The organism is Methanosalsum natronophilum (assembly GCF_024808815.1).
Taxonomy (GTDB): domain Archaea; phylum Halobacteriota; class Methanosarcinia; order Methanosarcinales; family Methanosarcinaceae; genus Methanosalsum; species Methanosalsum natronophilum.
In genome coordinates, this window is the sequence record NZ_JANUCS010000012.1 from 1 (window position 1) to 57,671 (window position 57,671).

Here is a 57,671-nt window from a genome sequence, read left to right on the forward strand (position 1 = left end):
ACCCATGCCGAACACAGAAGATAAGACTGCCAGCGTTCCACTCTGTACTGCGGTGCGAGAGCCTCCGGGAACAGTGGATCGCTGCTAGGTCCGATAAAAATCACTGTAACATACTGTACTAATTATTATCATATGTAGTTATTTAATAGTTTTACTTTACAATAGTATCTTAAATTTCGACTGGTGTCTTCTTGCAACTGCAACTGAGGAAAAGACAAACTACTAAGCTAAGAGCTATATTTTTAGATACTTCTATATTTCTTATTGGAATTCCGCTTTTCTTAACTATTGTATTTTTCAGTGACCTGAATGATAAATTTGTACTATATCTAAATGATCCTTCACTGTTTACAATTTACTTTTCAAACTTTGCACACTCTAACCTTAATCACTTTTTTGACAATACAGTAGCATATATAGTAATTATTTTTTTGATATTACTTTTAAGGACTGATAGAAAGGAATTTTACTATGATATATTTTTAATTTTCTTTATTGTTCCATTTGTAGTATCAATTTCTACACTTTTGCTTATTAATGCTCATACCTCACTTGGGTTTTCTGGAATAGTTTCGGCAATTATGGCCTACTATTTATTTTCAGTTTATGAATTTACTCAGAAGCAACTTAATGTTTGCTTGAGTTATGCTGTGGTGATTCTTATTTTTGGCTTTAGTTTTCTACTAGTTCTTTTGCAATATAGCCTAGCAAACCTAATTGAATTTAGATTTCTAATTTTTGTAGGTATTGTTCTGTCATTGCTTTTGCCAAAAGCGACTAAAGATATAATAAAAGCTTATAAAAGCATGAAGCATTTAGGTTCTACTGAAAGAGGTAAGTTCACAGTTATTATTATTTCAATTTTTATGTTCTTTTCTTTTTCGTTGGCTATAATGATGTTTTTTGTTCTTTTTCCAATAGAAATTGCAACATCTACCGGGCAAGTTAATATTTTTGGACATCTAATAGGCTATTGTTGTGGACTTATTTTGCCCATATCACAAAGAATAGTAAAAAATAGCTGCAAATACGAGATTTAAAAAGAATGAATAAATAGGATTTAATAACCCAAAAAGAAAAAAAGTGTAGTATTCGGCCTAATATTCTAAAATGTTTATTATTCAGACAATTTCATTATGGCTTCTGCTAAATCGCCATTAGCCTCTTTTAAGGCTTCATGAGCTTCTTCATGACTTTTTCCAGTTTGCTCAGTTACAAGTCTTATATCGTCTTCAGGAATTTCAATTTCTCTTTGTATTTCTTTAGGCTTGCCTACTATTTGGTAAGTATCTGTACCTTGAGCTGTCATTATTGAAACTTTAGGGCTATCAAAAACTATATCTTTTTCAGTGGTCTTTATGATGACCTCTTGCACATCATCTATATCCTCGACATTGATGCCCATTTGCTTCATCATTTGCTTCATTTTAGCCGGGTTCATCCCTCGGCCACCCATACCTGGTATCATGTTACCTCATCACCTGTTGTTTATTTGTTTATTCACAACCTTGGCAGCCAGTTCCACATTCACTTGCAGCTTTAGGGTTATCAATTACAAATCCTTTACCCTGTGGAGTGTCAATAAAGTCTATTGTAGCTTCAGTTAAGCCCCCAACAATCTCACGATCCATTACTATTTTTATATCTTTACTTTCTATAGTTACATCTTCATCTTTAATATCATCGTCTAGAGCAAGTCCATACTGGATCCCACTGCATCCCATTCCTGCAACGAATATCCTTAATGAGTGACTGTCTTTTTCTTCTTTTTCAATTATTGATCTGAGTTCATCAGCTGCTGCATCTGTTATTTCAATCATATACTTTATCATCCTATTGAATTTGAATTTAATTAGTATTCTAGTGGATTTATATTTTATTTAGGTTTGTTGGTGACATTTAATTTTTATTTGTCTAGTTCATATAAATTCGACGTCATCACCGACTGGATTTTCTAAAACAGTCCCACTATGAGCATTAATCTCAACGGTATTTTTTTTACCTCTAACATCCCAAATGGGGGTGTATACTAATTCAATTTCTAGATCAATATCTTTATTACTGGGTTTAATTCTTTTATGCTCTGAAATTATCGCTTCACCAACGGTATTATCAAACCTAATATCCTTTGTGTGCTTGCTAACAATCATATCCATTATAGCTTTTTGGGCATCATCTTTATTGATTATTGGGGTTGAAATTTCATACTTGCAATTTGGGATAGTGACTTGATCACTTACCTCAGCTAAAATATGTGTGTCCATATTTGCATTTATTGCATTAAACAATCCTCCTCCTTCTCCTGAAAGGTCAATTATTTTGTTTTTATATTTTTTTTCACTTTGTACTGAATACTTGTACTTCCAAAAAGGTGAAAATTTCAAAATGATATTTTCTATTTCTCCCAAATGAGGCTTAGCAATAGCAGCTGCATGTTCTTTTGAGGTTTTTATAACTAAACTTCTTAACTTTAGTGTATTGTTGTAACTATCAATCTCTGAATGTTGCTGAGATTTTATATTAGATATCTCTTCACTTTGATGTAAATCTTTTTTAGTAAAAGAATTCTCAACTGGAGCTAAGCTTTCATATGGTAAATCTTGCATTGATCCGGGCTCAAATACCTCAGAAAAACCACCCCCTTTATTGTGTGAAATATTTTTATTCATCTTACTAAATAGCTCAAATAAATCTTTCTCAGCTTCAAGTTCGTTTAAAATATATTTTCCAATTTGAAAAGCAAGCTCATTTTTATCCCACAAAATGATACCTTTTTTCTTTGAATATTCATAAATATAATCTTCAACTTCGCATGGTATAACTAGCAATCCTCTATATCCATCTAATTCTTCATAATAATATTCAACTATAGATTTGTTTACTTTTTTTTCGTATCTAATATAAGTCTGCTTGCTCATTTTTTCTACAACTAAATCATAATTGGATGAGTCAACAAAAGTATATCCTGAAGCTAAAAACATTTCTTTAAGGAACTCTAAAATTTCTTTTTTCATGATATCAACTGCCTATATTTTTTAACAAATAAACTAAATTTCTCCATAGGGTAGCTACATAAATGTTATTTATCAAAGGATTATATTATTTAAGCTTAAAAGTCAAAGAACTCTTTTTGTTGTCTCTAATTCAATTCCTTTTCTTGTAATTCTATATGGAATAATGTTACTAGGGACTAACATCCCTCGAATCTTACGAATAAACATCGATCTTTCAATGTCAGATCCTTTTTCATGTAGCCTAAACTCAATAACTCCATCACAAGAATGCTTCATAGTGTTTTCAACCAGTGAATCATGCATTCCTCCCTTCATTGTCAAAATGTTTACGGACTGATTGATTTTACTAACCGAAGACATTATTTCTATCATATCTACAATTTCATTAAGACTATAAGAACGTAAGAAATATGACACTGAGTCGATTATGAATCGATAGTTCTCACTTCTTTCTTTGAGCACTGTTGCTTTTAAAAAATTTAAGACATCTACATTTTGCTTTAGATAATCTTTTGGTTTCATTTCCTTTTGTAAATTTGCTGGCAGTAGATTGTAAAATCTTGGTGTATAAGAGTCCACATACTCGATTTGTTTGGAAAAGGTAGATGCATCCATTGAAAATGATTGCATTTCAGACTTTATTTCTTTAACAGGTCTGTCAGTAGTATAGTATACGACACTATCTCCATTTAAGATGCCACCATATGCAAATTGATATGTGAACATGGGTAAGCCCGACCCAGAATCACCAACCAGTAAAATAGTACTTCCAGGCGGAAAACCTCCCCCTAGGTGCATATCCAGCCCTTTTATGCCTGTAGGAACAAGTATACTCTTTTTCCTGTCATCTTGTATATCCATATTATTCCTACCTATTTTAGTGAGTTCAACCTTATAGCTTTTCCTTTTAATTTTTATACTATATCTATTAAATAAGTAACCTATGTCTCTTATATTAGATGAATTGAAATATGTTAATGGTCTAGTTCAAGCAGTTGTCCAGGACGTCAAAAGCAGAGATGTACTAATGTGTGCTTATATGAATAAAGATTCGCTTAAAAAGACAATTGATACAGGATATGCCCATTATTGGAGTAGGAGTAGGAAGAAACTGTGGAAAAAAGGGGAATCATCCGGAAATATACAGATAGTTCATCAGATTTTAATTGATTGTGATATGGATTCAATACTCTTGTTGGTAGAACAAAAAGGCGGTGCATGTCACAAAGGCTATACATCATGTTTCTATAGGGATATAAGTGGCGAAATAGTAGGTACTAAACTATTTGAGCCTGATGATGTTTATGGAAATGTCTAATTTATGGTACTAGGGTGAAAAGTCAAAAGTTGCAATTGAGTTATATATTTTTGGAATATTATATGGTACCATGAAAGAAAAAATGAAAATTGTTCCTGATACAAGTGTTATTATCGATGGAAGGATTTCAGAAAGAATAATTAACGGCGAGTATAAAAATACTGAGATTTATATTCCAGAAGCAGTTATAGCGGAACTCGAATCTCAAGCAAACAAAGGTATAGAAATTGGATTTAGGGGACTTGATGAGCTCAAAGAAATCAGGAAACTTGCTGATATTGGTAAGGTGAGCCTATATTTTGTAGGTAAGCGCCCAAACCTTGATCAAATAAGACTTGCAAAATCTGGTGAGATTGATGCATTAATACGAGCTGTAGCAACTGAGAAAGAAGCAGTTTTTGTAACAGGCGATCGAGTCCAAGCGCAGGTGGCTTTAGCAAAAGGACTAACAGTAGATTGGATATTCCCTCAAATGACAGACTTTGGTCCATTATTAATTGATAAATATTTTACTGATGATACAATGTCTGTTCATTTAAAAAACGGAGTTCCACCGATGGCTAAAAAAGGTTCAGTTGGCGATGTCAAGTTGGTGAAAATCAGGGATGAACCCTGCACACATAAAGAATTGAAAGATATTTCTCGTGAACTAATTGAAAGGGCTCGAGCAGATTCGGAATCTTTTTTAGAATTATCTTACAGTGGAGCTTCAATTCTTCAGATAATGAATATGAGAATTGCGATTTCAAATCCACCTTTTTCTGATGATACTGAAATAACGGCTGTTAGACCTATAGCTTCTGTAGATCTTGATGAGTATAAACTCAACGAAACTTTAAAAGAAAGAATTCTATCTCAACGAGGAATTTTGATATCAGGGCCACCAGGCTCAGGGAAGTCAACATTTGCAGCAGGAATAGCAACATATCTTGCTGAAAATGATTTTGTAGTAAAAACAATGGAATCACCTCGAGATTTACAAGTACCTAAATCCATAACCCAATATGGCCCACTTGATGGACATATGGAATATACGGCTGATGTTTTACTCCTAGTTAGACCAGACTATACTATATACGATGAAGTCAGGAAAACTAAAGATTTTTTAACATTTGCTGATATGAGACTAGCAGGAGTTGGGATGATTGGGGTAGTACACTCGAATAAAGCAATTGATGCTATACAAAGGCTGATTGGTAGATTAGAACTTGGTGTAATTCCTCAAGTAGTTGATACTGTTATTTTTTTAGAAAAAGGAGAAATTGTAAGCGTCTACATTCTTGAATTTACTGTAAAAGTTCCTTATGGTATGACCGAAGATGACTTAGCTAGACCCGTAATAACAGTATCTGACTTAGAATCGGGAATAAATGAATTTGAAATATATACTTATGGGGAACAAGTTGTTGTGATGCCTGTGGGGGAAGAATCAAAAAAAGCATCTTGGAATCTTGCAGAAAAAAAGATAGAAGAATCGATTAAGAAGTATGTAAAAGGCCCAATAGAAGTTGAGATGAAATCTGACCACAAAGCTATAGTAAGAGTTCTTGAACGAGACATTGCAAAAATTATTGGGAAAGGTGGCTCTCTAATATCAAAAATAGAAGATGAACTTGGTATTCATATAGATGTCAGAGAGCTTCAAAAAAACAATAATAAGCTAGAAAAAAGTCAAAACGAATATTATCCAACAGTTGAAAAAAGTAGGAAACATGTAATAATAAATACTCCCCACCTCAAATCTACTGATGTGGAGGTATATGCTGGAAAAACTTATCTTTTTACAGCTACTGTTAGTAGACATGGTGATATTAAGGTACGAACAAGCTCAACACTTGCATATGATATGCTAGATTACATAGATGAAGGTGAAGATATAATTTTAAAACCGATTCAATAAATGCGTAAGGGAATTAATATGAAATTATCTGTAATTGGTACTGGATACGTTGGTACAGTCACTGCAGCTTGCTTTGCAGAACTAGGTCACGAAGTTATATGTGTTGACACTGATGAAAAAAAGGTTGATATGATAAATTCTCGACAAGCTCCTATTATTGAAGATGGACTTGATGAAATCCTAAAAAGGAATGTCGGAGTATCTCTTCATGCAACTAATAATTATGAAGAAGCTGTGAGAAACACTGATTTCTCATTTATATGCGTTGGAACACCTTCAGATATAGATGGAAATATTGATTTGCAACCACTTAAGAATGCATGCAGATGTTTAGGTACGAATCTCAGAAACAAAAAAAAGTATCATTGTGTTGTGGTTAAAAGTACTGTTGTCCCAAAAACCACTGAAGATGTTGTAATCCCCATTATAGAAAAGGAGTCAGGAAAATCAGCAGGGTCTGAATTTGGCGTTTCAATGAATCCAGAATTTTTACGTGAAGGGAAAGCAGTATACGACTTCATGAACCCTGATAAGATAGTTATTGGCGGTATTGATAAACGTTCACAGTTGTGTGTGAAAGAACTATATGATAAAATTGATACTAACGTAAGTATAACAGATCTCAAAACAGCTGAAATGATCAAATATGTTAATAACTCATTCTTGGCTACTAAAGTGTCATTTGCAAATGAAATAGGTAACATATGCAAGCTAATGGGCATAAATACATACGAAGTTATGGAACAAGTTGGCAAAGATTTTAGGATATCTCCTCATTTTCTTAGAAGTGGTGCAGGTTTTGGTGGCTCATGTTTTCCGAAAGATGTTCGGGCTCTTATAGGAAAGTCGATTGAGCTAGGTTATGACCCTAAGATTCTACAATCAGTTATTGAACTTAATGAAAAACAACCACTAAAAGTAATTGATATACTAAAAAAGAAAATGAACAAGCTGGAAGGAACACAAATCACTGTACTTGGACTTGCATTTAAAAGCGGTACAGATGATATTAGAGAATCCAGTTCAATACCTATTATTAATTATCTGCTTGAAAAAGGAGCTTATGTTGTAGCTTATGATCCACTTGCTATGAATAATATGAGAAACGTATTCTCTAATATTAGATATACATCTACTATTGAAGAAGCTTTAGAGAATTCAGATGCCTGCTTGTTGATGACTGACTGGGATGAATTTAGAGAAATAGATAATGAGTTAAATCTTATGAAAAGAAAACTAGTCATCGATGCTAGGTATGTATTAAATCCTAATGATATTAAGGCTGATATTAAATATGAAGGACTATGCTGGTGAATTCTGTTAAAACTATCAGCTAACAAAAAAAGTAATACGAATATCTATATTTAACAGTTAATATGAAGAAAATAACAATTATTGATTATGGCCTTGGTAACTTGAGAAGTGTAAAAAAAGGCCTTGAATTTGTCGGCTCACACCCAAAGATATCGAGCAAACCATGTGAAATAATTAATTCAGATGGTTTGATTCTTCCCGGTGTAGGAGCATTTTCAGATGCAATGAATAACATACAAAGTCTTAGGTCGACAATAAATGATTTTATAGATATGGGACGTCCAGTTCTTGGAATATGTCTTGGGCAACAACTAATAATGACATGTTCTGAAGAGGGTGGTGATATTGAGGGTCTAAACATAATTCCAGGAAGTGTTAGAAAGTTTCCATGTAATAATTTAAAGGTTCCTCATATGGGATGGAATTCGATAAAAATAATACATGATCATCCTCTGTTTAGAGGAATAGAAAATGGTGAGTATTTGTATTTTGTACATTCTTATTATGTAAAAACTGACATAAAACACTCTCTTGCTTCCTGTGACTATGGGTTAGATTTTTCAGCATCTGTTATAAGTGAAAAGGGGAACGTCATTGGGACACAATTTCATCCAGAAAAAAGTGGTGATGCTGGACTGAAAATATTAAAGAATTTTGTAGACATGTGCTAAAAATCTAATAAGGAGATTCTAATGGATATTGAAAACTATGCAAAAAAGGGGATAATAAAAGGTGAAAAAAACCTTGAAGAAAAAATAGCTCAGCGAATTATTGAAATTAAGGATATAAGCTTTGAGTCTGCAAAAAGGATTGCACAAGCAGCAATAACTGAAGTGAATTGTGCACTTGATGCAGAGGGCGATATATTAACATCTACCAAATCTGGGGTTACTATGGGACAGTTTGGAGTAGGTTCGAGGGGTTTAGGTGATTTTTATGCACATGAAAAAATAGCAGAAGTAATTGGGGATACTAATGCAATTGTTGATAGTTCACATTTAGATGACTCCGGAGTAATAAAAAATATTGGAGGAGATTATATTGTTCTTACAGTTGATGGCCTCCACTCAAGGCTGAGCGATTATCCATTTCTTTCAGGGTTTCATGTTGCTAGAGCTTCATTAAGAGATGTTTATGTTATGGGGGCAAGACCACTAGCACTTTTTTCAGACATTCACATAGCAGATGATGGTGATGTAGCTAAAATATTTGATCATATTGCAGGAATCACAACAGTTTCAGAGATCACAGGTATACCTCTAGTGACTGGAAGTACTCTTCGAATAGGTGGTGATATGGTAATTGGTGAAAGAATGACCGGAGGTCTAGGAGCTATAGGAATTACTGAAACTTTAACCTCAAGAGTATTGACTCAAGAAGGCGATTTAATATTAATGACAGAAGGAGCTGGAGGAGGAACCATATCAACAACAGCTCTTTATTATGGGATGCATGAAGTTGTAGAAGAGACAATAAACTTGAAGTTTATAAAGGCATGTGAAGCCCTTTTGAAATCAGATTTAATCAATCATATTCATTCAATGACAGATGTAACTAATGGGGGAATTAGGGGTGATGCAAATGAAATTTCAAGAACAGCTAATGTTGGAATGGTATTTTATGATGAAGCAATAAAGGACTTGATTAACCAAAAGGTTTTTCGGATGCTTAGAAAGCTTGAAATTGATCACCTAGGAGTATCTTTAGATTCTCTGCTAATTACTATACCAGAAAAATATGCTGAAGATGTAATTGATTTAGTACAAAATGCTGGTGTTAAGATTGATATAATTGGGAAAGTTGTCCATGAAAAATCATCTAAGATAATAATTGATGGTGAAACAAAGGATTTTACTCCACAGTTTAGAGAATCTGCGTATACTCCTATAAAAAAAGCAGTTGGAGAAGACACCCCTAATAACTTTTCAGCGATGAAAGAAGCTGTTGATATAGCTGCAAAAGAAGCTTCTAATAAAAAAAGGAAAGTAGTAAAAAAACTAAAGGATGAAATTGTTTTTTAATTGTTTTCATCTTTATTTTCTTCTTTGGAATTATCTTCAACTTCAAGTGGCTCAACGACTAATATAGGTCCATCCTTATCAACTATTTTTACTTTTTCACCCTTTTGAATAATTCCGTCCTTAGTTCTCGCTCTCCAAAATTCTCCAAGGTATCTTATATAACCTTGAGCACTTGGTGACAGTTCATCAGAAGCTTCTGCAACATCTCCGATCATTTCACCAATTACTGGTTTTTTCTTTCTTACGTCCATAACTTTTTGAATAGCTATTATCGTAAGAACTAAAATAACAATGCTTGGAATTATAACAGCTATTGCCATGTCAATTTGCACATCTGCTGGTACAAAGTAGTCTGGATAGTCCATAGGTATTAGTAATACACTGCCAATAATCACACATACAACTCCTGCCAATCCAAATACGCCAAACCCAGGTTCCTGCAACTCAAGAATTAATAGTCCTGCACCTACTATTATTAAAAATAGTGCTGCAATATTTACATCGAAGCCCATGCCCATAAGCCCAAGCGTGATTGCGATTAAGCCAAATATTTCTGGACCATATCCAGGATTAGATATGCCAAAAATAAGTCCATAAATACCAAGGAGCATAAGCAAAGAGGAAATCAAAGGGTTAGATATTATGTTTAAGAAAGCTAATTGAAAGCTCGGCTCATAATACTCGATGCTAGCTTCGGTTGTGTTAAGTTCTTTTCCTTTGATGACTGTTCCATGAACGCTCTTTAGTAGTTCTTCACTATTTGGTGCTACATACTCTATAATATTCACATCAAGGGCTTGATCTGCGTTGAGATTCAAGTTTTTTGTGATAAACTCTTCTGCAATTGTTTCATTTCTTCCGTGCATGCTTGCTTTTTCTCTAGCAAAAGCAACAAGTGCATTGATTAACTTATCATCTTCAACAGGTTCTGAGAGTCGAACTGGTTGAGCAGAGCCTATTAAGGTATTTGGAGCCATTACAGCTATATCTGTACTAATTAGTATTATTGTTCCTGCAGACCATGCCTTAGCTCCAGGTGGATGTACATAACCAATGATAGGTACATCTGTATTTTCAATTAGTTCTATTATTCTGAATGTCTCTTCCAGTCCTCCACCCGGGGTGTCTAATTTTAGTATTATAGCTTCATAATATTGGTTTTCAGCTTCATTTATAGCTTCTTTTAATATTTGATCGGAAGCTGGTGTAATTGCATTTGAAAGCTTTACAACTAACACAGTGTTTTGCTCATCCGCACTCACGGGAGCAATTGAAAAAAATAAAAGAGATAGTAATACAAAAAAGATAAATCTTGAAATAGATTTTTTTCTCATTATGGTTTACCTGATTTCATCTTTTTTTGTGCTACTGCTTCTGTTATACCTGCAATCTCACCTGCACCAGTAGTGCTAGTTATAACAATTAAATTTTGCTCTCTTGCTATTTCTGCAAGTGTTTGCAATTCTCTTAACTTAATTCCTACTGGCATATCTTGATAAAGGTTTGCAGCATCTTGCATTTTTTTGGCAGCCAAAAACTCCCCTTCTGAAAGTATAATTCTGGATCTTTTCTCTCTTTCAGCTTCAGCTTGTTTTGCGATTGCTCTATGCATAGTTTTTGGTAAAGTCACATCTCTTACAGTTACAGATGTCACTTTTATGCCCCAAGGGTCAGTTGAGGAATCAAGGATTTCTTGAATATCTTTGTTAATTTCTTCTCTTTGAGATAGAATATCATCAAGCTCAATTCGACCCATAACATCTCTCAAAGTTGTTTGTGAAAGCATTGCAGTTGCATATCTGTAATCCTCAACAGCTGTAACTGCAGCCCCAGGCTCAACAACTTTATAGTACACGATTGCATCAACGTCCACACTCACATTATCTTTTGTAATGACGTTTTGTTTTGGTACATCAATAGTAACAACTCGTAAATCTACTTTTACGGTTTTATCAATTATTGGTATTATCAAGAAAAGGCCAGGACCTTTAACTCCCTCAAATCGGCCTAATCTAAAAATGACCACTCTTTCGTATTCATTAACAACTTTAATGCTCTGTGAGAGGATAATTATTATAACAATTAATGTAGGTATTATATATTCACTAACCATATTTTCACCATGCTATGTTATTCTTCTTTGAAAGGTATTATACTTTGAATCTTATTGATTGAAATTGTAGTTATATAATGCAAATAAATTACGGCCCACTTACCATAATATTAATCGTTCATTATTTATAAATAAAGCGCAAAATAGAACAATTATTTTTAATTAGAACTTTGAAGTACGATACTAATATGATAATATTATCTAACCTAATTTAAAAAATACCAAATAGCTATAATAAATATAACGAAGGATAAAATGAAACAAAAATGTAAATATTGTGACGGTAAAGGGCACGAGATTATTTCTGTAGAAAGATGCAGTGAATGTAAAGGTACGGGAAAATCAAAATCAGTTGATTTAATGGCACTTTCTGAAAAAAATCTTGATAGTTTTTTATCAGAAGGGTCGTCTTGCCAAAGGTGTAATGGTAAGGGTGAAATTGTATCAACTAACAAGTGCGAATATTGTGAAGGCAAGGGAACTTTTTTTTACTGTGATAAATGTAAAACACCTATTTTTAAAGAAAATGTTGAAGAAAACCTTTGTCAAAATTGTAAAAGTAAACAATCCGTGCACTTTCTTGATGACTCTTGTACTTTAGAGGAGGTAGAAGTAGGGAAACTTTATCACGGTAAGGTAAATAGTCTACCACCATTTGGCGCATTTATAGATTTGAATTCAAGGATAAGAGGTCTTGTCCACACAAGCAATATCGACCATCCATTAGAGGAGAATTCGAATGTGGTGGTACTGGTAAAAGAGATAAAACAAAATGGAAACATGGATTTAATCCCAAAAAAAATTGAAACTTACAACAAAATAGAAGTTGAAAAAACTCTTCCCCTAGTAAAATCATCAGAACTTGAACAATTTATTGGGAAACATGTAAGGGTGGAAGGAGAAATTATACAAATAAAACAAACAGCTGGACCAACTATTTTTACGGTCTCAGACGAAGACGGTCTTATCTCGGGAGCAGCTTTTGTTAGAGCTGGAGAAAGGGCATATGAAGATATCCTATCTGATATGGTAGTGAGCGCTACTGGAGAAGTCACAGAGCGTGGTGATGAACTACAGCTCGAAATAATGAGTATGAAAAAGCTTACAGGTGATATGAGGGACGCTGTTTGGGACAGAATTGAATCTGCAATTGATAAAAGATCAGCTCCTTCAGAGACTGAATTTCTTGTTGATAGTGATATCTTAGAAAAGCTTCGCCCTTCTATGAAAGAAGTGGCAAAAGTGATTAAAAAATCAATCATTAAATCAAGGCCAATTATTTTAAGACATCATGCAGATGCTGATGGAATGACTGCAGCTCTTGCAATAGAACAAGCTATACTACCTTTAATAAATGAGATTGGAGGGTCAGATGCAGAGCACTTTTTCTATAAGAGATCCCCCTCAAAGGCTCCATTTTATGAGATGCTTGATGTAGTAAGAGATATTTCTTTTGCCCTTGAAGACTATTCTCGACATGGCCAAAAAATGCCCTTAGTAGTTTTGGTTGATAACGGATCTACAGATGAAGACGTACCTGCAATGAAACAAGCAAAGATATACGATATTGATATGGTTGTAGTAGACCATCATCATCCTGATAAAGAAGTTGACAATTATCTAAAAGCTCATGTAAATCCAGCACATTCAGGTGGAGATTTTGGTATTACTACTGGAATGCTTTGTACTGAAATTGCAAGAATGATAAATCCATATGTAGCAGAAGACATAAAGCATCTACCTGCAATATCAGCAGTTGGAGATAGGTCAGAAGCTCCAGAAGCAAGAAAATATATTGATCTTGTAAGTGATAAATATAGTTTGGATAACCTTAAAGATATAGCTTTAGCACTAGACTTCTCAGCCTTTTGGCTGAAATTTAGTAGCGGAAAAGGAATAGTTGACGATATTGCTAATTTAGGAAACAAAAAAAGGCATAATCAAATAGTATCACTTTATTGTGAACAAGCAAATGATATGATAAAATCTCAGTTAGATGCTTGTATCCCTAACGTAAAATCTAGAGAATTGCCAAATGGAGCCATATTAAATGTACTGGATGTTGAAAACTTTGCACATAAATTCACGTTCCCCCCACCAGGAAAAACTTCTGGCGAAGTCCATGACATTTTAGTGAAACGGTACGGAAATGTTCCAATAATCACTATTGGGTATGGCCCTGATTTTGCTGTAATTCGGTCAAAAAAACTGAAAATGAACATTCCACAACTAGTTAAAGAACTACACGAAGAGGTTGCGGGTGCAGGAGTAAGTGGTGGCGGTCACTTGGTCGTAGGAAGCATTAAATTTGTTGAAGGGAAACGTACAGAGGTTCTTGAACTCCTGGCTAAAAAAATAGGAGAAACAGAGGTAGAAAGCTAAAACCTTAGTCCATTCTCATGATACGTATCATTGCTTTTACGGGTACACTTGATATGGATTCAGTACCTCGTTTATCAACTAAGACGGCAGCTCCTACTGGCAAGGCTCCAAACTCTTTAAGTTGCTTTATTACTTGAGAAATAGTTGATCCTGAGGTTATTACATCATCTACTATGATACATCTTTTGCCATCAACATTTCCAAAGTTACGACTTATTATTCCACCGGGATGTGTGTTATCTACTCGTTGACCTAAAACATGGAATACAGCGAACTCGGTTCCTAGTTCTTCAGCCATTAAGCTTGCAATAGGGACTCCACTTGATGTAGTGCCTACTATGGTGTCAACATCTTCATTTGTTTGGCTTAAAAGGTCTAAAACCATATCAGCCATAACTTTTGATATATACCTTAGTCTATAGGAGCTTTTACCAATACTACTCCAATCTACAGAAATATCTTTTGGGGCTTGAATCTCTTCACCCTTTCTTGCCCTTGAAAGCAACCAAGTAGCAGTTTCTCTTGAAACATTAAGTTCATCTGCAACTTGTCCGGTGACTAGCCCTTTAGCCTGAAGATCTACGGCTTTTTGAATTAATTCTTCAATATTTTTCATATAATCCCCTGTATGTTATCATGAATAATTAATTTATTGTACTTTTTGTGAAATGTTATAGTTTTCTTTTTCTGCTTTTTTTTAAAGAAGACCCACAAACTGGGCATACACTCCCAGCCTTGAATTTTTTTTTACATCCAGTACACTTTTTAATCCACAAAATAACATCTTCAATTTTTTTTTGAGCAACGGGTTTTACGTTAAGCTTTAGCAAAAGTGCTACATTTTGAACTGAAAAGTCATCTGTAAGTAAAACTGATTTTCCCTTATACTCTAAAGCTTTAGCTAATATGTCAATATCAGTCTTTGAAAGGGAATCTATATCCATGCTATATTTAGCAATCTGATTTACCTTGTTAATATAATCAGTTTTTGGGCTTTCCACAAATAAAGTATGTTGTGATGCAATTTCTAAATTGTTTTTTGCTTCTGTACTATATAATTCTTTGATTACAGAAGGTACTGTGATTATGCAGAAATCTTTTAAATCAATTTTTTCTATAAATGCTGCGGAATCAGCGATAACACGCTTCATTATCAATTCTCCAATAAAGAAAAGTGGAATTGCATGTATAGTTTGACTAACACAATAAATACATTATTAAAGAATGTTTATTTTATAGGTTAACACTAGTTGTTATATGTATATTAGTTTAACCTGCCTGAGGATAGAAATGTATGGATAATAAACTTGTAAGAACAAAAATTGTTAAAGAACTTAAAAATTATATCAAAAAAACCGGATTAGAAGGCGCAGTTGTTGGAATAAGTGGAGGAATTGATTCATCTTTGACCACATTCCTGATAACCGAAGCTATTGGGCCAAAAAAAGTATTGGGGATTCACATGCCTCAGGGGCGCTTAACTAGTAAGAAGGAATCAAATGATGCATTTGAAATTGCAAACCAATTAGGTATAGAATATATGATAATAGATATTGATCCTATATTTGATTCTTACAGAGAACAGTTGAGTTTAATGGACTCTAGTTTAAAAGTATACTCAGAAGCAAACCTCAAAGCAAGAATAAGAATGTCTATTCTGTACTATTACTCTAACCAGCTAAATAAGCTTGTTATAGGCACAGGAAATCGCACTGAATTGTTATTAGGATATTATACAAAATATGGAGATGGTGGTGTTGACATAGAACCTATAGGCGATTTATATAAGACACAAGTTCAAGAACTTGCTCATCATGTTGGTATCCCAGAACATATCATTTGTAAACCCCCATCTGCAGGTCTGTGGCCAGGCCAAACAGATGAAGAAGAGTTAGGATTACCTTATGAAACTATAGATTCTATTTTGATGCTGTTAGATTGTGAACTTTCAAAAAAAGAGATATTGAACAAATCAACGGCATCTCCTGAAGATATAGAATATTTATTGAAAAGAATTGAAAATAATAGGCATAAAAGACATCCACCAAGTACATTTGACATTATCAGTAGAGGTTAAGTAGATGGGAAAATGTTACTATGCCTTCCTTGTTGCATAATTCGAATTAATGGCTTTGCAAGATGGCGACGTGCTCCAGGCGGTACCTCATAAAAACCAGGACTAATATCTCTTTTTAGTTCAATAGCTTGTTTTAAACTACTGTTTTTTTTACACTTTTTACACCTATAACCCTTATTCTTCCCAGCTGATTCCATTCTTTTTTTGCATGAAGGGCAAATTGGATTAATAATTTCATAATATTTGGTAAGTGTTTTAATATGTATCTTTTCAATATTCAACGTAGAACCCATAACACTCCCAAACAAAACTACAATATCCCCTGGTAGTAATTTTTTTATTATATGCCTAAATTGTTTAGTAGGTTCGTAAGCTGCACAATCCAGTTTATAACCATAATCATCACAAACTCTTAAAATTATATGGCCGCCATGTAGAGTTTTAGGAATACTGTCAACTATGCACCTGACTTTATAAGATTTCATATTAACTATTTTTTTAATAGTATCTACAGCCAATATGTGCATATCAGTTCCTTGGTTTGTTCGGAAAAGTGCACTATTTTCAACACTTTCAGATTTTAACATAGAAATAAATTGAAAGATACTTTCTATGCAAGATCCCCTAATTCCATAAAGTACAGGATCCCCAGATTTTGGGATGCATACTGCTTTTTTTGCTGTAGTGTCTACATTATCCCATGTTTTTGGGTATGTTTTTTTGTGAGCCATAAAAATGGTTTTCTCATCAACATATCTTAAATTACCCCAAGCTTCTCTTTTTCTATAAGCTATATATTCATATGTATAGTCCATCTTATCATCAAATACTGCTCCACAAGCTGCAAGTGCACCTATCAAACCTCTTCCATTTTTAAAGCCTTTGTACTCTAAGCTCATTCTATTGATCATACTTATAGCTGAATTTATTTCAATAACACTTCTTGTTGCTTCCCTAAAGAAGGCAACAAGTTGACTTTGTGCATTCTTAGAAATATTATCGGGTACAAAGACAATACCTGGATTTGTATTTTCATCAGATAAGCGAGAAAGTTGAAAAACTCGTTTACTAACATGTTTTATTACATCTTGGGGAACTTCGGTATTAATTTGTAGGGCAACAGCAGCATTACCTCTTGTTTTATAAGGAATTGTTGGATTTAGTCGAATTAATAATAAGTCCTTGGAAACTTCTCCAAACTCTATTAACTCATCTGCCAGAGTAGTGCATAAATATGTTGTGCACATACCTTCTCTTGAATCTGTATCATCAATTCCAATAATCATGCTGTAATCTCAAGTACATTAAATTATTAGTATTAACTCGTTTTATGGACAATTATATATATATGTGTATATGTATATACGGTATAATTATGACAAAAGAAGTCCTTATACATCAAGTAATTGATGTGCTAAGACAGTCAGGCTTCATTGTGTCCGATCGCTGCAACATTAGGCCAAGGTGCTTTGATCTTGCTGCTAGGCGGGATGACATATTACTTTTTTGTAAAATATTATACAATATAGATGGTCTGAATGAAGAAACTGCTAAAGAAATAAAAGCTTTAGCTAGCTATCTAAATGGGTCACCGTTAATTATTGGAGCAAAAACAAGAGATCAAATGCTAGAGGATAGTGTAGTATATATGAGGTATGAAATACCTGCACTTAATGCACAAACTCTATATGACTATTTGGTTGAAGGGGTACCTCCACTTGTTTCTGCTGCCCCCGGTGGTCTCTATGTATCAATAGATGGAGACGTTCTTAAAAAAGCTAGGATTGATACATCTTTATCCTTAGGATCTCTGTCATCACTTATTGGGGTATCCAGACGTACCATAAGCAAGTATGAAGAAGGTGGAATGGCAGCATCAATTGAAGTTGTTCTACAGCTAGAGGATCTTCTAGATGTTGCTCTAGCAAGATCAATAGATTTCCTCAACTCATTCAATGAAATTCCATCAGTTCCCAACACCGAGAATGATCCAAACCAGCAACCAAAAGTTCCAAATGATAGTGTATTAGAAACACTACATCTTTTAGGATATAATGTACTTTCCACATCTCAGGCACCATTTAAAGCTGTTTCAAAAGATGAAACAAATATTATGCTGACAGGTATAAGTGAATACAGTAGTTCGATGCTAAAAAGAGCTCACCTAATGAGTAATATTTCTTTAATTACTGAAACAAGATCTGTCTTCATCATAGATGGGCATCTAAAATCGGAATCAGTGGAGAGCACAGTTTTAATCGAAAAAGAAGAACTTAATAAAATATCTGACCCCGATGATTTACTTACACTTATAGAAAATAGGATGAACTATAAGTTATCATAATAATTTATGTTAGCTCTTTTGAGTGAATCATACATATATTCTTGACAAATATGCTTAAGTTTAGCTCCAAAACTATAATATAGTGAAACTTCATAAGGAGTCTCAATGATTTTTAATATAGCAGTTTTAGCTTCTGGTAGAGGCTCGAATTTACAATCTATTATAGATAATATTGAGAACGGTTATATTCCAAATGCGTCTGTTAAACTTGTGGTCAGTGATGTAAACAAAGCATATGCACTACAGCGAGCTAAAAAGCACTCAATTGAATCATTATACCTAAACCCATTAGAATTCAAATCAAAAAAAGAATATGAAAAACTATTAATCGAAAATCTCCAAAAAAGAGGCATTGATTTAGTTTTATTAGCAGGTTACATGCGCCTTCTCGGAAATTCGTTCATATTACAGTATAAAAATAAAATAATGAACATTCATCCATCTTTACTCCCTTCTTTTAAAGGTTTAGATGCACAAAAACAGGCTTTGGAATACGGGGTGAAAGTCTCAGGGTGTACAGTACATTTTGTTGATGAAGGTATGGACTCCGGTCCCATAATCTTACAGGAGGCTGTTAAAGTCTGTGAAAATGATACTGTTGCATCCTTATCTGAAAGAATTCTTGAAAAAGAACATATAATATACCCCGAAGCTGTAAAACTATTTGTAGAGGGTAAACTTAAAGTGGAAGGCCGGATTGTAGTAAATGATTAACTAAGGTTATTTTAACTAATTAATATTATCTTCATTAAAAAACAGTGGATGAGTAACAATGTCTTATATTTCAGAAATGGATTCAGAAATAAGTAATGTTTTAGAATTAGAAGCTCAACGCCAACAAGATAAACTAAATTTAATAGCTTCAGAAAACTATGTGAGCCCTGCAGTTATGGAAGTACAAGGGTCTATTATGACAAATAAGTATGCTGAGGGCTATTCTGGGAAAAGATATTATGGTGGTTGTGAATATGTTGACATAGCAGAAGATTTAGCGATTGAAAGGGCAAAAGATCTATTTGGTGCAGACCACATAAATGTGCAACCTCATTCTGGTTCAGGCTCAAATATGGCCGTTTACTTTTCAGTTTTAAAACCTGGAGACACGATTTTGTCAATGGATTTAACCCATGGTGGACATCTTTCTCATGGAAGCCCTGTAAACTTTGCGGGTCAGCTTTATAACATAATACCTTACGGTGTTGATAAAGAGACTGAAAAATTGGATTATGAAGCATTGATGGACTTAGCTAAAAAACACCGGCCAAAGATGATTGTTTGCGGTGCATCTGCTTATACTCAAGAAATTGATTTCAAGCAATTTAGAGAAATCGCAGATTCAGTTGATGCTTATCTTTTATCTGATATTGCTCACATTGCGGGTTTAGTTGCAGCAGGAGTACACCAAGATCCTGTACCATACTCTGATTTTGTTACAACAACTACACATAAAACTCTGAGGGGGCCAAGAGGTGGTATGGTAATGTGTAAAGAAGAATATTCAAAGGCCGTAGATAAGTCTATTTTCCCTGGTATTCAAGGGGGCCCTTTGATGCATGTTATCGCCGCAAAAGCTGTTGCTCTTAAAGAAGCCCAGACAACTAAATTCAAAGAAGATCAAGAAAGAACAGTTGGGAATGCGAAAAGATTATGCGATAAACTAGTTGAGGATGGATTCTATTTGGTCTCAGGTGGTACTGAGAACCACATGATGCTTATTAATCTAAATAAGCAAGGTGTGACTGGTAAAGAAGCAGAAGCTGCATTTTGTAAAGCTAATATAGTCTTAAACAAAAACACAGTTCCTTTCGAAACTAGAAGCCCATTTGTAACTAGTGGGGTCAGAATAGGGACACCGTCTGTAACAACAAGGGGTATGACCATAAAGGACATGGACAAAATAGCAGATTTTATAGATCAAGTCATTATTAATGAGGAAAGTGATACCACTCTTAAAAAGATTGGTGACGACGTCAAGAGCTTATGTCATAAGTATCCCATTTATAAAAACTTTCAATAATAGGTGAAATGATGAGTGCACCTTCTTCGGAATCAAAGATAATCGACGGCAGAAAATTAGCAAAGAAAATAGAGACTAGAGTAAAAAAAGAAGTAGAGGATCTAAATGAAAGAGGAATAAGTCCCTGCTTATGTTCTATTCTTGTGGGAAATGATCCTGCTTCGAAACTATATATCAAGCTCAAACATAAAGCCTGCGAGAGGGTTGGCATAACTGCAAAAGACTTTCAGCTATCTGCCGATGTATCTCAAGAGGAGCTAATCGATTTAGTTAAAGAGTTAAATAAAGATCAGAGTATCCATGGCATATTAGTCCAACTGCCATTACCTCAAAATATAAATGATAAAAAGATAATGGAATCTATAGACACATCAAAAGATGTAGATGGTTTTCATCCTCTTAATATGGGTAATTTGCTCATTGGGAATGAGAAAATAGTTCCATGTACACCACATGGAATTATTCATGCTCTTGAAGAATACAATGTAAACATCCAAGGAAGCAACGCAGTAATTGTAGGACACAGCAATGTTGTTGGCAAACCACTTGCTTCAATGCTATTAAATAGAAATGCAACGGTTAATGTGTGCCACGTATATACAAATGATTTAGCAAATTTCACAAAACAAGCAGATATACTAATAGTTGCTACTGGAGTGAAACATTTGATAAAAGCTGAAATGGTTAAAAGTGGGAGTGTTATCTTTGATGTTGGAATCACAGAGGAAGATGGCAAAATCTATGGAGACGTGGATTATGAAAATGTTATTGATAAATGCTCTTTAATAACTCCAGTTCCAGGAGGAGTTGGCCCAATAACTGTAGCTACTCTATTAGAACATGTTATACAATCTACTAAAATATCCATAAATGATACTTAAAGTAGCCCTACTTTTTATTGAATAGAAATAAAATCCATATTTAAGATTGGTTTAGATGGTAATTGATTCGAGTATATGTGGATTAAATATTGGTGATAAATACCCAACTAGACTGATGGGTGTGCTAAACCTTAGTGATGAATCATTCTATAAAGCATCTGTGGTAGACGAGGACTCCTTACTTGACGTTGCTGAAGATATGATTTGCAAAGGTGCAGATATATTAGATGTTGGAGGTAGATCAACATGGCCCTTAGCAACTCCTATTTCAAAACAAACTGAAAAGACACGGTTAATGCCAGCTTTGGACACACTTTGTAATAATTTAAACATCCCAATTTCAGTAGATACTATGTTTGCTGATATAGCAGAAGAAGCCTTGAACCGTGGAGCACATATAGTAAATGATGTATCTGGGCTGACCTCGGATGCAAATATGGTGACTGTGCTTAGGGAATACGATTGCCCTGCAATTTTAATGGCATCAAAAAACAAAATCGGTGATCCAAGAGGTATAGATGAGGTAATATCTGCTCTTGGAGAGATTTTGAAGAAAGCACAATTGAATGAAATAGACACATCTAAGCTTATATTAGATCCTGCGATAGGAAAATGGGTGCCAAATAAAACCGCTACACATGATTTTGATGTTATTGATAACTTTGAAAGACTTAGAGTATTTAATAACCCGATTCTAGCTGCAATATCTAGAAAATCAGTAATTGACGCAATTATTAATAAACCTCCAGAAGAACGACTACTTGGTAGTCTTGCAGCAACATCAATTGTCGTTAATAAAGGTGCACATATTATCAGAACCCATGATGTCGAGCAAACAGTTGATGTTGTAAAGGTCGCTACAGCTCTTCGTTCGTTGCCAATTGAGGATACTGGAAATGGGGTTTCTATAAAAGTATTGGATATAACTGATCAATCAGACTTGGTATATTATATGAAGTCTATAGGTACAACTGAAGCTGGCTGCCATATTATGAAAAAAAAATCGATAACAAAAACTGTTAAAATAACTAATATTTCCTCTACAGAGGCTCTTATAATAAAGCAGGAAATTCTTGCACGAGGCGGTGATGCAGCTATTCCTAAAGGGGCAATATCTCATGAAATAGATGATGTTGATATAATTTTAATAGGAACTACTTTACAACTGGAAAAACTGGCCAATAAGCTTTCTTACCAGGCACGCAACCTACCTATGATTGCTCGAAAGCTTAAAAAGATATTATATACCAAAAAAAAATATATGAACTTGGATAAATTATGATCATTTCCGAAGACAAACCAATAGCGGAAATTCTTGAGTCAATAGAAAACCATAGCTCAATTTTTATTGTTGGATGTAATACATGTGCAGCTAAGCTTCATGTTGGCGGAGAGCAAGAAATTCTTTCAATGAAATCTGTCCTTGAGAATTCAGGAAAAAAAGTTGTCGGTTGGGCACTTCCAACTGCTGCATGCAGTATAAGGTCATGGGATCATTTAGCTGAAAAAGATAGGTCAATAAATAAAGCAGATGCTTTGTTAGTTATGGCTTGTGGGAGTGGAGCATCAGTGATTAGTAAACTTGGAACCATAGATGTATTTCCATCTAATAACACAGTATCTCTTGGAGGCTCATACAAAGGGGAAGTGCTACCAGATCAATGTAAAATGTGTGGTAATTGTACACTTTTTTATTTTGGAGGTATTTGTCCCTATTCTCAATGTCCTAAGAAGTTATTAAATGGTCCATGTGGTGGTTGTAGCGATGATGGGGCATGTGAAACAGATAATGACAAAGAATGCGTCTGGGAATTGATTTATAAAAAACTTGATGAAAAAAACAGTCTTTATTTATTGGAAAGAATATTTGAGCCAAAAGTGAATAAATAAAGTCGAGCAACTTATGGATGATCTATATGCAAGGCTCTTTTGTAGATAAAATAAGGTCTAGAAATTTTGTTATCACTGCAGAAATAACTCCTCCTAAAGGAAGTAATCCTTTCAATGCCATTGAAGATGCCGCACTGATTAGGAATTTAGTTGATGCGATAAATATAACAGATAACAATAGAGGAGTTATGAGGATGAGTCCTATTAGCCTAGGAAAGGTACTTCAACAACAAGGGTATGAACCAATAATTCAAATGACTTGTAGAGACCGAAACAGGCTAGCATTACAGTCAGATTTACTTGGGGCAGCTGCTCTTGGACTCAAGAACTTTTGCATTATGACAGGAGATCACGTTAGTTGTGGAGACCATCTAGGTGCAAAATCAGTATATGACCTTGATTCCGTTCAGCTAATATCTATGATTCGAAAAATGGAAAGTGGGTTTGATTTCAGTGGTAACAAACTTGAAGACCCACCTGAATTTATTTTAGGTGCAGTTTCGAACATAAACCCTTTAAAAAAAGGACAGATGCTAAAACTTCGCAAAAAAGCTACTTTTGGATTAGACTTTATCCAGACACAAGCGGTTTATGACACTGAAATGTTCAAGAATTTTTGTAAGCTAATAGGTGATTTAGAAACTCCAATAATTGCAGGAATAATTCCATTAAAGTCAGCTAGAATGGCTAGGTTCATGAATGCTAATATTCCTGGAATTCATATAGATGGCGAAATTATCGATAGACTAGATATGTCTAAAGATCCAATTCAAGAAGGTCTGGATATAAGCTGTGAAATAATTAAAGATATAAGTGATATATGCCAAGGAATTCATTTAATGCCAGTTGGACAACACTTAAATACACAAAAGCTACTTAAACAGGCTGGATTTTAAAAGCCAGCTATAAATTGAAATTTAATGGACTTATTTCATGAAATCTACTCAAATTCAATGCGCACTCGATGGTAAGATCACTCCTGAAATGAAACAGACTTCTTTTACTGAAAATATTGATGAAGAATTGGTTCTTGAGAGAATATTAAATGGAAGTCTTGTGATAATGAAGAGAAAGTATAAATCACAAACATCTATAGGAGCAGGAGCTACTACTAAAGTAAATGTAAATATTGGAACATCATCTGCATGTGTAGATATTGACGCCGAAATAGAAAAAGCACTAGTTGCTGAAAAATATGGTGCCGATACTATAACAGATCTTTCAATGGGGGGAGAAATTAAAACAATTAGGAGGCACATATTTAATAACACATCTGTTCCTATAACTACAGTTCCAATTTATGAAACTATTATTGAACATGGGTTAGAAAATTTAGAAACTGATCACCTTCTTAAAATGATAGAGCAACATGTCAATGAAGGGATAAGTTCTTTAGTACTACACTTAGTCGATAAAAAGTCACTTGAGCACTTAAAAAGCTCAGGACGTATTATGGGGATGGTATCCAAAGGTGGCTCATTTACTAGCTCTTTCATGATAAAAGAAAACTGCGAAAATCCATTTATTGAATATTTTGACGAGATTTTAGATATATTACGAAGAAAAGATGTTGTTCTATCACTAGGAAACAGTATGCGAGGTGGATGCGTCCACGATAGATTTGATTCATCACAGGGTATGGAAATTGAAAGAAATATACACTTTGCAGAAAAAGCAAAATCATACGGCGTTCAAACAATTATCGAAGGACTTGGTGGTCATATAAATGCTTCTGACATTTCCCCTCACATAAAATACTATAAATCAAAAACAAAATTTCCATTGTTTGTAGCTGGTCCTTTACCTACAGATATCTCTCCAGGCTATGATCATATAGCAGGAGCCGTGGGAGCAAGTATTGCAAGCGGTGCCGGAGCAGATTACATGTGTTATATTACTCCAGCTGAACATCTATCTTTACCTACTCCTACACAAGTTAGAGAAGGACTGGTTGCATTTAAGATTGCGGCTCATATCGGGGACTCTATAAAATATGGATTGAGCGATAAAGATTATGAGCTTTCTAAAAGAAGATCAGTGTTTGATTGGAATGGTCAGATGCAGTATGCAATAGACCCTGAAAAACCAAAAGAAATGTGTCCAAAAGAAGGCCCTTGTTCTATGTGTGGAGAGTACTGTGCAATCCAGATAATGGGAGAATATTTATCCAAAAACTGATAATTATGGACAAGATATACAAAGAACTGGAAATATATGGTATTCCTACCACTATTATAAAAAAAGGAGACTCTATTGCTAACGAAATAGCTTGTTCATTAGATGAAAAAAATCTAACACTAAAAGACAAAGATATTATTGTACTTGCTGAATCTGCAGTTGCAACCTCAGAAGGAAGAATTGTATCATTGGAAAACATCAAGGTTTCAAATGATGCTAGATTACTTGCTTCTAAATACTCTATAGATGAAAGAGAAATGGAGCTAATTCTTCAAGAATGTGATGAAATTATCGGTGGAGTACCTGGTGCTGTCCTGACAATAACAGGTGGAATACTGTCACCAAATGCAGGAATTGATGCATCAAATGCACCTCATGGGCATGTTGTTCTTTTACCATCAAATCCTACTGAAAGCGCATATCGGATAAGGAAAGTACTTGAAAATAAGTATTCTTGCCGTATAGGGGTGATTATAGGGGATAGCAGAACTCAGCCACTTAGACTTGGATGTGTAGGCATTGCACTTGCAGTTTCTGGAATAAACCCAGTTATTGATACAAGAGGCTTGAATGACTTATTCAACAAACCATTAACTATTACATACAGGGCACTTGCAGATAATCTTGTATCAACTGCACAGTTATTGATGGGAGAAGCAGATGAGGGAATTCCTTGCGTATTAATAAGAGGTCTTGATGAAGATATTATAGAAGAACCCATTGAGATTCCATTGTTCTCAACCAAAGAATGTATGTATTACAATAATATAAAAAGTAGTGTTGATTGAGGATTAAGACTTTATTTATAATCCATATAAGGCTAATCTTTTACTAATATATTTTTAAGGATAGGCAATTTTAAATAAGCCTATTGATGTTATTGGTTAATGTGCTAAAACTCTTTATTGTAACAGAAGAGGTTGTTGCATGAAATATCAATGGATTAAAACATCCTGTGGCTATTTTGCAGTAGAAAAAGATGATGGAGATATAGCTTTACCTCTTTTAGTCCGAACCGATAAAGCTCATTTAAAAGACAATTCATGATATCTCCAGAAACTTCTCTAATAAATGCATTTTTAGCCTAAACCACAAAAATGAAATATTCCAAATACCTTTTAAAATAGTAGCAATATTCAATTGACGTTACAGAAATGTATTGTTAGAAAAATAATTCATTAGAAAGTTAAGGTAAACTATCTATACTAAATTACTTTTGAGGTGAGATTTATGAGTAAACCAGTTTTAATGGACTTCACAGCTACTTGGTGCGGGCCATGTAAGATGCAAAAACCAATTCTTAAAGAAATAGAAGAACGAATGGGAGAAAAGGTAGAAATCAAAGAAATTGACGTAGATGAAAATAACGATCTAGCAGGAAAATATGGTATAAATGTAGTTCCGACCTTGATTATCGAAAAAGATGGAGAAGAAATAAAAAGGTTCACAGGCGTTACAAAAGCAGATGTTCTTGGTAGTGAACTTGAAAAATTGATTTAATATTTAATAGAATTCATATCCAAAATAAAAAAAAAATAATTTTTTGGGTATGCTAATTTACTTTATACTGAGGAAAACTAACTAATACATTTAATATTGGTATTGCAAATAATTTTTTAGATAATGAAACAATTAATCTTATTTTTACTTGAATATAATTAGACTACGATTAGGATTTTGGACGTTATTGATAAATATTTAGTAACTTGTTATAAAAACTGCTATTCTCACTTTATTTAACTCGTAGATTGCATCTAGATAGATATTTTAGAGGACATGAAAAGAGCATACTGGCTAGCTTTTAGAGTCTATTTATCATGCAAATAAATCATGGTCTAAATCATTCCAGAGACTTTGGTTCTAGAGTGTTAGGTCATTTACTATATGTTGGCTGAATAGTGCAAACCTTTATAAATGAACATGCTTTTATGATTGTTTGAAAGGATTAGATGATTTGCTTAAAGTATAATTGAACTAACTCATAACTAGCAATCAGGAGAAACTTCAATTGAAGAAAAAAAACAAGTCGAAAGCTTCAAAGGGGAAAAAAGAGGAAGCAGAAGAACCAAACTATCTGAAGATAAAGGAGAAGACCCCTGAAGAGCGAAAGCAAAATCATATAGAAGGCGTCATTAAAACAGCAGTTGCTGCTATTATAGGAATTATTGCAGGTATAGCTGGCTACTATTTACTCGATAAAGCCATTGATTTTACCTGGTATTCAATAATAATCGTGGTAGGTATAATTGCATTTTATCTGCAAAAAGCCGTGTTTCCACTTGTAAAAATAAATACTAAAGATTTTGGAGCTAAAGACTGGCTCTATGTAGAGTTTCTTGTATTAGATTTCTTTTTGATAACATGGATTTTGATGCTAAATTAAACGATTATTTTTTCTTTTAGCATTATATTATACGGCCATTACTCCATATATTAAGGGTATAATAATGAGAATTGCAATATTAAATAGAGATCGATGTCAACCCCGAAGGTGTAGCCACGAATGTGAAAAATACTGCCCAAGAGTGCGAACTGGCGATGAAACAATTATTTTTAAAGACGACGGTAAGCCTGTAATATCTGAAGAACTATGTGTAGGGTGCGGTATTTGTATCAATAAATGCCCCTTTGATGCTATCATGATAATAGGACTCCCTGAAGAATTAGATAAACCTATTCATAGATATGGAGAAAATGGCTTCGCTCTTTATGGGCTTCCACTTCCGCAAAAAGGCCGGGTGACTGGTATATTAGGCCCTAATGGAATCGGTAAGAGTACTGCTGTTAACATATTGTCAGGTTCAATGGTGCCTAATTTTGGAGAAGATAAAGGAGATTGGAATATAGTATTGGATTATTATTCCGGAACTGGGCTATATGACTACTTTAAAGCTTTAATTGACCAAAATATTCGCATATCACAAAAACCACAATATGTAGATAAAATTCCAAAAGCATTTTCTGGGAAAACACGCGATTTGCTTGAAAGCGCAGATGAACGAAAAGTGCTTGATGAGCTGATTGATAAGCTTGAGCTTGAGCAGATTATTGACCGCAATATATCTCAGCTGAGTGGTGGCGAACTTCAGAGGGTAGCTATTGCAGCTTGTGCTTCAAAAGAAGCTGATTTTTACTTTTTTGATGAAATCAGCTCTTATCTTGACATATACCAAAGGATAAATTGTGCCCGACTGATCCAAGAAATCGCAGAAGATAAAGCAGTTTTAGTTGTTGAACACGACCTTGCCATTTTAGATATGCTAGCTGATATGATCCATGTTACTTATGGTATATCTGGTGGATATGGTGTAGTAACTTATCCAAAAGGTGTTCGTATATCAATTAATCAATATTTAAAAGGCTATCTCCCAGAAGAAAATGTCAGAATTAGACCTGAACCAATTGAATTCGAGGTTCACCCACCAAAAATAGAAACTGATATTCAATCAGTTTTGGAATATCCCGAATTTTCTATAAGCTACGGTGAAGATTTTCAGCTTAGCTCTGAATCTGGAGATCTTAAAGAAGGTGAAGTTTTAGGTATTGTAGGATCTAATGGAATTGGGAAATCAAGTTTTGTGAAGGCTCTTGCGGGTGAGATTATGACTGATAAAGGTGACTTGGACATTGGAGTAAAAGTATCCTACAAGCCACAATATATTGCTGGTGACTCATATATACAAGTTGAACATTTTTTAAGAAAAATAACTAAGAAGTTTGATAGTAGTTACTATCAAACAGAAATAAGTAAACCTTTACAGCTCGAACCCCTTTACGATAGGATGTTAAATGAACTAAGTGGTGGTGAACTACAAAGGGTAGCAATAGCTGCTTGCTTGAGTAGAGATGCAGATCTATATCTACTTGATGAACCGAGTGCTCACTTGGATGTTGAACAGAGATCGATGGCAACAAAAGCTATTAAAAGATTTGCTGAAAACACTAAAAAGACCGCGATGGTTGTAGACCATGATATATATGTTATAGATATGCTTAGTGAAAGAATGATTGTTTTTGAAGGAACTCCTGGTTTAACTGGTTATGCATATTCACCCACAAGTATGAAAGATGGGATGAATACTTTTTTGAGCAATTTAAACATCACATTTAGGAGAGATGAAGATACATTACGACCACGTGTTAATAAGTTGAATTCTAGATTAGATCGTGAACAAAAAAGTAATGGGGAATTCTATTACTACAACATTTAAAAAACAACTAACTAAACCCATATATTTTAGATAACCTTTTCATGGTCTACGTTGCCTATGTCATTGATTGCTTGCTAAAACACATTTTCTTGACTTTGCAAGAATGCACGGTTAAAATATTATATAGTTACTTATATACTAGTACATGCTTCTTAAGCAGAACTTTTTAATTAAGATTTATTTTAGTATATATTATAGGTGGTTAATATGGAAGAATTTACTTTAGATGAACTTCTTGAATACAATGGAACTGATGGTAAAAAGGCTTATGTTGCCTACAATGGTAAAGTTTATGATGTAACAGATAGTTTTCTTTGGGATGATGGGGATCATCAAGGCATGCATGAGGCAGGAAAAGATTATTCTAGTGAACTTGGAGATGAAGCTCCTCATGGGGATGACGTCTTAGAAGATTTCCCGGTAGTTGGTACCATTAAAAAATAATATCACATTTATAATTTATTTATTAGAAGTATATTCTAATAAATTTTGATAAAAATAGAAGCTAGTAATTGGGGTGCAAAAATGGTATTTGATTTGCTTGAACAAACCATTCCTTATACTGACATCATGGTCACAAACCTTTTGTTTTCAATATTCATACTGATTGTTGGATATATAGGGATAAAAATAATTCTTAATGGCTTTTTAAAGGGTTTTAAATCTACAAACCTTCCTGGACTTGTAGTCGAATTCCTTGCAACATTCTTTAAAGTTCTATTATATATATTATTAATATTAGTTTTCTTATCATCGCTTGGATTTGATGTTAATTCGGTTGTGATAGGCTTATCTGCGGTTATAGGGCTTATTCTTGGATTTGGCCTGCAAGATACACTTACAAACTTAGCATCAGGCATATGGATTGCAGCTCTTAGACCACTTGATAAGGATGAATTTATTTCGGTCGGTGGTTCTAGTGGAACTGTAAGTTCTGTTGGAATAATGTCAACTGAACTTATAACTCCAGATAATCAACTAATAACAGTTCCAAATAAACTTGTGTGGGGCAACTCTATTATTAACTTTACCAGAATGCCTATAAGAAGAGCAGCAGTTGATGTTGGAATTAGTTATAAATCAGATTTAGACGAGGCTATAAAGATAGCAATGGATCTGATGGAAAAACATCCATTGGTATTAGAAGATCCAGCACCTAATGTAGTTGTATTAGGATTAGGAGATTCTTCTGTAGACTTGCAACTTCGTCCCTGGACCAAAACACCAGATTTGTGGAGTGTCAAGTGGGATTTAACTGGTAAAATATTCAAGGAATATAATGAGAAAGGAATCGAGATTCCGTTCCCACAAAGAGATATTCACATAAAAAAAGAAGAATGAACAGGTAACCTTCTACCTGTTTTATATTTTATTTTTAACTTATTTCATTCTTTAACTAATTTAGCAATTTCGTCACCTACATCTGACGTACCCGCAGTTCCACCCATGTCATAGGTTCTAACTTTACCTTCACTAATGTTTCTTTCTATCGCTTTTACAATATTATCTGATGCTTCTTGTTCACCAAGCTGCTCTATCATCATAGCACCTGCCCAGATAGTTGCGATTGGGTTCACTTTGTTCTGGCCCTTGTATTTTGGTGCAGAGCCATGGATAGGCTCGAACATACTAGTTCCTTCAGGATTTATATTTCCACCCGGTGCAAGCCCTAAACCTCCTTGAATCATTGCACCTAAATCAGTAATTATATCTCCAAACATGTTAGGTGTAACTACCACATCGAACCATTCTGGATTTTTAACAAACCACATTGTAATTGCATCTACGTAATTAAAATCTGTTTTAACCTCTGGATATTTTGAAGACATACTTTCAAATTCTTCTCTCCAAAATCCATAAATATCGGAAAGAACATTAGCTTTATCAACAGAAGCAAGATTCTTTGATCTGTTTTGAGCAAGCTCAAAAGCATACTCCATTACTCTTCTAGTTCCTTCTTTTGAAATCATACCTATTTGATAAGCAATTTCTTCACTATCAGTTTCAATATCAAGGTTAAATTTAGCAGAATATAGGTTTCTATTTACTTCTAGTATTTTTGAAGAAGCACCTTTAGTGGATCTTCCTCCTATTCCTATATACATATCTTCCGTATTTTCTCTGACCACAACAAAATCTATATCATCAGGCGTTTTATCCTTTATTGGTGACCAAACACCATTAAGTAGTTTAATTGGTCTTAGATTTATATATTGGTCAAAGTAAAACCTTGCAGCGAGAAGGATACCTTTTTCCAGTACACCAGGTTCAATTCTTGGGTCACCTATAGACCCTAAATATATTGCAGAATATTGACTTAGTTCTTTTAATGTATCTTCAGATATAAGTTCTCCAGTTTCGAGGAAATGATCTGCACCATGTGGATATTCTATCCACTCAACATCAAATCCGAATTTTTCGCCAGCAGAATCAATTACTTTCATACCTTCTGTCACGATGTCCGGTCCAATTCCGTCTCCCGGAATTACTGGTATTTTATAAGTAGTCATTTAAAATCACCTTCTATTGTACAAAAATCAATTTATTTATGAGATTAATTTTCTAGTATAAGGAATCAACCCACCAGAGTTAACAATTTCTCTAACAAAGTCTGGAAGTGGTGATGCGTTATATTGCTCATCTCGTGTATGATTTTTTATAATGCCTGTTTCAATATCTACTTCTATTATGTCTCCATCCTTTATTTTATCCGTATCAGCACATTCAAGTAACGGTATGCCAATATTTATTGAGTTCCTAAAAAAGATTCTTGCAAAAGACTTTGCAATTACGCAAGAAATCCCCGATCCCTTTAGGGCCAGAGGGGCATGTTCTCTTGAAGACCCACATCCGAAGTTGCTCTCAGCAACAACTACATCCCCCAATTGCACACTTTCTGCAAATTCTGGCCTGACACCTTCAAATGTATAGTTTGCAAGTTCTTCTGGTGTATTATGTATGAGATATCTACCAGGAATAATTGCATCCGTATCTATATCATTTCCAAATTTCCATGCTTTTCCTTTCATTAGTTTTCACCGACAAGTAATAGGTAAGTTAGAAATACAAATATCTCTTAAAATGAGATATAGATTTATTTTATCATTAATAAATTCGATTATTGGACAGTTTGCTGGAGCAATGTTCCATCAATATATATAGTGGGTTCGTTGATAACTCCATCAAGATGTAGCTGTACATCAATGTTGCCTCCAAAGCTAGCGTTACTTCCTAGTGCTACGTGGACTGTATTAGCAACCTTTTCATCTTCTAAAACAATTCCCCTTAATATAGCTGTTTGGTTAAGTCCAATACCAAGCTCTGCGATATTACGTCCCTTTGGACCTACAGAGTCTACTAAATCTTCTAATTTTTTAGCATATTTTCCTGTAAAGCCAACCGCGTTACCGTTTTTTACTTTTATTTCAATAGGCTCATCCAAGATACCAATTCCTGCCATCGAACCATCGATAACCACTATACCATTTGCATCATTAGGGGGTACAAATATTTCTCCTGCGGGTAAGTTACTCATATCTCCTGGGAGACGACAAATGCCAGTATCAAGCACCCAAGTACACCCTTGAACATCAAATTCAACATTTGTTCCCGCATCTGACATAAGGCTAATTTTTTTTACATTCTTTAATTTATCGTACAATTTCAGTGCATAATCTTGTATTGAATAATAGTCTGCATCCAGTCCACCTTTTAGCATCATTTCCCTAGTTACTCCTGGCATGCTTACAACTCTCGAACCACACCTACAAGCTTCGACGCGAGCTTTGGTATGTGTTAGTGACTTTGACGTTTGTGCAATTATGATATCTGCATGTTTCATAGCTTCAGCAACAATTATAGGGGGTTCCTGTCCATTTTCATCTCTAGGCTTGATTGTCATCATTATTGCTTCGTGGCAGCATTCTGCAGCTGAAGAAAAAAGCGCATTAGAAATTTCCTTATCGGCTCCAGAATCAGTAATTATTAAGGCACTTTCATTGCTTTTTGCTCCTAAGCAATCAATGATTATTTTTTCAGCAGTTTTTTTCATTTTGATGTTCATAATATCCGAAATCCATTGATTTATGAATGAATTAATTGATGAATTATTTATTATAGACTACAGCTCTACCAAAAATGTTCTTTATGGAGTAAATATATATGTACACGTTATTGTAAAAGTGACATAAAATAAATGTTGCATATTATGGATAAGATGAAACATAATTTATATTTAAGCATTGACTTTTGTAGGAAAAAGCAAATGCTACTGTTGTCTTTAGGGACAACATGTATTTTTTTGGCACTTTTATCACTGATACCTTTACTACCCCCAATATCTGAGGAACTGGCTATCTCTAAAGCAGAACTTGGTTGGGTTGCTGGAATTTTCATGATATGTATGGCATTGTTCCAAATACCATTTGGAGTACTTTCAGACAAATTTGGAAGGAAGCCAATGCTTATAATAGGCTTACTAATTTTTTCAAGTGGCGTTTTTATGCTTTCAAAATCGTCAACATTTGCTGCATTACTGTTCGCCAGAGCAATTTCTGGGATAGGTGCAGCTATTTTCTTTACAACTTCTTTTACTATGATCGGAGACATGTACAGACTTAATGAACGAGGACAAGCAATGGGGATTTTAGCAATTGCCACCGGTTTTGGGACCGTCCTTGGTTACTCATTTGGAGGTGTAATTGGAGATTTATATGGGTGGAGGATGGTATTCTTGTGGCTTTCAGGGTTTTCAATTATTATTTGCTTATTGTTCTTTTTTTTAAGTGAAACAAATTATTGCCTCAAAAATAATTACTGCTATTCCGATATACTTTCACTATCTTCTAACACATTTAAAATTAAAAATGTCATTCTGGTTACATTAATTGCTATGTTGTGTAATATGGCTTCAATTGGCTCTTCTTATATAATTCCGTTCTATGCTCAAGAAGCAGGTATTTCGATTGCAATGACAGGGTTAATTTTTGTACCGTTTGCTATAACTAGTTCTATAGGTGCATTGCTTTGTGGGAAATGTTCAGATAAAATAGGTAGAAAATACCCTTTAGTTGCTGTAACTTTATTATCCGGAGTTGCTCTTCTTTTATTCCCGTTCTTATCAGTAGAACCGATTTCAATGGCTTTTAATTTTGCTCTTGTTGGGTTATGTTTTGGTCCAGTAGTAACACTTACATCAGCTATGCTTGTAGATCAAGCAGCTAAAATCGATACTGGTATTCTAGGAACATCTATGGGAACCTTCAATATGATAAGATGGATGGGAGCAGCCTTTGGCCCTGTATTAGGTGGATTGCTTCTTGAATTGTATGAACCAAATGTTTCTCTTTTAGTGTTTGCCTTTATGATACTTCTTGCTGCAATAATTTCTATGTTTGTTAATAAAATATAATGTTTAAAATTTAATTGCTATATGTCAAATCAAACAGGATTTTCATAATTTAATATTCCTCTGCCTGCAAGGATTCCAGTTGCTGCAGCATTAACTATATCTCTAGAAAGGCCTGTACCGTCACCTGCAGCAAATAAATTATCTATACTTGTTTCCATTTGTTCGTTCACACATAGTTTCATAGAATAAAACTTGACCTCAGGAGCGTATAATAGCGTAGAATCAGAGGCTACACCGGGAATAATTTTATTCAGGGATTCTAATCCCTCAATAATGTCCATTACTATTCTATGAGGCATAGCCATTGAAATATCACCTGGTGTAACTTCACTTAAGGTATTTATCACTGGATTTCTATCTATTCTCTTGGCGGTAGATCTTCTTCCTCTCCTTAGGTCACCTATCCTCTGTAAAACAGGCTTTCCACCTCCAATAGTAGTTGCGAGTTTAGCAACTGATCGTGCATATTTTATGGTGTTTTCAATAGGTTCAGTGAGTTCAATATGGACTAAAAATGCAAAATTAGTGTTTTCTGATTTCTTAGAATGAAATGAATGACCATTTGTTGCTATAAATCCCTCATATTCTTCTTTAACAACAAAACCTTGTTCATTTGTACAAAATGTTCTAACAAAATCGTCATATTTTTTTGTATAAATATGAAACTTTGGGTCTCTATTAATTTTAGTGATTGGATTCATGATGATAGCAGGAACTTCTACTCTAACTCCAATATCGACTCCAGTATATTGCGCTTTAATTGAATGCTTTTCAACTAAATCATTAACCCAATCACCACCAATTCTTCCAGGTGCAATTAAAGTGTATCTAGCAGTAATTTTATTGTTGTTTGAAGTAAGTATTCCCTTACAAATATTGTTTTCAACAAAAATATCTGTTACTTCAGTATTTAGTAGAAAATTAATTCTTTTTTGCTCTAAGAGCTTTTTGAATCGACTGATAACTTTCTGAGAATTATCTGAACCAATATGTCTTTGCTTTACTTCAATAAATCTGGCTCCTACTGAAGCAGCAGTTTTTTTCAGTTGTTCAGTTTCAGAGTCATTCGGCATATATACTTTATTAGAAGCTCCACAATTGACGAAAAGACTATCTACATAATCGATCAATTCCCATGCATCTTGCACGTTTTTGGTGTACTCTATTAAATCCCCGCCAATATCAGGCCTAAGATTCAATGTTCCATCAGAAAAAGTGCCAGCTCCTCCAATACCGCACATTATATCACAAGGACTACAATGCTTGCAATACTGCATTTCTGACATGTTACAACTTCTTTGATCAATATCCTTCCCCATATCTACAATTAAGATGTTAAGTCCAATATCTGCTAACTCATGAGCTGCAAAAAGGCCTGCAGGACCTGCTCCTACAATCACTACGTCATAGTGTGAATTTTCAACAACATTCATTTCAGGTTCACTTTGTGTAGTAGATATGAACATAAATAATAATATATTGGAAAATTTATTTTTAGGATCTAACTATTCAATTAAGATAAAATATCTCCTAATTGATTTAATTTTTGTCCAAGTTTTATTTCTTGTGCTATTCTCTTACCCGTTGATAATTTATCTTCTACGAGATCAGAATAAGGCGAACCAGAAATATATAAATTAGTTCCAGCTACTATTCTAGCAGAAATCTCAAATACCTTGATATCAAGAGTATCTGTGAAAACTGTTTCTAAGCAAAAAGGGCCAATCATTCCTCCAAACATATCTATTGATTGTTCAACTACCTTTTCTCCAATGTCAAAGACAGTTGGAAGTATAGATTCTCTTGCAACAAGTGGGACATTACCTGTAACTACATATGTAGGCTTAATGCCCGCAGAATCCAATTCCTTTGGTGATCCTAGTCGAAATATCTCATCTGCATTAGATTCTACCCTTCGATCCATGCTAAGCATTTCTAGGGTTCCTTTACTTAATTCATAGCCTTCTTCTTTAAGAGGCGAATAAAAATAATGTAGATAATATCTTGTACCAACAATAAATTCCTGAATTGTGTACTTCTGGTTTGGTTCAATATATTTTTCAAATTCTTCATAGTTCTTAGCTACAAAAAAGCCACGACCACCTCTAGCACCATAATATTTAACCATTACAGGTCCGTTGATATCTTTAGGGTTCTGAATTTTCTTTGGCATATGTATGCCTGCGGCTTCTAACCATTCTCTTTCTTTGTCTCTATCAGATTCCCACTCTAAAACATTCCTGTTACCAAAAGTAGGAACTTCGAAATTTGCAAAGTTTTCGGTACCCATATATTCTACAAAAGACCCATGCGGTATGATTATAGCATTCTTTTCCCGAAGAGTACTTGCAATTGAAGGCATATCACTATAATCGTCTATTATTATATATTCATCAGGTTTAGCTTTAGGAAAAGCATCATGAAACTTTGGGGGCTTGCCAACACAAATACCAATGGTTCTAAATCCTTCTTTTCGCGCACCATCAAATATTTGTAGACTTGAGTGAGAGCAAACAGTTGCAATAGCTATCTTTTTTTGGTCATACTGTTCTAATATATCCAGGATTTGTTGTTTTTCTATCATAATATAGCCCCAAAAATTTACATTACATTGTATAATGTTATATTTAAGTTTTAGGGATGGATTCTATGGAACAACCATATTTTGACTAAAGTTACTTAGTTTACAAGGATTAAGCAGAACTATTATGAACTAATTCAACCTTTAAATAGTATTAATGAATGAAAATGATGAAAACTCTTCATCTGTTAACTTGGAGAAAATTGTAGTAATCCCAATTGGCGATAGTTCAAAGCGGGTTGCTCAGGCATTGTCAAATGATAAGTCACTGAAAATATTAGAGCTGCTTGCAGAATCGCCAATGTCAGCAAGTTCAATATCTGAAGAGCTCAAAATTCCTTTGACCACAGTAAAATATAATCTTGATTCTCTTTTTCAAACAGGGCTCATAAAAGTCAAAGAAAAGAAATGGAGTCGGAAAGGTAGGGAAATCAAAATTTATGAACCTGTTGAAAAGCTAATAGTTCTAGCACCCAGTGCAAAGAGTAAAGAAAATGTATCTGTAAAAGGTATATTACAAAAATATCTAGGTGCATTTTTGGCTGTAGGAGCATTTGCTTTGGTTATAGAATATATATCAAGAATTGTTGGTATATTTGAGGTCCCTTTTGAGGAAGATAGTGTTGGCATCATGAGAGAACACAATGATGATATGATACCGGCCCCATCGGCACCAGAATATGCTTCAGAACCATTTAATGGTCTCATTTTTTCTGATATTGTATATTCAACTGGATTTTGGTTTTTTATAGGAGGTATAGTGGCATTACTGATGTTAATAATATGGGAACTTTATATAAAAAATAATTTAAGAGAGAAGGGGAAAAAATGAGAGTTGCTATAAAACTTGCATATACAGGTGAACAATATCACGGTTTCCAAATTCAACCGAATATCGATACAATAGAAGGTTATTTATTTTCAGCTCTTAAGGATTTGGGGATAATTTTAGATTCTAAATCTTCAAACTACATAAGCTCAGGAAGGACTGATGCAGGCGTACATGCCGCAGGCCAAGTTGTAGCTTTCAATTCAGAAAAACCTAGTATTTCTATACCTAGGGTGATTAATTCTAAATTACCAGAGTCTATATGTGCATGGGCACATGCTGAAGTTTTAGATGATTTTAATCCAAGATATGATGCATTCAGTAGAAGCTATAGGTATATTATGAGTGGTGAAAATATAGATATATCAAAAATAAGGTTAGCTTCCAGACATTTTATAGGTACTCATGATTTTTTTAACTTCTGCACAAATGATGGTGAAAAGGCTACAATAAGGACAATTAAGAAAATAGATATCAGAATAACAGGTCCATTAATAAAGCTAGATATAGAAGCTGATGGCTTTCTTTGGAATATGGTACGTAAAATAGTAACAGCACTAAAAATGGTTGGTAGTGGTGTAAGGGATACAGAATGGATTAAACAAATGCTAAACCCTGCAACTTATGAAGAAGGTATCCAATCAGCTCATCCATATGGGCTTACTTTAATGAGTGTGAATTTCCCAAATAAAATTGACTGGAAAGTTGATACATACTCAGTTCGTAAGGCGACTGAACTTTTTAAGGAAAAGCAGCTATATAATCGAGTGATGTCGGAAGTATATGAAAATTTAATTCCAAGCAATGAAACATAACAAAAGATAAAAATAATGACTATTAAGTTAAGCTTTTATCAGTACCGAAATAATTCGTGTTAAGCTTCTGTGTACATACTGATAATGCGTATCTACAATGTTAAAGCCAGCTTTTAGGGCTAAGCCATCTATATTTTTATCCGTGACAACAACTGCTATTTTTTCAGGCTTTAGAACCCTATAGATTTCAAGTAATGACTCAAGATATAAATTGTTTAGATTTTTTGCATATACTAATGCTGACCTTCCATACGGTGGATCTGTAACTATAGAGTCAATAGAATTATCCATTATTGGTAGTACAGTTGCATTACCAACAATAAGGTCGTGAGACACTTCATAATGTTTCAAGTTTAGGCGCGCACCAGAAATTATTTTTTCTTGTACGTCTAACCCTACTACATTAGATGCAAGCAAACCCGCCTCAACAAGAATTCCCCCTGTACCACAAAAAGGGTCGAGAAAAGTCTCATTTGGTTTCAATTTAGATATGTTCACTAATGACCTTGCTAACTTAGGCATCAAAACACCTGGATAAAAAAAAGGTTTATTATGTGGGGCTCTTTCTTCATAAGGAGTACGATTGGTTGACACAATAATTGAACCAATTATACATCGTTTTGATATAAGTATTCTAAATATTCTGTCAGGATTTTGCAAATTTACTTTATATCCTTTTCTATGTATGATGCCACCGATCTTTTTTTCTAAGTTTTCTCCATGAAGATTATTATGGGTTCTTACTTTTTTAACCCTCACGACATAAGTGTTATCTAATTGTAAATCATTTGGGATATCTTGTTTGGCAAATACGTTTACTATACTTGATTCGGTTGGTTCACATGTGTCTATTACCCTAATTATGCATCTAGCTAAAGCTAACCTTTCAGCTACGATTTTCAATTTTGCTTCAACTAAATGCCTATTGCCCTTAATGTCTAACAAGATAGCTTGATCAAATCTATCGACTTCACTAAATTTAAGACCCACTGTGCTTAAACATGAGAGTGTTTCAGAGCATGAGATGGTTTCATGTTCCCCAGATAACTCAACAGCATATAACATACTTATTTTATATAGATTTAAATTTAACAAAGTAGCTCTAATGCTTGCTTACCAGTAATACCTTCTTTAACTCCCAATTTATGGGCACTAGATGTAAATGAAATAACAGGTGCAGTGAGCATATCATTAAATGAATTAACATTTTTAACTACTGCAGCTACATCTCCAAGTGTTTCAGATGTTTCAAGATTTAGATATCCGCACATAATAAAACCTTTATGCGCTTTTATTAAAATCAAAGGTGCATTGTACATATCTATTTTTATACCCAGTGCATACCCATTATCTAGTTTTATTAGTTCAGTTGACATTTTTGGTTCCATTGAATTGTTTTTAAGATTAAACTAATTTCCATTTATTTTAAGGTTAAATGATTGCAAATTAAATTAAGTAGATAGCTGAATGAACATAGAAAATCTGCTATTAAAAGATATTCTTTTGGATAAAATAAGATACATGCAAAAAATAATTATTTTTTTATCAAGCTTCACTTATTTTGTAATGATTTCACAACCATCATCTGTAACTAGTACTGTATGTTCTGCTTGGGATACTAGTCCAGAATCAATTTCTTTTAGTACTGGATACGACCTAACAATATGACTTTTAGTCAATTGGTTAAGAGCAAAGTCAAGCTTTTCCATATTTAACCATCTTTTTGCAAAAGGAAGTGTTTTATACTGTTCAATTTCAGCTATGATTTTTCTTGCAGCTGGGAGTCTCACGGGCTTTTTCTCAATAAAACTATATATTTCAGACCAAGACCCATCGGCCACTTTTCCTGCACCATTAGTTGCAAATGGTTCAATTGCAATTACATCGCCTGAATGCAGGATAGATCCTTGGCTAACTCTACGGTTTGGAATACTTGGAGGTGCATGAGTAATATATGGCGCTAAACCATGTCCTGTTAAGTTACCAATTGGCTTTAAGTTATAAGCGGTAATTGCATCTTCAATAGAAGCAGCAACTTCTGCAGTACTAACACCATCTTTGATTGAATCAATAGCAGCATAAAGTCCATCCTATGAAGCCTTTACAATGTCTTGATTTGAAGTAAAATCAACAGTTAATGCAGAATCTGCAATATATCCGTCTACATGCACACCCATATCAAGCTTGACCATATCTTGTTCAAATACCGAACTATCATTTTTGCTCGGCGTCGCATGAGCAGCTTCTTCGTTTCTTGAGATGTTACAAGGAAATGCTGGTAACCCTCCTAATTCAACTGTTCTCTTTTCCACAAACTCTGCAACATCTAATAAACTTGCACCAATTTTGATACGTTTGACGGCTTCTGACCTGACTTGTGAAAGGATATTTCCAGCTTGGATGTATTTTTGAAAAACATCTTCTATATCCTGAAGCTTTTCTTCCATATACTCCCTCATTTAATCATGTTAGTTAATTTTTATTAAGTTAAAGTGTTTAAACTACAAATTTCTTTTCAAATCCAGTTAAATTTTCGTATCCATCTGATGTGACTAAGATAATATCTTCAACACGTATTCCACCTATACTTGGATAATATAAACCTGGCTCTATAGTAATAACATTTCCTTCTTCCAGTATCTCATCATTTTCTGAAACTTTTGGATCTTCATGAACTTCAATACCAACACCATGGCCAGTAGCGTGAATAAATCCATACTTAGAATTGCTTAAATGAGTATCATAACCCTTTTCTTCAAAGATAGCACAAACTCGCTTATGGATTTCTCCACAAGACATCCCAGGCTTAATCATTTTAATAGCCTCTTCCTGTGACTCAAGGACAGCATTATACATGTCCAATAAGTTTTTTGGAGCATCTCCTTTAATCACCGTTCGGCACATATCTGAGTAATAAAGAGTATTTTTGCTCTGAGGAAATATATCAATCACAATTGGCTCGCCTGCACTCAAATTACCCTTTCCTCGATGATGTGGTATAGCTGCATCTTTTCCACAAGAAACTATTGTACCTTTTCCTTGACACCCAAGGTCAATTAACTTATGCTCTATACTGCTTTTAACATATTCAGAAGTTAATGGTTTGTTTTTATAGTATAAAAGTCCGTCTAAAACCTCAGAATCTTCTATTATGGTTACTGCACACTTCATAGCCTGTTCACATGCACTTTGAACATTTTTTATATTGTTTATTTCATTTTCAGACTTTATTGTCCTCATTTTTCTAAATGGGCTTTTTATGGGTAAAACTGTAAATCCCATTTCTTTTAAGTATTGAGCTATATATAAAGGAAATTTTTTTGGAACAGACACTCTTCTTACTTTTAAGTCCCTTAAAAGCTCCCCTAAACACTCACAATATGCATCATAAGAATCACTTGCATATTTAACCTTCTCTTGATATTTATAATCTGAAAGTGTCCTAATATCGTGGACTCTAGATTCAATTGCAGCTCTTTCTCTTTCCATATCAGGAACGAATAAAATTTCTATATTTTCTTTTGATTGAATATATGTAAAAGAATCGGCTGCAAAAAATTGAGTTGCATAAAATAAATCTGAATTATTAATATCCCCAATAATAATTAATGCATCTGTATTATTTTGAGTCAAATAATCACTAATGTCTCTATCACTAATGTTTTCTGTCATAAACAGAAATATGTTCTAATAGTACATAAGTTCCTTACATACTGGAAGAAAATGATTAATCCATTCTAGCAAGTATGTTTTCATGGTTATTGATTGTAAAATAGGAAAAAAGGATTTGGAACTTCTTATGTGCTGGAGTTCCAATATATTTACGTTCGGACCGGGATTTGAACCCGAGTCGGAGCCTCGACAGGGCTCCATGATAGGCCACTACACTATCCGAACACGTCTTATGAGCAAACTCTAAATGAACTTTTCTTATTTAAAACTTTGTATTTATATCCCGCCTCCCAGACTCGAACCGGGGACATCGCGGTACCTGCGCGATATGTGCGACAATGTCGCATAAACCATACTACAGCCGCGCACTCTACCACTGAGTTAAGGCGGGTCATTATTCAGCCTAATTTTCACTCATGTACTAAGTACACCTCTCAAATACGCACACTAATACTTATCCTTTTCGGAAAAATAATATTTGAAAATATTGTTTATTAGAGGTGCTGATATAGCTACTAATAAATTAGAATGTAGCTATCTCTCCATCGACTAGCATGTCGATAATTCTATTACCATTTGCTAACCAGTCTTCAGTTATACTAGTAACATCATAACTAAGTTTCTCTAATTCTACATTGTCCTCAGATATTAATTGAATACTGGCAATAAGTGGTTGATCTATAGGCATACCAATCTGTGATAAAAGTCTTATGTAAGCTTCTTCAACTTCAGGTATTTCTTTTGCAATATTTTCCGCTATTTGGGTTGATAATAAATTATAGATTTTACCTATGTGATTTATTGGATTTTTGCCACTTGTAGCTTCCATACTCATAGGCCTTCCTGGTGTTATTAAACCATTTGATCTATTACCTCTGCCAACAGACCCATCATCTCCCATTTCTGCAGAAGTTCCAGTTACGGTTAAAAAAACTGAGTTCTTATCAAGTTCATCCGCAGTATTAACATAAGTATGAACATCTCTATTAGTATACTTTAAAGCAAGATCGGAAACAAATTCAGACACTTCTTCTTTTATGTTAATATAATGATCTAAATCATCTACATGTCGGCCCACCATTCCACATCCTATGGTCAAGGAGATTTTATTATTTTCCCTTAAACCCATAACCTTAATATCCTCGCCAATTGCAGGTATCTTTTGTTTCAACTCTTTGTTCAACTTATTTTCTGTATTATATACAATATTTTCAAGTTCAGAGAACGGTGCATGACCGATTCCAAAAGAAGTATCATTTGCTACAGGCATTTCATTTCTATTAAATACATCTCTTAGATCTGTAGAACCCGATCCGAATTTACAATCAACAATGATATCTCTTTCAAGATCAATATTTGAAATAGTGTCCTTAATGTATTTGCGAGCAGCTTCTATTGCAACAGAATCTGTGGGAATCTCCTCACCATTGAATTCAGATGTTGCTCTACCAACCAATAATGTGTATATTGGCTTAATCATCTCTCCACCTTTGTAAGCAGGTTTGGATCTTCCTGCTACTATTTGTGTTTCATCAGTATTGTGGTGTAGAACTGCACCACATTTGTCTATGTACTCTTTGCATAATGCACGACTTACGGCTTCTGCTAAACCATCAGCTATACTATCGGGGTGCCCAACTCCTTTTCTCTCTACAATTTCTATGTTTTGCTTTTCGATTGGAGTCTGTGTGAGACGTTCAATTTTAATATTTCTCATTATTGCTACCTTCTTTTATTGGTTCTAATAATGTAGATAGATTGTAATTTATTTTATTTCTACTCTTATATATCTATAAAATAGTTGTTATTTGGTTTAATGTAGTATAATATTTTGACCATCTATTTTATTTTGTCCTTTTACTTATAGGGTTAATGTGGCGAAAAAGGTTTAACTATGTTAGTATCTGGTTTAGTATCTGGTCAATAAAAAGTTCCAGCAAGATTTAACAAATATGATAAGCTTTAAAACTAGGTGTATTTTAAATAATGATGATATACTTTATTTTTGATAAGGACAAGTTAAACACTGAAAGCTTAGTAATTAAAAATACTTCTAGAAAATGCAAATGAAATAATAAATAACATAGATATTGAAAGAAGAAATATACTAAGGGCACAAATTAATAATTATTGCATTTATGAGGAATATTTGAATGATAAGGATTGCAATTCCAAATAAAGGAAGACTTCACGACCCATCTTTAAATTTATTTGCCGAGGCTGGCCTTCCGATACTAGATGGAGGAAATAGAAAGCTATTTTCTAAGACCCAAGACCCTGAAATCTCTGTACTGTTTGCTAGAGCTGCTGATATCCCTGAATATGTTCAAGATGGAGCTGCAGATGTAGGTATAACTGGACTTGACATGATAGAGGAATCTGGCTCTTCAGTTGAACTTATGCTCGATTTGAACTTTGGGCATGCTGACCTTGTTCTAGCAATACCGGAGAATGTCAAAGCCAACTCTCCAGAAGACCTTGAAAAATTCCGTGTGGCAACTGAGTTTCCACATATAGCAAAGAAGTACTTTCAAGATAAAAAAGTCAGCGTAGAAATTATAAATGTAAGTGGAGCATGTGAAATAACTCCTCACATAGGTGTAGCAGATGCAATTATAGATATATCAAGCTCAGGAACTACTTTAATGATGAATAAACTAAAAGTTATAGATACTGTTTATTCATCATCTGTTTATTTAATCTCCAATAGAAATAGCTTGAGAGAAAAGAAAAAAATAGCTCATATAAGAAGTGCTCTAGAAAGTGTTCTAAGAGCAAAAGGTAAAAGATACTTGATGATGAACGTTCCTTCAGAGTCTTTGAACTATGTGAAAAAAGTTTTACCAGGAATGTCAGGGCCCACAGTAATGAAGGTAGAGTCCGATGCCTCTATTGTTGCAGTTCATGCGGTAATTGATTCCGACTCTATTTTTAGCATAGTTAATAATCTAAAAGAAGCTGGAGCGAAAGATATCCTTGTAGTTCCTATTGAAAGAATGATGCCATAAGGTGTGCCGTATGCAGTTTGATATAATACCAGCAGTTGATATGAAGAATGGAAAGTGTGTTCAACTAGTACAAGGAGTTCCTGGAAGCGAAATGATATCACTTGATAATCCATTAGAAGTTGCATCTGAATGGATAGATAAAGGGGCTAGTACTCTTCATTTAATTGATTTAGATGGAGCGTTTGGAGGCTCTAGAAAAAATGCACCACTTATAAAGGAAATTATTAATCAAAGTAAACAAATGCAAGTTAGTATCCAGGTAGGTGGTGGTGTTAGGTCTTTAAATGACGCATCAAATATTCTTGATCTGGGTGCAGACAGGGTAATTCTAAGTACAGCAGCAATTAATAATCCTGAGATAGTTAATGAAATTGCTAAGGAATACGGGAGTGACAGTGTAATGGTCGCACTTGATGCAAAAAATGGAAAAGTTTCTATTGAAGGCTGGACCAAACAATCAGCCTATACTCCTGTAGACCTTGGAATGAAGTTTCAAGAACTTGGTGCAGGTAGCCTTCTTTTTACAAACATTGATAGCGAAGGTCTGTTGAAAGGTATTGATATTTCTCCAACTAGAGATCTCATCCAATCTGTAAGCATACCTGTGATTGCTTCTGGAGGAGTATCATGTATAAATGATATTATGTTACTAAGAGATATAGGCGCTTCAGGTGTAGTTGTAGGTAGTGCCCTTTATAAGCATAAAATTAACTACCAAGATGCCTTAATAGCTCTAAATAAAAGGATAAAATAGGTTCAGTCCACAAGAGTTGAAATAAATGCGATCAGCACAAATATCTCGAAATACAAATGAAACACGTATCAATATAGAAATAAATCTTGATGGAAAGGGGAATTCAGAGATAAATACAGGTATTGGATTCTTTAACCATATGCTAACATCCTTTTCTAAGCACTCAGGATTAGATATGGTACTTGAAGCAACAGGTGATATAGAGGTCGATGAACACCATCTCGTAGAAGATTGTGGTATTGTTATAGGACAAGCTATAAGAAAAGCCCTTGATAATAAAGCAGGCATTGTTAGATTTGGAGAGGCTCGCATTCCAATGGATGAGGCCATTGCTGAAGTATCTTTGGATTTAGGCGGTAGAAGCTATTTAGTGATGAATGCTTCATTTGACTCTCCAAAAGTTGGTGATTTGAGCACTCAAATGGTTGAACACTTTTTCGAGTCGATAGCAGAAAATTCGCAAATGAACATTCACGCATCGGTACTTGGCAAGAATGATCATCATATGATAGAAGCTCTTTTTAAAGCATTTGCACGCTCATTAAAGATGGCAGTTAAGGTAGAAGGTGAATCAATTCCCAGCACAAAAGGTAAGATTTAACTTGACTCTTATCTAAACTTGTTTCTGAGCTTATCATAGAATAATCTGTCCTCACCTTCATTTTTTCTTGCAAGTCTTTCTACAATTAATTCAGGCGTGCTCTTTGCAATGCAGTTGTATTGAGGGTTTCTATTTACAACTAAATTCAAATTAGAATCTAGCCCCTTAGCTTCAATTCCATCTATTCTAATATTACATTCTGTATTTTTTTGAATTTCAGAAGCTAGGTGGGATACGAAAATTGAAATTGAGTTCTCATTTTCTTCAAGCATCTCTAAAATACCTGCAACAATTTTAGCAGATGCTCCCGGCTCAGTTATGGACTCTAACTCATCCACAAGGACGGTTTTTTCCTTAGAGTTTGAAAGACTAGCAAATTGAACTAAAGTTGATTCAAATGCTCCAGCATCTAAGGTACCTTTTGATTTACCAAAGTAGTAAAGATTTTCAGTAAGGCTTATGTCCATATAGTCACAGGGCACAGGAAATCCCATATGTGTAAGGATAATACATTGTCCAATCAGTTCAATTAATGAAGTTTTCCCCCCAGAGTTAACGCCACTTAAAACTATAATTTTCCTAGAATCATTATTAGAATCTATATTAGGACTACCTATGCAATATGTGACTGGTGTAATTTCATTATTATTTGCTTGGAGAAAAAGATTTCTACCATTTTTGAAGCCAATTCCTTTATCTTCAATTATATTAGGCATTGTTAGTTTGTATTCATAAGAAAAATGACCAATTCCAAATTTCAAACCAAAATCTAATGTATCTTTAACCATTTTTTGTATATCAGACTTGAAAAAGGCTAATTCTTTAGCAATGGTCTTTATGAGTTTGTTCGATTCTATTAAAATTTGTTTTTCAAGCTCACTCTTTAAGCTACTTATTGCAGAACTATCAATCTCTAAGGGATAGGTTATATGCGTAGAAAATATTGAATCTAAAAGGATAGTGTTTTTTTGGTTTAATGACAGCTCTTCAGCTATGTTTTTTTTGGTATCATTAATAATTTGTATGTAAGAATTGTATATCTCTTTTTCAAATAGATCCTTAACCTCCAAGTCTCCACTTATAACACGCATCATTTCTTGTCCACTTATTGTTAATTTTTTTTCTTCTAATAAGCTTTCAATTTTTTTTCCACCTTCTATAACTTCTTTATTTATACATGGTTCAATTGATTGAATTACTGTCCTTAAATGATCAATATTAGGATCAATCCCGCTTTTTATATCTCCTTTTTGATCAATACTTTCCAATAGTTCATTTAATCTATTAAAATCAAGGTTTTGGTAATAATCAAATACTTCAAAACCATTTTCCTGTACTACATGAATAACTTTTAAAGTAGATTTAATTACATCTAAGTTTTTAGAGTAAAATGAAATAACTTTTTCAGGAACAATTTCCCATTCATCGACTTTTTTTATGTCAGAAATAAACTCAAAATTCAAATTATCAGGTAAATCCATGTCAAGTAAGTCTTTATGAGCTAATATGACATGATTATACTCTGAGACTATATCATTAAGATGTCTAGGTGTGTCAGCATAAACTACAGATAGCATATCACTGAAAGTATTTTTAGCATATATGTAATCTTTTTCATTAACAGTTATCAATACTCTATCTCTTACCTTTTGTCCCTTATTTTCTATATTTAAAGGCTTAATCTTTTTGAGACTAGTCATAAAGTCCTTATCTGTAGCTAAAGAACTTGCTATTTCAATATAAGGAGTAATTGTTTCTCTGTTGCGTTCAATATTATTTTTATAGGTTGCAGGATAAGGGAAATAAATTCCAACTTTTTCTTTAGAATAATTTGATGGTGCAAAGGTCTTAATTAAATTTAAGAGCTTATTGTATAATTCTTTTGCTTCATTTGTTTTAAGAAACTCTAATGCAGCCTCATCTTCTTCACCTATACTTGCTTCTTGAACAATTTTCACTGCGAACTTTTGTCCAACTCCATCTATTCTAGCGATTTCTGCAATATCTCCATCTATGATTGCATTAATTGCTTTATCCTCACTTCCAAAATGAGCTATTAATCTATCTGCAAGTTTCTCACCGACACGGGGAATTTCCTGAAGCCTTTTCACACATCTCACCTTCATATACCCTAATTTGATATATCACATTGGTATTAGAACTTACCTTTGTTATTACAAAAGAAATCTAAAGTAACAGAATGCGTACTCTTCTCAACTTTGTATCTATCTTTCTTTGCCATCTTACTAAACTTTGAAGAATATTTAGGTTGCATCTGTTTAGCGTACTGCTTATTTCGGCGAGAATTTATGAATTGTGAGTTGTAGTAAACATCCCAAATTTCTTCAGCCTCAAGAGATGATACTTTATTATTTTTCAGCTCAGCTATGATATTTGAATTTGCTATTATAACTGTTTCATTAAAACCTAACAACTGTGCATTACCAAGTAAAGAATAGCTTAAATGCTTAATACCTACTAGTAAATCTGGATTTTTTTTAGAAAGCCAATAACAAAAGTGTTTTTCATTCTTATGTGTAGGTTTGATCTCGACAACCAGAATCTTTTCATAGACTTCGGGTCTAACAAACATGCACATACGATGTAATTCACTCTTAACTTCTTTCATGAATCTAAGATATCTATTACCAAGCTTGGAACTTGGTGTAAAAAGAACTTCTCCTGCCCCATAACACTCGTCTATGAGATGAAATAGTTCAAATTGGCTGTATGACTTATGTCTGACTATACAGCTTATATATTGTAGTATATCGTTATAAAAATAAGGAGTGAAATCGATATTTTTGTTAAATATTATTTTAGCTAGTTGATCTGTTCGCAGCTCGTTCCAATATTGTTTGCCTTGTTTATATTCAATAATTTCATCTTCATTTGATTTATTCAACCCATCAAATCCAGCAAAATCTATGAGTTTGGAATGGTGATGTATCTTAAATTCTAGATATGCACCAAGAACTTCTCTTACATATAATTCATCAATTTCGTTCAACACATCAACCCATAAAGCTTTTCAAACTAGTTTGTGACTGGCCATTTAGTGTTATGTAAGGCCTTGCCCTTGTTACACTTATGCCAAGTCGCTTCAAATCAGCTTCACACCCTATACCTTGCGAATAGAATATTTTCTTTGCAGTAATTGGGCCAATACCTGGGATCATCAATAATTCATTTAGGGTAGCGTTATTGATATCAATGGGGAAGTATTCGGGCTTATTCTGTGCAATGAGCTCTTTTGGGTCCAAGTTCTTTACATTATTATGTTCATCAAAAATGGGATCAAAATCATGGAGGTTGAAATTGTAATCTTTTAAAAGATATGAAAGTTGATAAAGTCTCAATTCTTTCCATTTAGGTGAAGGGTAATTATTTTCGAGTGGTGTATTTGGCACAGGATCAAAACTCATAAAATAGGGTCTTCTAAGTCCATATTTTTTCATAAAGTCACTCATGGTAGTAACTATTTCTTTATCTGTTTCATCTAATGCACCAACCACAAATTGCGTATCATTTGCTCCAATTGTTCTATTCATGTAATTTGTTTTTCTCTTTTGATCAATGATTTTCTGTGTCCATTTTAGCCTTTTTAAGATATCATTCTTGTAATCAAAGTTTGGACATAGTTGGCTATAATTCAATGAGCTTGTAGTTTCTGCATTTACTCCAAACTTGTTAGCATGTTCCGAAATCTCAGCTAATAAGTATTTGGGAGACCCAGGCATTATTCTAACGTGAATGTAACCTTTGAATCCTTCGTCTCTTAGTAACTTTACTACCTCAAGCTGCTTATAAGATGTATTTTCAGGGTCACCTAGAATTCCTGAAGATAAAAAAAGCCCTTCAATAGTGTTCTTTCTGTAAAGAGACCAAGTAACTTTAGCTATCTCTTTAGGCTCAAGAGATGTTTTAACTGCAGATCTCTGACTTCTGTTAGGGCAAAATATGCATTCTGCAGAACAATTATTCGAAAGCAATGTTTTATATAATTGGATGCAACGTCCGTCAGGCCCGAATGCATGACAAACAGAACTTTGGTTACAGTTATCGTATTTTGTTCCTGCAGATAGTATACTTATTCTTTCTTTTAAAGTTAGATAATGCTCAAACTTATTACTCCCACTATTCATCAAGTTTTAGATTTATTTATTACTTATTATTATTGATGTAAGCATGGTGAAAGTATTATTCCTTGATTGAAACTACCAATCTTTTTTTAGTCACAGCTTCTAGTTTTTTCCAATCGATAGTTGAATCTTTTTCAATTATAAACTCTTCAGCGGTCTTATCAGAGAGTTTACCGTCAACCTCAAAAACATACAATCCCTCTTGTCCATCAGACGAAACGATTAAATCCCTATCACCAACCTTCTTAACCTCTAGAGCAGAAACCTTTTTTAGAGCATCAAGTAATTTTGTACCTTTTGTCACCTCTACTACTTCAGTAGGTGCAAAAGAATCAAGTGCTGAATGAATATTTTCTGTTTTGATTCTTAAGATATGAGATTTCCCAAATATCCTTCGCTCTATAAGACCTGCCTCTTCAAGGATTTTCGCATGCTTTGCAGCAACAGGTACTGAAATCTCTAATTTTCTTGCAAGTGATGAAATATGCATTTCATTATCACTAAGTATTTGTAACATTGTAAGTCTCGTATTGCTTCCCACAGCTTTGAATACCTTATTATCTTTTTGTGTCATATATGTGTCTTTATAAGTAAATATATATAAGGATATTGCCTAATCACTGGCTCTTGAGAAGGTACAAACAAATACCATCGTAAACCTTATATTATTCATTATTCTACTTCTTTACAAAAAGTATAGTATGCTTAAAAGGACTTGCAATGTCTTTAAAAAACAAAAACAATTTTGATGAAGTGCCAAGCAAAAAATACTCTGGCCTGGTGCACAATGAGAATGCAGTTTCAGATGTAGTGGGTACACTTTTGATGGTAACTATTACAGTAATTATGGCATCCTTGGTGACAGTAAGTATATTTTCAATAGACCCTCCTTCAGATGTACCACAAATAAATTATAAGATTATAGAAAATACACATAATTCTGTTGATATTATACATATGGGGGGCGAGCCTGTAGAGGTATCTGAACTACTGTTTGTTGATTCTGCTGGTGAAAAGATTGACATTGATGAAAACTCAGAGATTTCTGATGATGACATTTGGCGAATTGGAACAAAGATCACTTTGGATCCAGGTGATAAAAGAATAAACATTATACACAAACCAACACAACAACTAATTAGGTAGTTGAATTAAGGGTAAAAAAATTTTATAGAAACCTTTAAAGGTTAGTTATGTTGTACATTGGCTGGTGATAGTATTAAAGCAATAATACAAACTGATAAAGGAGACATTAGCCTTCAACTATTTGAGAACGATGCTCCAAATACAGTAGAAAATTTTGTAAAGCTTGCAAAAGATGGATTTTATGATGGTTTAACATTCCATAGAGTCATACCCGATTTTGTAATTCAAGGTGGTTGTCCTAAGGGGGATGGCACAGGAGGTCCTGGTTATTCTATTAAATGTGAAATCAATGATAACAAGCATGGAGAAGGTGCTCTTTCAATGGCCCATGCTGGTAAGAATACAGGTGGAAGTCAGTTTTTTATAACACATTCTCCACAGTCTCACTTGGATGGTGTCCATACTGTCTTTGGAAAGGTGAACAAAGGTATGAATGTAGTAAATGAAATCAAGCCGGGCGATGTTATAAGAAAAGTACAAGTACTTGATTAATATATCAAGCTTTACTTATATCATAATCATTTAATGCAGTAGCACACGATTCTAGAGTTCCATTTCCTATAATATCAGGTGAAAATCCTTTTGATATCATGGTATTAGCAGTTTTTGGACCAATTGAAACTGTAATTATGCTTTTCAGATCAATGTTAGATATGTCTAGACATTGAAATGACTTAGAACTTGTAAATACTACTGCATCAATCTCTTTATTATTGATCATTTTTTCTAAATTGTGATTTATGGGTATTAATTCATAGCAAATACCTTCAAAAACATTTCCACCCATTGACTCTAAAGAGGTTATTAAACGCTTATTAGGAACATTCGCTCTAGCAATTCCTATATTCTTACCATCTATTTTTCCCTCTAGATATCTAGCAAAATGTTCAGAAGCATATGAGGGCAAGGTATCAGTATTATATCCATATTCTTGAACTTTGATTGCAGTTTTTGGACCAACACAAAGTATTTGAACATTCTTGCTAAGATGCCTGCACCGCTTAAAAAAATACTGTACTCCTAATGAACTTGTGAAAAGTAGATAATCTATTTCATTTTTTTCTGTTAAGCTTATAAGCTGGTCTAAAGAAGATGTGTCTTTAGGTTCTACTGATTTAATAGTGGGTACTAAAAGTACACTGTACCCAAATTGGTCAAATATTTTAGCACTAGAACCATTTTCATTCTTTTCTTTAAGTCTTGTAATTGCCACTTTCATAATTTGCTGTACCCTTCACAAAGATTTATATTCACATCCACTACACTTTTGTTGGTAGTTTTGTACTTATAGTCATTACCAATCACAGGTAGATTGTCTGCTTCTTCTTGTGTTGTGATCACTTTTCCTGCGGGTACATATCTTTGATCGGGGATAATAACTCCAATTACTCCTGATTTGGGCTCAAGAACACAATCTTTACCAACATATGAATTAAACACAAGTGCTTGCATTGCAATGAAGGTGTTGTCGCCAACATAAGCTGGCCCGTGAACTTGTGACTGGTGTGCTAAAGAAACACCTTTTCCAATGTAAACGGCATATTTTTCTTTATTGTGCTTAACAAACCTTTCTTCTATTACCTTATCGTCTTGATCAACAGTTTGTAACGCATGTATCACAACATTATCTTGAATATTGCTCATATCATCAATGAAAAAAGGAGCTCCTTCATCAGCTCGGATTGAGCTATACGGTGCTACCATTACATTGCATCCAATTTTCACATCACCTATGATCGAAGAATCTGGATGAATAAAAGCAGTATCGGAAATATTGGGTTGTACACATCTTTTATTACATGAAATAGGTGGGTTTTTCATAATGTTTGGCATTGAAGTATAACTGGGTTTATTTTTATCTTTCATTCTTTGCCCTCGTATGTATTATAGACTTTGTTTTTACACCAGAATAGTAAAAAAAGAAGAGCGGACCCGGTGGGATTTGAACCCACGACCCCCGGGTTAGAAGCCCGGTGCTATATCCTGGCTAAGCCACGGGACCAGCAATTGGTACTATACTGTGGTGTACGAAATAGCTGTTTATACATAAAAGGTTTTTGTGTGAATTTTTTTATTTTCCTACGTAACAATAAATATACATATATAATGTCATAAACATCAAAGAGTTATTAAAGTATATTCATTTATTAGAGGGCAACTTATGACTGAGTTATTAATTTATGTGAATGGTGATTATGTACCAAAATCTAAAGCAACAACATCAATCTATGACCATGGGTTCTTATATGGAGATGGTGTGTTCGAAGGAATACGGGCTTACAATGGAAGAGTGTTCAAACTAGGAGAACATATTGATCGTCTTTATGATTCAGCAAAGGCAATAGCACTTAATATTCCATTAAGTAAAGATGAAATGTCAGAGGCTATACTTGAAACACTCCGAAAAAACAATCTAAAAGATGCTTATATACGACCTATAGTTTCAAGAGGAACAGGTGACTTGGGGCTAGATCCTAGGAAATGTAAAAGTCCTAACGTGTTCATAATAACTCAACAATGGGATGCTATGTATGGTGACTTATATGAAACAGGGCTAAAAGCCGTAACTGTAGCTGTTAGAAGAAATGCTCCGGATGCGTTGTCACCTAATATAAAGTCACTGAATTATTTGAACAATATCCTCGCTAAAATCGAAGCTAATGAAAAGGGTGGAGATGAAGCCATATTTTTAGATTCAAGGGGATTTATATCAGAAGGATCTGGGGATAATGTTTTTTGTATAAAAAATGGAATAATATTGACGCCACCAACTATTAACAACTTGAAAGGTATTACAAGAAGTGTTGCGATTGAAATACTTTCAAAACTAGGCTATGAAGTTCTGGAAAGAGATATTTCACTTTTTGATCTTTATACAGCAGACGAAATATTTGTTACCGGTACAGCTGCTGAGGCGGCCCCCATAACTCTTATAGATGGAAGAAATGTTGGTAACGGTAGTGTTGGTCCAATAACAAAACAAGTAGCTGATAGTTTTGCAGAACATACTAGATCAAACGGGACTAAAATTTAAAGTAAGTCTTACTAATTTAATAATTTTTTTTTTATTTCTAAGTAGAATTCAGAAAGTCTTGAGGTGAAGTAAATGGATAAGCGGATGATAGAAAATATTAAACATCTTAACGACTCTTTAATCGTGGTATTGATATTAATGCCGGCTACGATAATTATTGTTTTTGAAGCAATAGCTACCATCCCGGAACTAAGAATTCTTTCAATAATCACCTGGATAATTTATCTATGTGGACTTGGCTATGTTTCTTACAGGCTAATCTATTTGAACAATAAATTGAATCAATACCTAAAAGATGAATAAAAAATGCAGCGTAAAGAGTTCAGAAACCTTATAACAGTCGATGAAGCAAAAAATCTATTTCTAAATCTTGGATGTAGCTATACTTCCTGTCCAATTTTGATTGAAAATAGTGAAGGTTCGATTTTAAATGAAGATATTAGTTCTATCATTAATGTTCCACCATTTGATAAATCATTAATGGACGGTTTTGCTGTAAAAGCAAGAGATACCTATAAATCCTCAGAATCTTCTCCAATAAAACTTAAACTAGTTTATCCTTCAGTTGAGCCAGGCACTATCCCAAAAAATGAAATATCTACAGGTGAAGCAGTAGAAATCTCTACGGGTGCTGCTATCCCAGAAGGATCCGATGCAGTAGTGATGGTTGAATATACTCATGTAGAAGGCGATTATCTTTATGTGTATCGACCAGTTTATCAAAAGGAAAATGTGATGTCAGTAGGTTCTGATATTCTCAGAGGACAAAAACTTGTAAAACTTGGAGAAAAAATCAGGCAAAGAGATATTGGATTACTAGCAGCTACTGGTAAAAGGGAAGTAAACGTTCGAAAATTAAATGTTGGCATTATATCGACTGGAGATGAACTTGTTAACCCCGGACAAATTCTTTCAATGGGGCAGATATACGATACAAATTCTTATTCTTTATATTCTGCTGTAAAGGAGGTTGGAGGCACTCCTCATATGTATGGGACTGTTAAAGATGATTGGTTGGAAATGCGATCAATTTTGAAAAAAGCGGTTGATGAATGTGAACTGGTGTTAACTTCTGGGAGCACATCGGCAGGGTCAGGGGACATAATGTATCGGATAATAGGAGAAGAAGGGGATATTCTTGCACACGGAATAAACATCATGCCAGGGAAACCGGTGGTAATTGGCAAGATTGGAGAAAAAGTTGTTATTGGGCTTCCCGGGAATCCTACTTCTGCATTAATGATATTCAAAGAATTTGTGGCACCCTTTATCAAAAAAAGTTTGGGTGATATGAAAAGTTATAAAATTGATAGAATTGTAGCATTTGCAGGTTCTAGTATCAGATCGGGAGGCAGGCATCAACTATTACCTGTAGGTATTATTAGGGATAAATTGTATCCTGCTGATAAGGGTTCAGGTGCAATCACTACTTTATCTCAGGCAGATGGTTTCATTGAAGTAAATGCAGAAACTGAACATATTCATATGGGTGAAAAACTAGAAGTAACTTTATTTGATACATCTGAGAAACCAGATTTATTGATAGCTGGGGGACTATGTCAAGGTCTTGATATACTTGAAAAGTTAACAGGTTTGAACTTACGAATTATTAATAGCTCATCATCTGGTGGTTTTAGTTCAATCTCAACAGGTACGGCAGATGTTGGTTGTGTAAATATGCCATTTGAATCTGGTTATAACGTAGAAATGATGCAACAGATGGGTCTTTATGATTCAGTACTAGTGAAAGGTTATCGTAGAAGCCAGGGTTTAATTGTAAAACCTAGTTCTACGATTTATAGTATTGAAGACTTACCTAATAAAAGGTTTAGCAACAGAAATGGGGGTTCAGGAACACGAAAACTTTTTGATATATGTGTTAAAAACTTCTCATTAAATAATGGGTTAGATTTCCATTCATTTTTGAATTCGATTATTGGGTATGATTCTGAGTCTAAAAGTGCCCTAGAGTCCTGCAACTTAGTATTAGATGATTCAGTAGATGCTACTTTTGCCCCT

Annotated in this window: 57 protein-coding genes, 3 tRNA genes, 1 rRNA gene and 1 pseudogene (1 of these 62 running past the window's edge); 34 read left to right on the plus strand and 28 right to left on the minus strand. The window is 34.1% G+C overall.

The window, feature by feature from the left end; genetic code table 11:
• Positions 1–90 (plus strand): 5S ribosomal RNA (rrf, locus tag J2T59_RS07000); the annotation flags it as partial.
• Positions 91–191: 101 nt separating this feature from the next.
• Positions 192–1,040, plus strand: coding sequence for a rhomboid family intramembrane serine protease (locus J2T59_RS07005; protein ID WP_259135223.1), 849 nt, complete (start codon positions 192–194; stop codon positions 1,038–1,040).
• 77 nt (positions 1,041–1,117) lie between these two features.
• Here J2T59_RS07005 and J2T59_RS07010 read toward each other — a convergent pair whose 3' ends face one another.
• The 4 genes from J2T59_RS07010 to J2T59_RS07025 all read right to left on the minus strand — a co-directional run bounded on the left by J2T59_RS07010 (position 1,118) and on the right by J2T59_RS07025 (position 3,875).
• Positions 1,118–1,468: a nascent polypeptide-associated complex protein gene (locus tag J2T59_RS07010; protein WP_259135224.1), complete on the minus strand. Its 351-nt coding sequence runs from the start codon at positions 1,466–1,468 to the stop codon at positions 1,118–1,120.
• A 28-nt stretch (positions 1,469–1,496) separates the two neighbouring features.
• Complete coding sequence (locus J2T59_RS07015; protein ID WP_259135225.1) at positions 1,497–1,820, minus strand: HesB/IscA family protein; 324 nt, start codon at positions 1,818–1,820, stop codon at positions 1,497–1,499.
• 99 nt (positions 1,821–1,919) lie between these two features.
• The gene (locus J2T59_RS07020; RefSeq protein ID WP_259135226.1) at positions 1,920–3,014 is read right to left on the minus strand and encodes a hypothetical protein; all 1,095 of its coding nucleotides are present in this window, start codon (positions 3,012–3,014) and stop codon (positions 1,920–1,922) included.
• Positions 3,015–3,116: 102 nt separating this feature from the next.
• A complete protein-coding gene (locus tag J2T59_RS07025; RefSeq protein WP_259135227.1) occupies positions 3,117–3,875 on the minus strand; it encodes an RAD55 family ATPase in 759 nt (252 codons plus the stop codon).
• 82 nt (positions 3,876–3,957) lie between these two features.
• Between J2T59_RS07025 and hisI the strand changes: the two genes are divergently transcribed.
• From hisI to J2T59_RS07050, 5 genes are all read left to right on the plus strand, one after another.
• Positions 3,958–4,332 carry a phosphoribosyl-AMP cyclohydrolase gene (gene hisI / locus J2T59_RS07030; protein WP_259135228.1) on the plus strand — a complete coding sequence of 125 codons (375 nt, stop codon included), beginning with the start codon at positions 3,958–3,960 and terminating at the stop codon, positions 4,330–4,332.
• A 70-nt stretch (positions 4,333–4,402) separates the two neighbouring features.
• Positions 4,403–6,232 (plus strand): PINc/VapC family ATPase, encoded by a 1,830-nt coding sequence (locus tag J2T59_RS07035; protein ID WP_259135230.1) that lies wholly within the window; start codon positions 4,403–4,405, stop codon positions 6,230–6,232.
• Between the two features lie 18 nt (positions 6,233–6,250).
• On the plus strand, positions 6,251–7,546 hold the full coding sequence (locus J2T59_RS07040) for a UDP-glucose dehydrogenase family protein (protein ID WP_259135231.1): 1,296 nt from the start codon (positions 6,251–6,253) through the stop codon (positions 7,544–7,546).
• A gap of 62 nt (positions 7,547–7,608) precedes the next feature.
• The gene (gene hisH, locus J2T59_RS07045) at positions 7,609–8,217 is read left to right on the plus strand and encodes an imidazole glycerol phosphate synthase subunit HisH (protein WP_259135232.1); all 609 of its coding nucleotides are present in this window, start codon (positions 7,609–7,611) and stop codon (positions 8,215–8,217) included.
• Between the two features lie 21 nt (positions 8,218–8,238).
• On the plus strand, positions 8,239–9,567 hold the full coding sequence (locus J2T59_RS07050) for an AIR synthase-related protein (protein WP_259135233.1): 1,329 nt from the start codon (positions 8,239–8,241) through the stop codon (positions 9,565–9,567).
• Here the strand turns inward: J2T59_RS07050 and J2T59_RS07055 are convergent.
• Entirely contained in the window at positions 9,564–10,901 is a 1,338-nt protein-coding gene (locus tag J2T59_RS07055; protein WP_259135234.1) for an NfeD family protein, read from the minus strand. The genes J2T59_RS07050 and J2T59_RS07055 overlap by 4 nt on opposite strands.
• Positions 10,901–11,680 (minus strand): slipin family protein, encoded by a 780-nt coding sequence (locus tag J2T59_RS07060; RefSeq protein WP_259135235.1) that lies wholly within the window; start codon positions 11,678–11,680, stop codon positions 10,901–10,903. Before J2T59_RS07060 ends, J2T59_RS07055 begins: the two co-directional genes overlap by 1 nt.
• A 255-nt stretch (positions 11,681–11,935) precedes the next feature.
• Between J2T59_RS07060 and J2T59_RS07065 the strand changes: the two genes are divergently transcribed.
• The gene (locus J2T59_RS07065; protein WP_259135236.1) at positions 11,936–14,062 is read left to right on the plus strand and encodes a DHH family phosphoesterase; all 2,127 of its coding nucleotides are present in this window, start codon (positions 11,936–11,938) and stop codon (positions 14,060–14,062) included.
• A gap of 4 nt (positions 14,063–14,066) precedes the next feature.
• On the opposite strand, the gene J2T59_RS07070 is transcribed toward J2T59_RS07065, so the two are convergent.
• Positions 14,067–14,678 carry an orotate phosphoribosyltransferase-like protein gene (locus J2T59_RS07070; RefSeq protein ID WP_259135237.1) on the minus strand — a complete coding sequence of 204 codons (612 nt, stop codon included), beginning with the start codon at positions 14,676–14,678 and terminating at the stop codon, positions 14,067–14,069.
• Between the two features lie 55 nt (positions 14,679–14,733).
• Positions 14,734–15,213, minus strand: a complete 480-nt coding sequence (locus J2T59_RS07075; protein WP_259135238.1) for an NOB1 family endonuclease — start codon at positions 15,211–15,213, stop codon at positions 14,734–14,736.
• A 143-nt stretch (positions 15,214–15,356) separates the two neighbouring features.
• Between J2T59_RS07075 and J2T59_RS07080 the strand changes: the two genes are divergently transcribed.
• Positions 15,357–16,139, plus strand: coding sequence for an NAD+ synthase (locus J2T59_RS07080; protein ID WP_259135239.1), 783 nt, complete (start codon positions 15,357–15,359; stop codon positions 16,137–16,139).
• Here J2T59_RS07080 and J2T59_RS07085 read toward each other — a convergent pair.
• Positions 16,136–17,425 carry a tRNA(Ile)(2)-agmatinylcytidine synthase gene (locus tag J2T59_RS07085; RefSeq protein WP_259135240.1) on the minus strand — a complete coding sequence of 430 codons (1,290 nt, stop codon included), beginning with the start codon at positions 17,423–17,425 and terminating at the stop codon, positions 16,136–16,138. The two genes, J2T59_RS07080 and J2T59_RS07085, sit on opposite strands and share 4 nt — an antisense overlap.
• Positions 17,426–17,514: 89 nt before the next feature.
• Between J2T59_RS07085 and J2T59_RS07090 the strand changes: the two genes are divergently transcribed.
• The 14 genes from J2T59_RS07090 to J2T59_RS07155 all read left to right on the plus strand — a co-directional run bounded on the left by J2T59_RS07090 (position 17,515) and on the right by J2T59_RS07155 (position 31,001).
• Entirely contained in the window at positions 17,515–18,483 is a 969-nt protein-coding gene (locus J2T59_RS07090; protein ID WP_259135241.1) for a transcriptional regulator, read from the plus strand.
• A 105-nt stretch (positions 18,484–18,588) separates the two neighbouring features.
• Complete coding sequence (purN, locus tag J2T59_RS07095; protein WP_259135242.1) at positions 18,589–19,197, plus strand: phosphoribosylglycinamide formyltransferase; 609 nt, start codon at positions 18,589–18,591, stop codon at positions 19,195–19,197.
• 58 nt (positions 19,198–19,255) lie between these two features.
• Positions 19,256–20,500: a serine hydroxymethyltransferase gene (gene glyA / locus J2T59_RS07100; protein WP_259135243.1), complete on the plus strand. Its 1,245-nt coding sequence runs from the start codon at positions 19,256–19,258 to the stop codon at positions 20,498–20,500.
• Between the two features lie 11 nt (positions 20,501–20,511).
• Positions 20,512–21,381, plus strand: coding sequence for a tetrahydrofolate dehydrogenase/cyclohydrolase catalytic domain-containing protein (locus J2T59_RS07105; protein ID WP_259135287.1), 870 nt, complete (start codon positions 20,512–20,514; stop codon positions 21,379–21,381).
• A 55-nt stretch (positions 21,382–21,436) separates the two neighbouring features.
• Positions 21,437–22,663: a dihydropteroate synthase gene (folP, locus tag J2T59_RS07110; protein ID WP_259135244.1), complete on the plus strand. Its 1,227-nt coding sequence runs from the start codon at positions 21,437–21,439 to the stop codon at positions 22,661–22,663.
• A complete protein-coding gene (locus tag J2T59_RS07115) occupies positions 22,660–23,271 on the plus strand; it encodes a methylenetetrahydrofolate reductase C-terminal domain-containing protein (protein ID WP_259135245.1) in 612 nt (203 codons plus the stop codon). The genes folP and J2T59_RS07115 overlap by 4 nt, the downstream gene beginning before the upstream one ends.
• A gap of 26 nt (positions 23,272–23,297) precedes the next feature.
• Positions 23,298–24,167 carry a methylenetetrahydrofolate reductase gene (locus J2T59_RS07120; RefSeq protein ID WP_259135246.1) on the plus strand — a complete coding sequence of 290 codons (870 nt, stop codon included), beginning with the start codon at positions 23,298–23,300 and terminating at the stop codon, positions 24,165–24,167.
• A 37-nt stretch (positions 24,168–24,204) separates the two neighbouring features.
• Positions 24,205–25,449, plus strand: a complete 1,245-nt coding sequence (thiC, locus tag J2T59_RS07125) for a phosphomethylpyrimidine synthase ThiC (protein WP_259135247.1) — start codon at positions 24,205–24,207, stop codon at positions 25,447–25,449.
• Between the two features lie 5 nt (positions 25,450–25,454).
• Positions 25,455–26,237, plus strand: coding sequence for a coenzyme F420-0:L-glutamate ligase (cofE, locus tag J2T59_RS07130; protein ID WP_259135248.1), 783 nt, complete (start codon positions 25,455–25,457; stop codon positions 26,235–26,237).
• 442 nt (positions 26,238–26,679) lie between these two features.
• Positions 26,680–26,949 (plus strand): thioredoxin family protein, encoded by a 270-nt coding sequence (locus tag J2T59_RS07135; RefSeq protein ID WP_259135249.1) that lies wholly within the window; start codon positions 26,680–26,682, stop codon positions 26,947–26,949.
• Between the two features lie 508 nt (positions 26,950–27,457).
• Positions 27,458–27,832 (plus strand): EMC6-like membrane protein, encoded by a 375-nt coding sequence (locus J2T59_RS07140; protein ID WP_259135250.1) that lies wholly within the window; start codon positions 27,458–27,460, stop codon positions 27,830–27,832.
• Positions 27,833–27,896: 64 nt separating this feature from the next.
• Complete coding sequence (locus J2T59_RS07145; RefSeq protein WP_259135251.1) at positions 27,897–29,660, plus strand: ribosome biogenesis/translation initiation ATPase RLI; 1,764 nt, start codon at positions 27,897–27,899, stop codon at positions 29,658–29,660.
• A 207-nt stretch (positions 29,661–29,867) separates the two neighbouring features.
• The gene (locus J2T59_RS07150; protein WP_259135252.1) at positions 29,868–30,104 is read left to right on the plus strand and encodes a cytochrome b5 domain-containing protein; all 237 of its coding nucleotides are present in this window, start codon (positions 29,868–29,870) and stop codon (positions 30,102–30,104) included.
• Positions 30,105–30,185: 81 nt separating this feature from the next.
• A complete protein-coding gene (locus tag J2T59_RS07155; protein ID WP_259135253.1) occupies positions 30,186–31,001 on the plus strand; it encodes a mechanosensitive ion channel family protein in 816 nt (271 codons plus the stop codon).
• 44 nt (positions 31,002–31,045) lie between these two features.
• On the opposite strand, the gene J2T59_RS07160 is transcribed toward J2T59_RS07155, so the two are convergent.
• The 3 genes from J2T59_RS07160 to J2T59_RS07170 form a co-directional block, all read right to left on the minus strand.
• Positions 31,046–32,170 carry an isocitrate/isopropylmalate dehydrogenase family protein gene (locus J2T59_RS07160; RefSeq protein WP_259135254.1) on the minus strand — a complete coding sequence of 375 codons (1,125 nt, stop codon included), beginning with the start codon at positions 32,168–32,170 and terminating at the stop codon, positions 31,046–31,048.
• 36 nt (positions 32,171–32,206) lie between these two features.
• A complete protein-coding gene (locus J2T59_RS07165; protein ID WP_259135255.1) occupies positions 32,207–32,689 on the minus strand; it encodes a 3-isopropylmalate dehydratase small subunit in 483 nt (160 codons plus the stop codon).
• A gap of 89 nt (positions 32,690–32,778) precedes the next feature.
• Entirely contained in the window at positions 32,779–33,711 is a 933-nt protein-coding gene (locus tag J2T59_RS07170; protein ID WP_259135256.1) for an aminopeptidase, read from the minus strand.
• Between the two features lie 213 nt (positions 33,712–33,924).
• Here J2T59_RS07170 and J2T59_RS07175 point away from each other — a divergent pair, with 213 nt between their 5' ends.
• The gene (locus J2T59_RS07175; protein ID WP_259135257.1) at positions 33,925–35,070 is read left to right on the plus strand and encodes an MFS transporter; all 1,146 of its coding nucleotides are present in this window, start codon (positions 33,925–33,927) and stop codon (positions 35,068–35,070) included.
• A 29-nt stretch (positions 35,071–35,099) separates the two neighbouring features.
• On the opposite strand, the gene J2T59_RS07180 is transcribed toward J2T59_RS07175, so the two are convergent.
• Together J2T59_RS07180 and J2T59_RS07185 are read right to left on the minus strand one after the other, a co-directional pair.
• A complete protein-coding gene (locus tag J2T59_RS07180; protein WP_259135258.1) occupies positions 35,100–36,536 on the minus strand; it encodes an NAD(P)/FAD-dependent oxidoreductase in 1,437 nt (478 codons plus the stop codon).
• A 47-nt stretch (positions 36,537–36,583) separates the two neighbouring features.
• Positions 36,584–37,654 carry a formate--phosphoribosylaminoimidazolecarboxamide ligase gene (locus J2T59_RS07185; RefSeq protein WP_259135259.1) on the minus strand — a complete coding sequence of 357 codons (1,071 nt, stop codon included), beginning with the start codon at positions 37,652–37,654 and terminating at the stop codon, positions 36,584–36,586.
• A gap of 154 nt (positions 37,655–37,808) precedes the next feature.
• Between J2T59_RS07185 and J2T59_RS07190 the strand changes: the two genes are divergently transcribed.
• A complete protein-coding gene (locus J2T59_RS07190; protein WP_259135260.1) occupies positions 37,809–38,483 on the plus strand; it encodes an ArsR/SmtB family transcription factor in 675 nt (224 codons plus the stop codon).
• Positions 38,480–39,295 (plus strand): tRNA pseudouridine(38-40) synthase TruA, encoded by an 816-nt coding sequence (truA, locus tag J2T59_RS07195; protein WP_259135261.1) that lies wholly within the window; start codon positions 38,480–38,482, stop codon positions 39,293–39,295. The genes J2T59_RS07190 and truA overlap by 4 nt, the downstream gene beginning before the upstream one ends.
• 27 nt (positions 39,296–39,322) lie before the next feature.
• On the opposite strand, the gene J2T59_RS07200 is transcribed toward truA, so the two are convergent.
• The 7 genes and pseudogenes from J2T59_RS07200 to J2T59_RS07230 form a co-directional block, all read right to left on the minus strand.
• The gene (locus J2T59_RS07200; RefSeq protein ID WP_259135262.1) at positions 39,323–40,360 is read right to left on the minus strand and encodes a methyltransferase domain-containing protein; all 1,038 of its coding nucleotides are present in this window, start codon (positions 40,358–40,360) and stop codon (positions 39,323–39,325) included.
• Between the two features lie 23 nt (positions 40,361–40,383).
• Positions 40,384–40,683, minus strand: a complete 300-nt coding sequence (locus tag J2T59_RS07205) for a YunC family protein (RefSeq protein WP_259135263.1) — start codon at positions 40,681–40,683, stop codon at positions 40,384–40,386.
• A gap of 168 nt (positions 40,684–40,851) precedes the next feature.
• Positions 40,852–41,754 (minus strand): annotated as a pseudogene (gene map / locus J2T59_RS07210) (type II methionyl aminopeptidase).
• Positions 41,755–41,791: 37 nt separating this feature from the next.
• Positions 41,792–42,967, minus strand: a complete 1,176-nt coding sequence (locus J2T59_RS07215; protein ID WP_259135264.1) for a M24 family metallopeptidase — start codon at positions 42,965–42,967, stop codon at positions 41,792–41,794.
• A 152-nt stretch (positions 42,968–43,119) separates the two neighbouring features.
• Positions 43,120–43,192, minus strand: a tRNA-Asp gene (locus J2T59_RS07220).
• Positions 43,193–43,248: 56 nt separating this feature from the next.
• Positions 43,249–43,358, minus strand: a tRNA-Tyr gene (locus tag J2T59_RS07225).
• Positions 43,359–43,490: 132 nt separating this feature from the next.
• Complete coding sequence (locus tag J2T59_RS07230) at positions 43,491–44,687, minus strand: methionine adenosyltransferase (RefSeq protein WP_259135288.1); 1,197 nt, start codon at positions 44,685–44,687, stop codon at positions 43,491–43,493.
• Between the two features lie 433 nt (positions 44,688–45,120).
• On the opposite strand from J2T59_RS07230, the gene hisG reads away from it, so the two are divergent.
• From hisG to hisB, 3 genes are read left to right on the plus strand one after another with little or no spacing between them, the layout of a single operon-like run.
• On the plus strand, positions 45,121–45,975 hold the full coding sequence (gene hisG, locus J2T59_RS07235; protein ID WP_259135265.1) for an ATP phosphoribosyltransferase: 855 nt from the start codon (positions 45,121–45,123) through the stop codon (positions 45,973–45,975).
• Between the two features lie 10 nt (positions 45,976–45,985).
• On the plus strand, positions 45,986–46,729 hold the full coding sequence (hisA, locus tag J2T59_RS07240) for a 1-(5-phosphoribosyl)-5-[(5-phosphoribosylamino)methylideneamino]imidazole-4-carboxamide isomerase (RefSeq protein ID WP_259135266.1): 744 nt from the start codon (positions 45,986–45,988) through the stop codon (positions 46,727–46,729).
• A gap of 25 nt (positions 46,730–46,754) precedes the next feature.
• Positions 46,755–47,330, plus strand: a complete 576-nt coding sequence (gene hisB, locus J2T59_RS07245; protein ID WP_259135267.1) for an imidazoleglycerol-phosphate dehydratase HisB — start codon at positions 46,755–46,757, stop codon at positions 47,328–47,330.
• An 8-nt stretch (positions 47,331–47,338) separates the two neighbouring features.
• Here hisB and J2T59_RS07250 read toward each other — a convergent pair whose 3' ends face one another.
• From J2T59_RS07250 to J2T59_RS07265, 4 genes are read right to left on the minus strand one after another with little or no spacing between them, the layout of a single operon-like run.
• Positions 47,339–49,441 carry a helix-hairpin-helix domain-containing protein gene (locus J2T59_RS07250; protein WP_259135268.1) on the minus strand — a complete coding sequence of 701 codons (2,103 nt, stop codon included), beginning with the start codon at positions 49,439–49,441 and terminating at the stop codon, positions 47,339–47,341.
• Between the two features lie 44 nt (positions 49,442–49,485).
• Complete coding sequence (locus J2T59_RS07255; RefSeq protein WP_259135269.1) at positions 49,486–50,340, minus strand: DUF4130 domain-containing protein; 855 nt, start codon at positions 50,338–50,340, stop codon at positions 49,486–49,488.
• A gap of 4 nt (positions 50,341–50,344) precedes the next feature.
• Positions 50,345–51,475 (minus strand): radical SAM protein, encoded by a 1,131-nt coding sequence (locus tag J2T59_RS07260; protein WP_259135270.1) that lies wholly within the window; start codon positions 51,473–51,475, stop codon positions 50,345–50,347.
• A 55-nt stretch (positions 51,476–51,530) separates the two neighbouring features.
• Entirely contained in the window at positions 51,531–52,046 is a 516-nt protein-coding gene (locus J2T59_RS07265) for an ArsR/SmtB family transcription factor (RefSeq protein ID WP_259135271.1), read from the minus strand.
• A gap of 146 nt (positions 52,047–52,192) precedes the next feature.
• On the opposite strand from J2T59_RS07265, the gene J2T59_RS07270 reads away from it, so the two are divergent.
• Positions 52,193–52,618, plus strand: coding sequence for a type IV pilin domain-containing protein (locus J2T59_RS07270; protein WP_259135272.1), 426 nt, complete (start codon positions 52,193–52,195; stop codon positions 52,616–52,618).
• A gap of 57 nt (positions 52,619–52,675) precedes the next feature.
• Positions 52,676–53,110: a peptidylprolyl isomerase gene (locus J2T59_RS07275; RefSeq protein WP_259135273.1), complete on the plus strand. Its 435-nt coding sequence runs from the start codon at positions 52,676–52,678 to the stop codon at positions 53,108–53,110.
• A 4-nt stretch (positions 53,111–53,114) separates the two neighbouring features.
• Here the strand turns inward: J2T59_RS07275 and J2T59_RS07280 are convergent, their stop codons facing one another.
• The 3 genes from J2T59_RS07280 to J2T59_RS07290 form a co-directional block, all read right to left on the minus strand.
• A complete protein-coding gene (locus J2T59_RS07280) occupies positions 53,115–53,837 on the minus strand; it encodes a uroporphyrinogen-III synthase (RefSeq protein WP_259135274.1) in 723 nt (240 codons plus the stop codon).
• Positions 53,834–54,484: an LbetaH domain-containing protein gene (locus J2T59_RS07285; RefSeq protein ID WP_259135275.1), complete on the minus strand. Its 651-nt coding sequence runs from the start codon at positions 54,482–54,484 to the stop codon at positions 53,834–53,836. The genes J2T59_RS07280 and J2T59_RS07285 overlap by 4 nt, the downstream gene beginning before the upstream one ends.
• Positions 54,485–54,545: 61 nt before the next feature.
• Positions 54,546–54,620 (minus strand) — tRNA-Arg (locus J2T59_RS07290).
• A 159-nt stretch (positions 54,621–54,779) separates the two neighbouring features.
• Between J2T59_RS07290 and ilvE the strand changes: the two genes are divergently transcribed.
• The 3 genes from ilvE to J2T59_RS07305 all read left to right on the plus strand — a co-directional run.
• Positions 54,780–55,652, plus strand: coding sequence for a branched-chain-amino-acid transaminase (gene ilvE, locus J2T59_RS07295; protein ID WP_259135276.1), 873 nt, complete (start codon positions 54,780–54,782; stop codon positions 55,650–55,652).
• 72 nt (positions 55,653–55,724) lie between these two features.
• Positions 55,725–55,955 carry a sodium:proton antiporter gene (locus J2T59_RS07300; RefSeq protein WP_259135277.1) on the plus strand — a complete coding sequence of 77 codons (231 nt, stop codon included), beginning with the start codon at positions 55,725–55,727 and terminating at the stop codon, positions 55,953–55,955.
• Between the two features lie 3 nt (positions 55,956–55,958).
• Positions 55,959–57,671, plus strand: the 5' portion of a protein-coding gene (locus tag J2T59_RS07305) for a molybdopterin biosynthesis protein (protein WP_259135278.1). Its footprint extends 231 nt past the window's final position; the window shows 1,713 of its 1,944 coding nt (coding positions 1–1,713); it begins with the start codon at positions 55,959–55,961; the stop codon falls past the right edge of the window.

Coding starts and splice junctions, on each gene's coding strand:
- J2T59_RS07010 (WP_259135224.1), bottom strand. CDS start 1,468: ATGATACCAGGTATGGGTGGCCGAGGGATGAACCCGGCTAAAATGAAG.
- J2T59_RS07015 (WP_259135225.1), bottom strand. CDS start 1,820: ATGATTGAAATAACAGATGCAGCAGCTGATGAACTCAGATCAATAATT.
- J2T59_RS07020 (WP_259135226.1), bottom strand. CDS start 3,014: ATGAAAAAAGAAATTTTAGAGTTCCTTAAAGAAATGTTTTTAGCTTCA.
- J2T59_RS07025 (WP_259135227.1), bottom strand. CDS start 3,875: ATGGATATACAAGATGACAGGAAAAAGAGTATACTTGTTCCTACAGGC.
- hisI (WP_259135228.1), top strand. CDS start 3,958: ATGTCTCTTATATTAGATGAATTGAAATATGTTAATGGTCTAGTTCAA.
- J2T59_RS07035 (WP_259135230.1), top strand. CDS start 4,403: ATGAAAGAAAAAATGAAAATTGTTCCTGATACAAGTGTTATTATCGAT.
- J2T59_RS07040 (WP_259135231.1), top strand. CDS start 6,251: ATGAAATTATCTGTAATTGGTACTGGATACGTTGGTACAGTCACTGCA.
- hisH (WP_259135232.1), top strand. CDS start 7,609: ATGAAGAAAATAACAATTATTGATTATGGCCTTGGTAACTTGAGAAGT.
- J2T59_RS07050 (WP_259135233.1), top strand. CDS start 8,239: ATGGATATTGAAAACTATGCAAAAAAGGGGATAATAAAAGGTGAAAAA.
- J2T59_RS07055 (WP_259135234.1), bottom strand. CDS start 10,901: ATGAGAAAAAAATCTATTTCAAGATTTATCTTTTTTGTATTACTATCT.
- J2T59_RS07060 (WP_259135235.1), bottom strand. CDS start 11,680: ATGGTTAGTGAATATATAATACCTACATTAATTGTTATAATAATTATC.
- J2T59_RS07065 (WP_259135236.1), top strand. CDS start 11,936: ATGAAACAAAAATGTAAATATTGTGACGGTAAAGGGCACGAGATTATT.
- J2T59_RS07070 (WP_259135237.1), bottom strand. CDS start 14,678: ATGAAAAATATTGAAGAATTAATTCAAAAAGCCGTAGATCTTCAGGCT.
- J2T59_RS07075 (WP_259135238.1), bottom strand. CDS start 15,213: ATGAAGCGTGTTATCGCTGATTCCGCAGCATTTATAGAAAAAATTGAT.
- J2T59_RS07080 (WP_259135239.1), top strand. CDS start 15,357: ATGGATAATAAACTTGTAAGAACAAAAATTGTTAAAGAACTTAAAAAT.
- J2T59_RS07085 (WP_259135240.1), bottom strand. CDS start 17,425: ATGATTATTGGAATTGATGATACAGATTCAAGAGAAGGTATGTGCACA.
- J2T59_RS07090 (WP_259135241.1), top strand. CDS start 17,515: ATGACAAAAGAAGTCCTTATACATCAAGTAATTGATGTGCTAAGACAG.
- purN (WP_259135242.1), top strand. CDS start 18,589: ATGATTTTTAATATAGCAGTTTTAGCTTCTGGTAGAGGCTCGAATTTA.
- glyA (WP_259135243.1), top strand. CDS start 19,256: ATGTCTTATATTTCAGAAATGGATTCAGAAATAAGTAATGTTTTAGAA.
- J2T59_RS07105 (WP_259135287.1), top strand. CDS start 20,512: ATGAGTGCACCTTCTTCGGAATCAAAGATAATCGACGGCAGAAAATTA.
- folP (WP_259135244.1), top strand. CDS start 21,437: ATGGTAATTGATTCGAGTATATGTGGATTAAATATTGGTGATAAATAC.
- J2T59_RS07115 (WP_259135245.1), top strand. CDS start 22,660: ATGATCATTTCCGAAGACAAACCAATAGCGGAAATTCTTGAGTCAATA.
- J2T59_RS07120 (WP_259135246.1), top strand. CDS start 23,298: ATGCAAGGCTCTTTTGTAGATAAAATAAGGTCTAGAAATTTTGTTATC.
- thiC (WP_259135247.1), top strand. CDS start 24,205: ATGAAATCTACTCAAATTCAATGCGCACTCGATGGTAAGATCACTCCT.
- cofE (WP_259135248.1), top strand. CDS start 25,455: ATGGACAAGATATACAAAGAACTGGAAATATATGGTATTCCTACCACT.
- J2T59_RS07135 (WP_259135249.1), top strand. CDS start 26,680: ATGAGTAAACCAGTTTTAATGGACTTCACAGCTACTTGGTGCGGGCCA.
- J2T59_RS07145 (WP_259135251.1), top strand. CDS start 27,897: ATGAGAATTGCAATATTAAATAGAGATCGATGTCAACCCCGAAGGTGT.
- J2T59_RS07150 (WP_259135252.1), top strand. CDS start 29,868: ATGGAAGAATTTACTTTAGATGAACTTCTTGAATACAATGGAACTGAT.
- J2T59_RS07155 (WP_259135253.1), top strand. CDS start 30,186: ATGGTATTTGATTTGCTTGAACAAACCATTCCTTATACTGACATCATG.
- J2T59_RS07160 (WP_259135254.1), bottom strand. CDS start 32,170: ATGACTACTTATAAAATACCAGTAATTCCGGGAGACGGAATTGGACCG.
- J2T59_RS07165 (WP_259135255.1), bottom strand. CDS start 32,689: ATGAAAGGAAAAGCATGGAAATTTGGAAATGATATAGATACGGATGCA.
- J2T59_RS07170 (WP_259135256.1), bottom strand. CDS start 33,711: ATGAAAAAAACTGCTGAAAAAATAATCATTGATTGCTTAGGAGCAAAA.
- J2T59_RS07175 (WP_259135257.1), top strand. CDS start 33,925: ATGCTACTGTTGTCTTTAGGGACAACATGTATTTTTTTGGCACTTTTA.
- J2T59_RS07180 (WP_259135258.1), bottom strand. CDS start 36,536: ATGTTCATATCTACTACACAAAGTGAACCTGAAATGAATGTTGTTGAA.
- J2T59_RS07185 (WP_259135259.1), bottom strand. CDS start 37,654: ATGATAGAAAAACAACAAATCCTGGATATATTAGAACAGTATGACCAA.
- J2T59_RS07190 (WP_259135260.1), top strand. CDS start 37,809: ATGAATGAAAATGATGAAAACTCTTCATCTGTTAACTTGGAGAAAATT.
- truA (WP_259135261.1), top strand. CDS start 38,480: ATGAGAGTTGCTATAAAACTTGCATATACAGGTGAACAATATCACGGT.
- J2T59_RS07200 (WP_259135262.1), bottom strand. CDS start 40,360: ATGTTATATGCTGTTGAGTTATCTGGGGAACATGAAACCATCTCATGC.
- J2T59_RS07205 (WP_259135263.1), bottom strand. CDS start 40,683: ATGGAACCAAAAATGTCAACTGAACTAATAAAACTAGATAATGGGTAT.
- J2T59_RS07215 (WP_259135264.1), bottom strand. CDS start 42,967: ATGACAGAAAACATTAGTGATAGAGACATTAGTGATTATTTGACTCAA.
- hisG (WP_259135265.1), top strand. CDS start 45,121: ATGATAAGGATTGCAATTCCAAATAAAGGAAGACTTCACGACCCATCT.
- hisA (WP_259135266.1), top strand. CDS start 45,986: ATGCAGTTTGATATAATACCAGCAGTTGATATGAAGAATGGAAAGTGT.
- hisB (WP_259135267.1), top strand. CDS start 46,755: ATGCGATCAGCACAAATATCTCGAAATACAAATGAAACACGTATCAAT.
- J2T59_RS07260 (WP_259135270.1), bottom strand. CDS start 51,475: ATGAATAGTGGGAGTAATAAGTTTGAGCATTATCTAACTTTAAAAGAA.
- J2T59_RS07265 (WP_259135271.1), bottom strand. CDS start 52,046: ATGACACAAAAAGATAATAAGGTATTCAAAGCTGTGGGAAGCAATACG.
- J2T59_RS07270 (WP_259135272.1), top strand. CDS start 52,193: ATGTCTTTAAAAAACAAAAACAATTTTGATGAAGTGCCAAGCAAAAAA.
- J2T59_RS07280 (WP_259135274.1), bottom strand. CDS start 53,837: ATGAAAGTGGCAATTACAAGACTTAAAGAAAAGAATGAAAATGGTTCT.
- J2T59_RS07285 (WP_259135275.1), bottom strand. CDS start 54,484: ATGAAAGATAAAAATAAACCCAGTTATACTTCAATGCCAAACATTATG.
- ilvE (WP_259135276.1), top strand. CDS start 54,780: ATGACTGAGTTATTAATTTATGTGAATGGTGATTATGTACCAAAATCT.
- J2T59_RS07300 (WP_259135277.1), top strand. CDS start 55,725: ATGGATAAGCGGATGATAGAAAATATTAAACATCTTAACGACTCTTTA.